The organism is Streptomyces sp. NPDC058579, from assembly GCF_042718575.1.
GTDB lineage: Bacteria > Actinomycetota > Actinomycetes > Streptomycetales > Streptomycetaceae > Streptomyces.
The window spans coordinates 230197-285729 of the sequence record NZ_JBHXPI010000006.1 but is presented as its reverse complement, the minus strand read 5'-3'; the positions used below and the strand labels follow the sequence as shown (position 1 = coordinate 285729).

At 69.7% G+C, this 55533-nt stretch carries 55 protein-coding genes and 5 pseudogenes (1 of these 60 only partly in view); 23 read left to right on the top strand and 37 right to left on the bottom strand.

The annotated features are described in order from the left end of the window. Positions 1-199: 199 nt before the first annotated feature. Positions 200-370: pseudogene (locus ACFWRO_RS11725) on the bottom strand (conjugal transfer protein TraA); the annotation flags it as partial. A gap of 100 nt (positions 371-470) precedes the next feature. On the opposite strand from ACFWRO_RS11725, the gene ACFWRO_RS11720 reads away from it, so the two are divergent. Together ACFWRO_RS11720 and ACFWRO_RS11715 are read left to right on the top strand one after the other, a co-directional pair. After that, positions 471-1736 (top strand): NACHT domain-containing protein, encoded by a 1266-nt coding sequence (locus ACFWRO_RS11720; RefSeq protein WP_384507854.1) that lies wholly within the window; start codon positions 471-473, stop codon positions 1734-1736. 171 nt (positions 1737-1907) lie between these two features. Then, positions 1908-2960, top strand: a complete 1053-nt coding sequence (locus ACFWRO_RS11715) for a hypothetical protein (protein WP_384507851.1) — start codon at positions 1908-1910, stop codon at positions 2958-2960. A 343-nt stretch (positions 2961-3303) separates the two neighbouring features. Here the strand turns inward: ACFWRO_RS11715 and tpg are convergent, their stop codons facing one another. The 6 genes from tpg to ACFWRO_RS11685 all read right to left on the bottom strand — a co-directional run bounded on the left by tpg (position 3304) and on the right by ACFWRO_RS11685 (position 9941). Continuing rightward, complete coding sequence (tpg, locus tag ACFWRO_RS11710) at positions 3304-3861, bottom strand: telomere-protecting terminal protein Tpg (protein WP_384507848.1); 558 nt, start codon at positions 3859-3861, stop codon at positions 3304-3306. A gap of 3 nt (positions 3862-3864) precedes the next feature. Next, the gene (locus tag ACFWRO_RS11705) at positions 3865-4104 is read right to left on the bottom strand and encodes a hypothetical protein (RefSeq protein WP_384507845.1); all 240 of its coding nucleotides are present in this window, start codon (positions 4102-4104) and stop codon (positions 3865-3867) included. A 4-nt stretch (positions 4105-4108) separates the two neighbouring features. Next, positions 4109-6262 carry a telomere-associated protein Tap gene (gene tap, locus ACFWRO_RS11700; RefSeq protein ID WP_384507842.1) on the bottom strand — a complete coding sequence of 718 codons (2154 nt, stop codon included), beginning with the start codon at positions 6260-6262 and terminating at the stop codon, positions 4109-4111. Between the two features lie 143 nt (positions 6263-6405). After that, positions 6406-6987: an SbcC/MukB-like Walker B domain-containing protein gene (locus ACFWRO_RS11695; RefSeq protein WP_384507839.1), complete on the bottom strand. Its 582-nt coding sequence runs from the start codon at positions 6985-6987 to the stop codon at positions 6406-6408. A 100-nt stretch (positions 6988-7087) separates the two neighbouring features. After that, entirely contained in the window at positions 7088-9403 is a 2316-nt protein-coding gene (locus ACFWRO_RS11690; protein WP_384507836.1) for an AAA family ATPase, read from the bottom strand. A 1-nt stretch (position 9404) separates the two neighbouring features. After that, entirely contained in the window at positions 9405-9941 is a 537-nt protein-coding gene (locus ACFWRO_RS11685; RefSeq protein ID WP_384507833.1) for an exonuclease SbcCD subunit D, read from the bottom strand. On the opposite strand from ACFWRO_RS11685, the gene ACFWRO_RS11680 reads away from it, so the two are divergent. The 3 genes from ACFWRO_RS11680 to ACFWRO_RS11670 are packed head-to-tail and all read left to right on the top strand — an operon-like array spanning position 9927 to position 11536. Then, a complete protein-coding gene (locus ACFWRO_RS11680) occupies positions 9927-10655 on the top strand; it encodes a hypothetical protein (protein WP_384507830.1) in 729 nt (242 codons plus the stop codon). The genes ACFWRO_RS11685 and ACFWRO_RS11680 overlap by 15 nt on opposite strands. Continuing rightward, positions 10648-10956 carry a hypothetical protein gene (locus tag ACFWRO_RS11675; protein ID WP_384507827.1) on the top strand — a complete coding sequence of 103 codons (309 nt, stop codon included), beginning with the start codon at positions 10648-10650 and terminating at the stop codon, positions 10954-10956. Before ACFWRO_RS11680 ends, ACFWRO_RS11675 begins: the two co-directional genes overlap by 8 nt. 46 nt (positions 10957-11002) lie before the next feature. After that, positions 11003-11536 carry a GNAT family N-acetyltransferase gene (locus ACFWRO_RS11670; RefSeq protein WP_384507915.1) on the top strand — a complete coding sequence of 178 codons (534 nt, stop codon included), beginning with the start codon at positions 11003-11005 and terminating at the stop codon, positions 11534-11536. 666 nt (positions 11537-12202) lie between these two features. On the opposite strand, the pseudogene ACFWRO_RS11665 reads toward ACFWRO_RS11670, so the two are convergent. The 4 genes and pseudogenes from ACFWRO_RS11665 to ACFWRO_RS11650 form a co-directional block, all read right to left on the bottom strand. Continuing rightward, positions 12203-12385, bottom strand: a pseudogene (locus tag ACFWRO_RS11665) (transposase); the annotation flags it as partial. A gap of 166 nt (positions 12386-12551) precedes the next feature. Next, on the bottom strand, positions 12552-12905 hold the full coding sequence (locus ACFWRO_RS11660; RefSeq protein WP_384507824.1) for a hypothetical protein: 354 nt from the start codon (positions 12903-12905) through the stop codon (positions 12552-12554). Between the two features lie 142 nt (positions 12906-13047). After that, on the bottom strand, positions 13048-14037 hold the full coding sequence (locus ACFWRO_RS11655; protein ID WP_384507821.1) for a nucleotidyl transferase AbiEii/AbiGii toxin family protein: 990 nt from the start codon (positions 14035-14037) through the stop codon (positions 13048-13050). After that, on the bottom strand, positions 14034-14645 hold the full coding sequence (locus ACFWRO_RS11650) for a hypothetical protein (RefSeq protein WP_384507818.1): 612 nt from the start codon (positions 14643-14645) through the stop codon (positions 14034-14036). The genes ACFWRO_RS11655 and ACFWRO_RS11650 overlap by 4 nt, the downstream gene beginning before the upstream one ends. Positions 14646-14739: 94 nt before the next feature. Here ACFWRO_RS11650 and ACFWRO_RS11645 point away from each other — a divergent pair, with 94 nt between their 5' ends. Further along, positions 14740-15648 carry a squalene/phytoene synthase family protein gene (locus ACFWRO_RS11645; RefSeq protein WP_384507815.1) on the top strand — a complete coding sequence of 303 codons (909 nt, stop codon included), beginning with the start codon at positions 14740-14742 and terminating at the stop codon, positions 15646-15648. Positions 15649-15688: 40 nt separating this feature from the next. On the opposite strand, the gene ACFWRO_RS11640 is transcribed toward ACFWRO_RS11645, so the two are convergent. Then, a complete protein-coding gene (locus ACFWRO_RS11640) occupies positions 15689-16144 on the bottom strand; it encodes a hypothetical protein (RefSeq protein ID WP_384507812.1) in 456 nt (151 codons plus the stop codon). 174 nt (positions 16145-16318) lie between these two features. Then, positions 16319-16852, bottom strand: coding sequence for a kinase (locus ACFWRO_RS11635; protein WP_384507809.1), 534 nt, complete (start codon positions 16850-16852; stop codon positions 16319-16321). Between the two features lie 319 nt (positions 16853-17171). Here ACFWRO_RS11635 and ACFWRO_RS11630 point away from each other — a divergent pair, with 319 nt between their 5' ends. Continuing rightward, positions 17172-17957, top strand: a complete 786-nt coding sequence (locus ACFWRO_RS11630) for an alpha/beta fold hydrolase (RefSeq protein WP_384507806.1) — start codon at positions 17172-17174, stop codon at positions 17955-17957. A 330-nt stretch (positions 17958-18287) separates the two neighbouring features. On the opposite strand, the gene ACFWRO_RS11625 is transcribed toward ACFWRO_RS11630, so the two are convergent. Next, entirely contained in the window at positions 18288-19754 is a 1467-nt protein-coding gene (locus ACFWRO_RS11625) for a hypothetical protein (protein ID WP_384507803.1), read from the bottom strand. 591 nt (positions 19755-20345) lie between these two features. On the opposite strand from ACFWRO_RS11625, the gene ACFWRO_RS11620 reads away from it, so the two are divergent. Next, on the top strand, positions 20346-20981 hold the full coding sequence (locus tag ACFWRO_RS11620) for a DsbA family protein (RefSeq protein ID WP_384507800.1): 636 nt from the start codon (positions 20346-20348) through the stop codon (positions 20979-20981). Between the two features lie 452 nt (positions 20982-21433). On the opposite strand, the gene ACFWRO_RS11615 is transcribed toward ACFWRO_RS11620, so the two are convergent. Both ACFWRO_RS11615 and ACFWRO_RS11610 read right to left on the bottom strand, forming a co-directional pair. After that, positions 21434-22120 carry an NAD(P)H-binding protein gene (locus ACFWRO_RS11615; protein WP_384507797.1) on the bottom strand — a complete coding sequence of 229 codons (687 nt, stop codon included), beginning with the start codon at positions 22118-22120 and terminating at the stop codon, positions 21434-21436. A 44-nt stretch (positions 22121-22164) separates the two neighbouring features. Next, positions 22165-23097 carry an SDR family oxidoreductase gene (locus ACFWRO_RS11610; RefSeq protein WP_384507794.1) on the bottom strand — a complete coding sequence of 311 codons (933 nt, stop codon included), beginning with the start codon at positions 23095-23097 and terminating at the stop codon, positions 22165-22167. 106 nt (positions 23098-23203) lie between these two features. On the opposite strand from ACFWRO_RS11610, the gene ACFWRO_RS11605 reads away from it, so the two are divergent. After that, the gene (locus ACFWRO_RS11605) at positions 23204-23881 is read left to right on the top strand and encodes a TetR family transcriptional regulator (RefSeq protein ID WP_384507791.1); all 678 of its coding nucleotides are present in this window, start codon (positions 23204-23206) and stop codon (positions 23879-23881) included. Between the two features lie 120 nt (positions 23882-24001). Here ACFWRO_RS11605 and ACFWRO_RS11600 read toward each other — a convergent pair whose 3' ends face one another. Beyond that, positions 24002-24604 carry a DUF1349 domain-containing protein gene (locus ACFWRO_RS11600; protein WP_384507788.1) on the bottom strand — a complete coding sequence of 201 codons (603 nt, stop codon included), beginning with the start codon at positions 24602-24604 and terminating at the stop codon, positions 24002-24004. 882 nt (positions 24605-25486) lie between these two features. Between ACFWRO_RS11600 and ACFWRO_RS11595 the strand changes: the two genes are divergently transcribed. Next, the gene (locus ACFWRO_RS11595) at positions 25487-25933 is read left to right on the top strand and encodes a hypothetical protein (RefSeq protein WP_384507785.1); all 447 of its coding nucleotides are present in this window, start codon (positions 25487-25489) and stop codon (positions 25931-25933) included. A 25-nt stretch (positions 25934-25958) separates the two neighbouring features. Further along, positions 25959-26522: a hypothetical protein gene (locus ACFWRO_RS11590; protein ID WP_384507783.1), complete on the top strand. Its 564-nt coding sequence runs from the start codon at positions 25959-25961 to the stop codon at positions 26520-26522. 408 nt (positions 26523-26930) lie between these two features. Here ACFWRO_RS11590 and ACFWRO_RS11585 read toward each other — a convergent pair whose 3' ends face one another. After that, positions 26931-27731, bottom strand: a complete 801-nt coding sequence (locus tag ACFWRO_RS11585; RefSeq protein WP_384507780.1) for a hypothetical protein — start codon at positions 27729-27731, stop codon at positions 26931-26933. Between the two features lie 594 nt (positions 27732-28325). Beyond that, entirely contained in the window at positions 28326-29153 is an 828-nt protein-coding gene (locus tag ACFWRO_RS11580; protein WP_384507777.1) for a helix-turn-helix transcriptional regulator, read from the bottom strand. Between the two features lie 6 nt (positions 29154-29159). On the opposite strand from ACFWRO_RS11580, the gene ACFWRO_RS11575 reads away from it, so the two are divergent. The 4 genes from ACFWRO_RS11575 (at position 29160) to ACFWRO_RS11560 (ending at position 32808) form a co-directional block, all read left to right on the top strand. Continuing rightward, a complete protein-coding gene (locus ACFWRO_RS11575; RefSeq protein WP_384507774.1) occupies positions 29160-29447 on the top strand; it encodes an aldo/keto reductase in 288 nt (95 codons plus the stop codon). Further along, positions 29423-30157 carry an aldo/keto reductase gene (locus tag ACFWRO_RS11570; RefSeq protein WP_384507771.1) on the top strand — a complete coding sequence of 245 codons (735 nt, stop codon included), beginning with the start codon at positions 29423-29425 and terminating at the stop codon, positions 30155-30157. Before ACFWRO_RS11575 ends, ACFWRO_RS11570 begins: the two co-directional genes overlap by 25 nt. A gap of 1147 nt (positions 30158-31304) precedes the next feature. After that, positions 31305-32012, top strand: a complete 708-nt coding sequence (locus ACFWRO_RS11565; RefSeq protein WP_384507768.1) for an AAA family ATPase — start codon at positions 31305-31307, stop codon at positions 32010-32012. Between the two features lie 289 nt (positions 32013-32301). Continuing rightward, positions 32302-32808, top strand: a complete 507-nt coding sequence (locus tag ACFWRO_RS11560) for a DinB family protein (protein ID WP_384507765.1) — start codon at positions 32302-32304, stop codon at positions 32806-32808. Positions 32809-32820: 12 nt separating this feature from the next. On the opposite strand, the pseudogene ACFWRO_RS11555 reads toward ACFWRO_RS11560, so the two are convergent. The 4 genes and pseudogenes from ACFWRO_RS11555 to ACFWRO_RS11540 form a co-directional block, all read right to left on the bottom strand. Then, a pseudogene (locus ACFWRO_RS11555) lies at positions 32821-33658 on the bottom strand (IS5 family transposase). Next, a complete protein-coding gene (locus tag ACFWRO_RS11550) occupies positions 33616-33831 on the bottom strand; it encodes a hypothetical protein (protein WP_384507761.1) in 216 nt (71 codons plus the stop codon). The pseudogene ACFWRO_RS11555 and the gene ACFWRO_RS11550 overlap by 43 nt, the downstream one beginning before the upstream one ends. A gap of 191 nt (positions 33832-34022) precedes the next feature. Further along, positions 34023-34481: a PaaI family thioesterase gene (locus ACFWRO_RS11545; RefSeq protein WP_384507758.1), complete on the bottom strand. Its 459-nt coding sequence runs from the start codon at positions 34479-34481 to the stop codon at positions 34023-34025. Positions 34482-34529: 48 nt separating this feature from the next. After that, positions 34530-35147: a LysE family translocator gene (locus ACFWRO_RS11540; protein ID WP_384507755.1), complete on the bottom strand. Its 618-nt coding sequence runs from the start codon at positions 35145-35147 to the stop codon at positions 34530-34532. 111 nt (positions 35148-35258) lie between these two features. On the opposite strand from ACFWRO_RS11540, the gene ACFWRO_RS11535 reads away from it, so the two are divergent. Together ACFWRO_RS11535 and ACFWRO_RS11530 are read left to right on the top strand one after the other, a co-directional pair. Next, positions 35259-35714, top strand: a complete 456-nt coding sequence (locus ACFWRO_RS11535; RefSeq protein ID WP_384507752.1) for an Lrp/AsnC family transcriptional regulator — start codon at positions 35259-35261, stop codon at positions 35712-35714. 377 nt (positions 35715-36091) lie between these two features. Then, positions 36092-36400 (top strand): hypothetical protein, encoded by a 309-nt coding sequence (locus ACFWRO_RS11530; RefSeq protein ID WP_384507749.1) that lies wholly within the window; start codon positions 36092-36094, stop codon positions 36398-36400. 111 nt (positions 36401-36511) lie between these two features. Here the strand turns inward: ACFWRO_RS11530 and ACFWRO_RS11525 are convergent, their stop codons facing one another. Continuing rightward, positions 36512-36964, bottom strand: coding sequence for a lamin tail domain-containing protein (locus tag ACFWRO_RS11525; protein WP_384507746.1), 453 nt, complete (start codon positions 36962-36964; stop codon positions 36512-36514). Between the two features lie 554 nt (positions 36965-37518). On the opposite strand from ACFWRO_RS11525, the gene ACFWRO_RS11520 reads away from it, so the two are divergent. Then, positions 37519-38196 carry a hypothetical protein gene (locus ACFWRO_RS11520; RefSeq protein ID WP_384507743.1) on the top strand — a complete coding sequence of 226 codons (678 nt, stop codon included), beginning with the start codon at positions 37519-37521 and terminating at the stop codon, positions 38194-38196. Between the two features lie 498 nt (positions 38197-38694). Here the strand turns inward: ACFWRO_RS11520 and ACFWRO_RS11515 are convergent, their stop codons facing one another. Then, on the bottom strand, positions 38695-38880 hold the full coding sequence (locus ACFWRO_RS11515; protein WP_384507740.1) for a hypothetical protein: 186 nt from the start codon (positions 38878-38880) through the stop codon (positions 38695-38697). A 1065-nt stretch (positions 38881-39945) separates the two neighbouring features. On the opposite strand from ACFWRO_RS11515, the gene ACFWRO_RS11510 reads away from it, so the two are divergent. The 3 genes from ACFWRO_RS11510 (at position 39946) to ACFWRO_RS11500 (ending at position 43825) form a co-directional block, all read left to right on the top strand. Beyond that, positions 39946-40434 (top strand): DedA family protein, encoded by a 489-nt coding sequence (locus tag ACFWRO_RS11510; RefSeq protein WP_384507737.1) that lies wholly within the window; start codon positions 39946-39948, stop codon positions 40432-40434. A 601-nt stretch (positions 40435-41035) separates the two neighbouring features. Further along, on the top strand, positions 41036-42364 hold the full coding sequence (locus tag ACFWRO_RS11505) for a DUF6056 family protein (protein WP_384507734.1): 1329 nt from the start codon (positions 41036-41038) through the stop codon (positions 42362-42364). 390 nt (positions 42365-42754) lie between these two features. Continuing rightward, the gene (locus ACFWRO_RS11500) at positions 42755-43825 is read left to right on the top strand and encodes a hypothetical protein (RefSeq protein WP_384507731.1); all 1071 of its coding nucleotides are present in this window, start codon (positions 42755-42757) and stop codon (positions 43823-43825) included. Positions 43826-43850: 25 nt separating this feature from the next. Here the strand turns inward: ACFWRO_RS11500 and ACFWRO_RS11495 are convergent, their stop codons facing one another. The 9 genes from ACFWRO_RS11495 to ACFWRO_RS11455 all read right to left on the bottom strand — a co-directional run bounded on the left by ACFWRO_RS11495 (position 43851) and on the right by ACFWRO_RS11455 (position 52077). Beyond that, a complete protein-coding gene (locus ACFWRO_RS11495) occupies positions 43851-44696 on the bottom strand; it encodes an amidohydrolase family protein (protein WP_384507728.1) in 846 nt (281 codons plus the stop codon). A 5-nt stretch (positions 44697-44701) separates the two neighbouring features. Further along, positions 44702-45013, bottom strand: a complete 312-nt coding sequence (locus ACFWRO_RS11490) for an L-rhamnose mutarotase (protein WP_384507725.1) — start codon at positions 45011-45013, stop codon at positions 44702-44704. Then, positions 45010-45663, bottom strand: a complete 654-nt coding sequence (locus ACFWRO_RS11485; RefSeq protein ID WP_384507722.1) for a lactate utilization protein C — start codon at positions 45661-45663, stop codon at positions 45010-45012. Before ACFWRO_RS11485 ends, ACFWRO_RS11490 begins: the two co-directional genes overlap by 4 nt. Next, a complete protein-coding gene (locus ACFWRO_RS11480) occupies positions 45660-47123 on the bottom strand; it encodes a LutB/LldF family L-lactate oxidation iron-sulfur protein (protein ID WP_384507719.1) in 1464 nt (487 codons plus the stop codon). Before ACFWRO_RS11480 ends, ACFWRO_RS11485 begins: the two co-directional genes overlap by 4 nt. Next, a complete protein-coding gene (locus ACFWRO_RS11475) occupies positions 47120-47860 on the bottom strand; it encodes a (Fe-S)-binding protein (RefSeq protein WP_384507716.1) in 741 nt (246 codons plus the stop codon). The genes ACFWRO_RS11480 and ACFWRO_RS11475 overlap by 4 nt, the downstream gene beginning before the upstream one ends. A 2-nt stretch (positions 47861-47862) precedes the next feature. After that, positions 47863-48876, bottom strand: coding sequence for an aldo/keto reductase (locus tag ACFWRO_RS11470; RefSeq protein WP_384507713.1), 1014 nt, complete (start codon positions 48874-48876; stop codon positions 47863-47865). Next, complete coding sequence (locus ACFWRO_RS11465) at positions 48873-49628, bottom strand: SDR family NAD(P)-dependent oxidoreductase (RefSeq protein WP_384507710.1); 756 nt, start codon at positions 49626-49628, stop codon at positions 48873-48875. Before ACFWRO_RS11465 ends, ACFWRO_RS11470 begins: the two co-directional genes overlap by 4 nt. Further along, positions 49625-50980 carry an enolase C-terminal domain-like protein gene (locus ACFWRO_RS11460; RefSeq protein WP_384507705.1) on the bottom strand — a complete coding sequence of 452 codons (1356 nt, stop codon included), beginning with the start codon at positions 50978-50980 and terminating at the stop codon, positions 49625-49627. The genes ACFWRO_RS11465 and ACFWRO_RS11460 overlap by 4 nt, the downstream gene beginning before the upstream one ends. A gap of 245 nt (positions 50981-51225) precedes the next feature. Further along, entirely contained in the window at positions 51226-52077 is an 852-nt protein-coding gene (locus ACFWRO_RS11455; protein WP_384507702.1) for a fumarylacetoacetate hydrolase family protein, read from the bottom strand. A 307-nt stretch (positions 52078-52384) separates the two neighbouring features. On the opposite strand from ACFWRO_RS11455, the gene ACFWRO_RS11450 reads away from it, so the two are divergent. Continuing rightward, positions 52385-53086, top strand: coding sequence for a FadR/GntR family transcriptional regulator (locus ACFWRO_RS11450; RefSeq protein ID WP_384507699.1), 702 nt, complete (start codon positions 52385-52387; stop codon positions 53084-53086). Positions 53087-53129: 43 nt separating this feature from the next. Here ACFWRO_RS11450 and ACFWRO_RS11445 read toward each other — a convergent pair. Both ACFWRO_RS11445 and ACFWRO_RS11440 read right to left on the bottom strand, forming a co-directional pair. Beyond that, positions 53130-53327, bottom strand: a pseudogene (locus tag ACFWRO_RS11445) (transposase); the annotation flags it as partial. Positions 53328-53491: 164 nt separating this feature from the next. Then, complete coding sequence (locus ACFWRO_RS11440; protein ID WP_384507912.1) at positions 53492-54235, bottom strand: 2OG-Fe(II) oxygenase; 744 nt, start codon at positions 54233-54235, stop codon at positions 53492-53494. Positions 54236-54633: 398 nt separating this feature from the next. Here ACFWRO_RS11440 and ACFWRO_RS11435 point away from each other — a divergent pair. Further along, positions 54634-54912 (top strand): annotated as a pseudogene (locus tag ACFWRO_RS11435) (IS5/IS1182 family transposase); the annotation flags it as partial. Positions 54913-54927: 15 nt separating this feature from the next. On the opposite strand, the gene ACFWRO_RS11430 reads toward ACFWRO_RS11435, so the two are convergent. Further along, positions 54928-55533, bottom strand: the 3' portion of a protein-coding gene (locus ACFWRO_RS11430; protein ID WP_384507696.1) for a PhzF family phenazine biosynthesis protein. The gene runs 282 nt beyond the window's last position; the window shows 606 of its 888 coding nt (coding positions 283-888); its start codon lies off the right edge, out of view — the gene reads right to left on this strand; the stop codon is at positions 54928-54930.

Sequence of the window (55533 nt, the reverse complement as noted above, 5' to 3'; positions counted from 1 at the left end):
CGGTGAAGACGATCGCGGCGACGTCGACGGCGGCCAGCGCGGTGTCCACCCGCGGGCCTACCCGGGCCCGGATCGCCGCACCGGCCGCGCGGCATCGCTCCAGGAGCCCGACGACCATCTGCTTGCCGAAACGCAGGATTGCCGAGGCACGCCACCAGGCGCGCAGCCGTGCCAACGGCTTGGGGGTCTTCTTGGTCCGGCGGGTGTCCTGCGCGGCCCACCAGCCGAGTCCGTGGCGGGCGCGTTCGTCGGGCAGCCGCTCGTGCTTGAGGACGTACGTGTCGGTGATGTCCTCCAGGGCCGCGTCGATCTGCTCGCGGCGGGTGGCCGACCAGTCGATGAGGCCTGAATCGACACCGGCTATCTCCATGACCGGGCGCAGGCCCGGGGTCACCTCAAGGGGCAAGGTCGCCAAACCGAGCTCCTCGCACACCTCGGCGTCACGTCCCGGGTGATCGGCTACCGCCGGCATGCTCGATGCGGCCGGTTTCCGGCACTACATGATCCAAAGCCTCACCGACGAACAGATCAAGGCGTTCGCCGAGCAGTGGTACGCGACTGCAGGCCTGGCCGGCAGGGACGGCGCCGAGCGGCTGCAGACCCGGCTACTGGACGCCGTCACGCGCTCGCGGCCGGTGCGCGAACTGGCAGGCAACCCCCTGCTGCTGACCATCCTTGCGATCATCGCCCGGCGCCAGCGGCTTCCGCGGGACAGAGCAGGCGTCTACAGCCATGCCATCAGCGTCCTGATCGCGCACTGGGACGAGGACACCAAGTACCTCGACCTCGCGCCCGGCATCCGGGCGATCGCAGACCTGGATGATCGCGACCGACGCGAGATGCTCGAACGCCTGGCCCGTCACATGCAGTTGGGCGAGGGAGGCATTGCCGGTAATCACGTCCTGGCCGAGGACGTCGAGAAGGTCTTCACCAACTACCTGAGCCAGACCCTACAGTTGCCGCCGGCACCGGCCACGACGGTCGCCCGGGCCATGGTCACCCAATTCCGGGAACGTAACTTCATCCTCAGCCGCTACGGCAGCGAGGTGTACGGCTTCGTGCACCGCGCTTTCCTGGAGTACCTGGCCGCCTCCGACATCGTCCGCCGCTATGAGCAGCGGGAACTGAGCGACGAAGACCTCCTGGAAGGGGTGTTCCGGCAGCGGGCCGCGGACCCTCATTGGCATGAGGTGCTGCTGCTGATTGTGGCGCAAACCGGCGAGCGGTTCGCCGCACGGGCTGTGGAGACCCTCCTCGATCTGCCGGGCTCCAGTCAGGATGCCGCAGCGGCACCACCTCCCGTCCTGGCCCTGCATGCCCTGTCCGAGGTCCGCAGAATCGGCCAGCTCGGCGACCTCAGTGTCCGCACCGCGCAAGCCCTCGTCCGGCATCTGCAAAGCAACCGCCGCCCAGTCGACAGCGGCCGGGACCTCGAACTGCCTATGAGCCTGCTCGGCCTGGGATGGGTCGGTGCCCGTCATCTCCTTCGCTGGCTCCACTGCGACGCCGCCGGCGGCTCCTACGCCTGCTACGCGCTGATCAAGGACAAGGAGGCGTTGAAGGCCGTCACCCTGACCGCGCCCACACGCACGACTGGAGTCCTCGATCAGGACTTCAAATCCTCCCTGCGTGCGGGCAAAGCCGGTGGCGTCGACGGCATCGCCCGCAGTCACAAATTCACCAACCGACTCCGCCAGTCTGTCATCTCCCAAAACCGCTTCCACATCGAACGCTAATCAGCCCTGGTCCTCGGCTAACAGGTGGCTGCCGGCATCCACAGGTCTTCGGTAAATAGATGCCTGCTCTGGCCATCCCTGCACCCTGCCTACCGAGGGAGGCCGTGTCGGCTGGGTGGCGGATCGTTTCTGTGGTTTGCGACAGGACTCTCATGATCCCTCAGACTGCCCTTGGCTGATGGCGATTTGCGCAAGCTGCTCCGTGGCGCAGTCGGCACGGGCTACGTTCAGCGCCGAGTTGATCACGACATGCTGGGGGTTGTTTTCATGGGTCCTTCCGACCTGCGCAAGGTCGTCGATGCGCTGCTCGAGTTAGCCACGCGGCACGGGCTGCAGCTGGTCTCGGCATCAGTGGGTGGTGAGACGGGTCTGCGGGCAGCCCTGGGTGAGGGCGACTATGACGCTGATGGCGTTGCCCAACTGGCTGCGGTCTGCGGGGCCCGCGTTCTGTACTGGGATCTCGACCGTCTTGATGCGGACGAGTTCGTCCTACTGGCCAAAGACGGGGACGAGAGCGAGGGCGATCCGGCTCTTGTGGCTCGCAGCGATGTGCCGGTCGCTCTGCGGCAACGAGCAGACACGCTGCTCACGGCCGCACGACGCCATGACGGCGACGTGGAAGCGGTACGGATCGCGTTTGTTGTAGAGGGTGTAGTGCACGAGTGGGAGGTGTCTGCGTCCTGGGCTGTCGACCTACGCGGGCGATGGGAGGTTCTGAGCGACGACATCGACCAGACGCGGCCAGAACCGGAGCTTCGGCTGGACGAGCCGGATCCACTCGAGGTGGAGCGGATTGCCGGTCTGCTGCAGAAGATGCCCACCGTCATCTCGGCCGGGAGTCATGGTCAACGCAGTGAGGCTGCCGCTGAGGCGTTCCCGGCCCCCGATGGCAACGGCGACTGGCTTCACCACCGTCTGCTCCGGCAGGCGCTTGCACGTGCTCAGCAGGGTATTCAGCAGGATGCCGTCGCGGCATACAAGGCGGTCGAGGACACTTTGGATGAGACTGCGGCCCGGCTGCTGGAGAAGCATGTCCTCGACGATGTGCACGACGCGCCGGCACGGCGCATCGTCACCACGGATTTTCTGACTGAGCTCACCGGTGGGCATCGGCCTAAGCCGCGGACCGTGACGTTGTTGTTGAGTCGGCCGGCCGTCAAGGACTTCCTCACCACGCAGAAGGCCGCTGCCAAGCAGCAGACTCAGGCTGTCCTGCCGCTTTAGCGACACACCTGCGCCCGCCCCGCTCGGGGCGTGCGCAGCGGCGAGTCGCTCGAGTGCCCGCCGGGCGCGCGTGGGTGTCAGGGGATGCGCTCGCCACTTCTCCGCGTGCCTGGCGGCCATGGTGCCTCGAGGGGCGGTTCTGGTCGCCCAGGGGCGGCGGGAGGGTCGGTGGGGCGATCGAGGCGGGTGTGAGGCTTTCGGCGCTGCCTGCGCATTGTCTCTGACCACGGGCCCGGGACAGGGGCTGGTTGGTGTCGTCGCGGGCTCGGGGGCCGGCGGCCTGCTGCGCTCCCCCCTCGTACGCCGACGCATGGGCCCAGCTTTGGGTGGCACGGTCGGGGCATCAGAAGGAGACATCGAAGTAGTCGATGTCGTTGAGGGCCACTTCGAGGTCGGCGGCGCGACGTCCGCCGTCCTTGAAGTACACCTCTTGCAGCCCTTGTGCCACGATGTCGCGCAGGTGCTGATCGTCCGCGCCCTGGTCGCGGGCGTCGAACAGGCGCCGCGCGTAGCCCGCGGGGAGGTGCACAGTCAGGCGCCGGAACCGCCCATCGTCCGTCGCGCCGACCGGCGCGCGGTAGCCGAACTGGGCCCGGGTCTCCACGGTAATTCCGCCGCTGCTCGCGGCCTTGTGCCGGCGGCGTTTGCGGACGAGGGGCTGCCACCGGGAGCGGACGGCGGCGTCGATCCGGTTCTGAATGTGCCGGGGTGGGTGCTTGCGGGCGCCGCGCCGGTAGCGGTTGACGGAGTCGGCGGTGATGCCGAGCTCGGCCGCGACGGCCTTGGCACTGCCCAACTGGCGCATCAGGTAGTTGATCTGGCTCTTCAGGGTCTTGGGCGGGGCTTGGGTGAAGTGCTCGCGCTCCGCCCGCTCGATGGCGTCCTCGATCTCTCCGGCCACCGGTCAGCTCCTTTCGAGAGTGGTGGAGGGGTCCTGGCCGTCGGGGCCGACGAGTCGGAACCAGGCCTCGTGCGTCTCACACAGGTTGTGCCGCCGCAGGGGCCTGCGAGGTGAGGCACGGTGGGCGCGCGGGGCGAACTGGAGGGCTTCCATGCCGGTCTCAAGGCGGTCCAACGTCCGTTGCCGTTCCGCGTCGGCCTCCAGCGACGGCGCGGAACGGTCGGCGGTGTCCGTGGCGTTCACGGTCCTACTCGCCGTCGTCGAGGACGGCGTCGTGGCCGTCGCCCTTGATGTGGCGGGCGGGGTTGTAGCCCTGTTCCATCAGGTCGACCGCCCACGCCATGTCCTGGACGCCTTCCAGCTTCGCCAGGCCGGGGGTTGGCCCGAGGCGGAAGGCGCCGGGGATCGGCTTGCCGGACTCCGCGTAGGGCAGGAAGTCCAGCGGGCTCTGGCTCGGCGAGGGGTAGACGACGCAGTCGGACAGCACCGCAAGCGGGAACATGCCCGTCATCTTCGCCATGTTGAGCAGCTTGCGGTGCATGTTGACCCGTGCTTTGGAGATGACGGCGTTGCGGATCCAGGGCGCCCAGGTCGAGCGCTTCATGGCCGGCCACTCCTCGCCGTCCCGGTAGCCCTTGCCCTGCGGGCCTTCGAACAGCTTGCCGATGCCTCCCTTGACCGTGCCCTTGATCGCCGCGAGGACGGCCGCCATCGCCTGGTCGACCTGCTTGTGGACCTCCATCGCCGCCAGGAACTCGGCATCCGACAGGTCCTTCGTGACACCAAGGTCGGCCAGGGTCTCAACGTAGGCGGTCTTGAGCCGGTCGTGCCACGGATCCAGGTACGCGCCGGTCTCGCGGCGCAGGTATGCCTCCAGGATCTCGACGTTGTAGCCGAGTTCCTGGGCGTAGGCGACGGTGTGCGTCTGGTACCAGGCCGGGCCGGCCGGGCGGGTGCTGTCCGGCGTGAACGGGCTGGGCAGACGCGGGTCCAGTTCGATGTGCGAGAGGTCGACCAGCCAGGAGCCGGGGACCTTCGGGTAGAACTTCGGGCGCACGAAGTGCTCCGGCTCCGACAGGCCGACCATCAGCCTCGCGGCGGCCGCAAGGAACGCGGTGTTCAGGTCCAGGCCCACCGCGAACGGCAGCGCCGCCTCCTGCCCGGTGAGCAGGTCGACATCGCGCACCCACTGGTACGCCTCCTCGTTAACAAAGCCGCCCTCCCAGCCGGAGCTGACGACCACGGGGTGCTCGGGGCGGGCCTCCGGCGGCGCCGGGGCCACCGGCTCGGTACCCAGCGAACCGGCGTTGTGGCCCGAGACCCAGTTGCCGGTCTCCTCGTCGCGTACCGGTCGGGTCGGCGGGCGCAGCGCGGTCATCAGCTCCAGGCCGGAGACGGCGGTGGAGCCGCGCGGGGTGATGACTCGCTGGGCGTAGATGCCGAGGACGCGGGCGATGTCGGCCGGCTTCATCTCCGCCTCACTGACGCCGGGCCAGGAACGGGAGTCAAGGGCGTCCCACGGGAGGATCGCGAGCTGGACGCACTGCCGGTCGCGTCCCTGGGTCTTGCGGTAGATCCGGGCCCAGGGGCCAAACCCGCGCTGGGTGAGCTCCCACTTCGCCTTCAGTACCTGCTTGACGACCGGGTGGTCCTCCGCCAGGCGCAGGCCGCGCCGGTCCTCCAGGCGCTCGGGCAGCCCGAACTTCGCGGCCGCGGCCGCCGTCAGCACGATCAGCGGGTCGGAGTCCTTGCCGTAGCGGTGCAGCTTCGGCGCGCCGAGACCGGACTCCTTGAGCGTCCACTCCACCAGCTCCACGATCGTGGTCGCCGGGCAGTCCAGCGCGATGCCGTTGACGCCGTACGCGGTCCCGTCTGCGTCCAGGACGGCGAGCGGGCCGTGCTGGTAGGGGGGCGGGGCCGGGTGGGGAATGGCGGGCTTGTGGGCGGGCCGCCGAGATGCCGCTGCTGTCGGCCTGACGCCGGAGCTATGGCTGGGCGTGGAAGCGGGTTCGGGAGCGGGTTGTTCGTTGTCCGGCTCTGGGTGAGCGTTTTCTGTGGTGTGCGGTGGGTGGGCAGCCGCGGCGGTGGGCCGGTGTGGGGCCTCGGGCTGGGGTGGAGCGGTCGTGGCTGGGGTGGGAGGGGTGCCGTGGGTGGGGTGTTTGGCTGCCCAGCCGTTCAACAGTCGCTGGTACGCCGACAGGCGCGGCTCTTTGGGTTCGGAGCGGCCGTTCTCCCAGTTTTTGACGCTCTGCGTCGACGTCTTCAGTGCGGCCGCTAGACGCGCCTGGGTGATGCCGGCGGCTTCGCGGAGCCGGGCGCGCTCTGCGGGAAGCGGGAGCTGCGGCCCTTCGTCCAGCAGCGCGTCGACCGACGCGAACAGTTCTTCCTCACTCGTCCCCATACTCCGGACACTAACACCCTCTTTAGCCTTTCGTTTACCCCTTCCTTTAACCCGATCGGGGTGTCTCCCTCGTTGTGTGCAGCACAGCACGAGACACCCCGAAATGATGTGGCCGGAGTGGTCTTCCGGTGGGGGCGCGTGCGCTATTCGGCTGCTTCGGTCAGGTGGGCGAGGGTTGATCCGGTGGGGCCTTCGCGGACGTGGAGGCGATGGGGGATGCGGCGGCGTAGTTCGGGGATGTGGCTGATGACGCCAACCGTGCGGTCATGGGCGCGAAGGGAGTCCAGGACGTCGAGGACCTTGTGGAGGGTGTCTTCGTCGAGGGTGCCGAAGCCTTCGTCGATGAAGAGGGTGTCCAGGGGGTTGCCTCCAGTTTCTTGGCTGACGACGTCGGCCAGTCCGAGGGCGAGGGACAGGGAGGCGAAGAAGGATTCGCCACCGGAGAGGGTGTCGGTCTTTCGGGGGCGGCCGGTCCAGGCGTCGGTGATCTGGAGGCCGAGGCCGGAGCGTGCGCCGCGGGCGGCTTGGTGGTCGGAGTGCACGAGGGTGTAGCGGCCCTCGGACATGACTTGGAGGCGGACGTTGGCGGCGGTGACGACTTCTTCGAGGCGTGCGGCCAGGACGTAGGCCTCGAGTTGCATGCGGACTCGGGCGCTGGGCGAGTTGCCGGTGATGAGTTCGGCAAGGTAGCGGGCGGTCGTGTGGGCCTGTTCGAGCGGCTGCATGCGGTGGATGGTGGTGTCGAGGCCGGCGGTGAGCTGCGTGATGGCCTCGTGTCGGCGGCCGGCGGCGTCGGCGAGGGTGACGGCTTTGGTGTGCTGGTTGTCAGCGGCTTCTCGTGTGTTGGTGGCGGCGTCGAGGTCTGCTGGGGGCTGTTCGGCGGCCAGTTGCAGCGTGAGGTCGTTGAGGACTGCCGTGTGGGCGGCGCAGTCCTCGCGCCATTGGTTGATCTCTGCCTCGATGGCGTGGAGGTCTTCGGCGTTCAGCAGGGCTTGCTGGGCCAGTGTGGGGGTGTCGAAGCCGTTGTCCTTGGCGGCGAGGGCGGCTTGGGCAGTGTGGTGGGTGAGGGTCTGGCCGGTGGTGGTGACCTGGTGGGCGGATTCCCGGGCTTCTTTGAGGTGGTTCGGCGGTGCGATTGAGGTCGTCGGCTCGGGCGGCGACGGTGGAGTGGATGCCACGGGCTTCGAGGGTGACGGTCAGTTCCTCGATGCTCAGAGTGAGGGTGTCGTAGCTGGCGTTGCGGGCGGACAGGCCTGCGGTGGCGGTGCTGTGCTGCTGGGACATGTCCGTGTGCCCGCGGTCGAGCAGGTGGAGTTCTTCTTGGGCGGGACCTTGGTCAGCGGCGCGGTTCAGGGCGTCGGCAAGCTGGGTGGTGATGCTGGTCTGCTGGGTCTGGAGCTCTGCCAGGGGGGTGTCGCCAGCTTCTCCGGTGGCGGTGGCGGCCTGTTCGCGAAGCTGTTGCAGCGTGGTTGAGGCGGTCTGCTGGCGGGCTTTGGCCTGCTCGTGGAGGACTTCGGCGTGCTGTTCGTCCTGGCGTGTGGGCTGCCCGTCCTGGGGGGCGGCAGGGGCTGGGTGGGCGCATGATCCGCAGACGGGGCAGGGGATGCCATCGGTGAGTGTCGCGGCGAGTTCGGCGGCCATGCCTTCGGTGCGTCGGCGGCGGATGGCGAGGTAGGCCTGGCCGGTGGCTTCCTCGGCGTTGGCCAGGTCCTGTTCAGCGTGGACGATCTTGGCGCGGTGCGCATCGCGACGCTCGGCGGCTTCGAGGCGGACGTTGAGCGCGTTCCGTGCATCCTGGTGGCTGCTGCCTTCTGACTCGGCCTGGCGGGCGGCTTCTCGGCGGGCCTCAAGGTGGCGGCGCCGGTCGGGTTCCGCTTCGAGCCACGCGTCGGCTGCCCGCTGCTCAGCGGCGAAGTCCTGCCGTTCGATGTCGATGCGCTCCAGGTCCTCGGCCAGGCGGCGGAGGGTGTCTTCTTGCGGGACAAGGGCTCTGAGAACGGCGGCTTCGTCACGAGCTTGCTGCTCGACGGATTGCAGTTGTCCGGCGTCCAGGTCGACGTGCTCGGGCTTCAGGCATTCGCGGGCGGCGCGTTCAGCTTCCTGGGCCTGGCTGTGATCGTTGGCGGCGGTGTCGGCAGCGTGCAGCAAGGGGGCCACCTGTTGAGCACGACGGGCCTGGTCCCGGCGATGGAGCAGGATCTCCTGGTGAGGAGCCTGTTCCTGGAGCACGGCAAGCTGCTGTGTGGCATGTGAGTGGGTGGCCTGCTGTTGGTGGAGGTCACGGGCCGCACGTTCGAGAGACTGCTGCTTGATCTGGTTCTCCTTGGCAGCAGCGGCTACTCGGAGAGTGTTTTCGTGCTCTGCCTGGCCGACGCGGGCAAGGTCCTTGGCCCAGGCGTGTGCGTGCATGATCAAGGTGTGCGGGTCGTCGGGGCTGGGTGCGGGATGTTCGGCTTTCAGGTCGGGGCCGGCGGCCTGGTGGATCCGCTCGATCAGGCGCAGTACGTCGCCTCGGGCCTCGTCGCGGTTCTTCTCGGTGGTGCGGCTGTGTTCGTTCAGCCAGCGTTCGATGAAGGAGAAGCGGTGGGTGCGGAACAGTTTGCCGAGGAGGTCTCGTCGTCCGTGGGCGTCGGAGTGGAGGAACTTGGTGAATTCGTTCTGGGGCAGCAGGACGACCTGGCAGAACTGCTCGCGGCTCATTCCCAGGAGACCAGTGATCTCGACGGTGGCCTCTTGGTGGGACTTGCTGGAGGGCTCCCAACGGCCCTGCCCGTCGGCGTCGCCAGCCCATTCCTCAAGTCGAGTCTCAGGCTTCTGAGGGGTCTCGCCTTTACCGGATATCTTCAGGCGTGTCTGGGCCGGGATCCGGTGGATGCGCAGGCACCGGCCGGCAAGAGTGACTTCCAAAGTGACTTCGGTCAGGAGCCCGGCCGGAGCGTGGTGGCTGCGCAGCAGCAGGTCGCGATCGCCGGGCGGTTTGCCGTAGAGGGCGAAGCAGATGGCAGCGAAGACGGTGCTTTTGCCGGCTCCGGCGTCGCCGTGCAGGAGGAACAGTCCGTCGGCGGACAGGGCGTTGAAGTCGATGGTGTGGGTGCCGGCGAAGGGGCCGAAGGCCTGCAGGCGCAGGTTGTGCAGGCGCATGTCAGACGGATTCCTTCTGCTGCTCGTTCAGGCGGGAGGCTTCGACGGCTTGCTGAAGTAGTGCGTGTTCGTCCGGGGTGGGGTCGGTGCCGCGCATGCTGTTGATGAAGTCGGTGGTGATGTCGAGGTCGCTGCGGCCGCGGATGCGGTCGCTGTAGGTGGCGGTGTTCGTGGCCTGTGCGGGGATGTGAGCGGGCCGGTGCTTGAGGTCGGCGGTGTGAGGGAAGCGGCGGCGCAGGCGGGCCATCGCCTCGAAGGGCAGGGCCGTGTCGGTGAGGGTGATCTCGAGCCAGGCGTCCTTCAGTGGCTCGTATGCGGGGCTGGTCAGGAGGTCGTCCATGAAGCCGGTGACACGTTCGAGGCGGCGTGGGACGGGGCAGGGCCGGCGGGTGAGGGCAGGTGCGTCCTGTGGGGTGAAGTCGACCAGGGTGATCGATTTAGTGTGGCGGGCTTCGGAGAAGGAGTAGGCCAGGGGTGAGCCGCTGTAGTGGATGCGGTCAGTGACGCGCTGGACGCCGTGGAGGTGGCCGAGAGCCACGTAGTCGATTCCGTCGAAGACGTCGGCGCCTACATGGGCGACGCCGCCGGCCCCGCGGAGCGGTCCGTCTTCCGCCCCTTCCACGCAACTCTCGCCACCCATCTGCGCGGAGAGCCAAGCACCGAGCAGATCATGGCCGACCCGATCGTCGCCGCCACCTGGCAGCAGCGTCGAGAACAAGCCCATGCAGCCATCTTCGAGGCCATGCTGTCCACGGTCTCCAAAGATCCTGCCGGGCAGCGGGACTGGCTCACCGCACATCCCTACCTGCGTACCTATGTCGCCCAACATGCTGCTACAGCAGGCCCGCAGGCTTTCCCGCAGCTTGTCGGCGATCTGGGCTACCTGGCCACCGCCGATCGCCTCACGCTCACCCCGGAGCTGACCTCCAGAGCCCTACTCACCTCCGCCCCCGGTCTGCACGACATCGCACGTGTGTACCGGCGGGCCCGTCCACTGCCGGGTGCGAACCTTCGTGCGAACGCCGCCTATCTACGGGAGGCATCTCATGCGCTGACTGACCCACCGGCCGTTCCCGACGGCTCCTGCGTTCTTCCCCTCTACACAACCCTGATGGCATCGGTCCGTCCCGACCAGAGCAAGTCGACGCTCACCGGTCACGCCAAGAAGGCGAATGCGGTCGCCTTCGGCAGGACACGCAACGGAGACCTGCTGCTCACCGCAGCAAGCGACGACGGGGCGCAGGGTGCGTAGGTGGTGGACGTCCGGCAGCTGCTGGACGTACCGGGTCTGCCTGGCCCTGCTCGTCTTCTGTCTGATCGAGCGCCAGGTCCGGCGGGCCCTCGGCCCCGAGCAGACGATGGCCGGCCTCTACCCGGACAACCGCCGCGTCCGTCCCACCGGCCGGATGGTCCTCTACCACCTCGGTGAACTCACCCTGCACATCGGAAGCATGATCGCCCGACCCACAGTGCAGATCACCCGCGGCGTCCAACTCCGCCTCCTCGACCTCCTCGGCATCGAAGTCACCCGACCCCGCTGGCCACAGACCTGAACCGGTGACCTGTGCGGCACCGCCTACACTCTCCGGTGTGACAGCCATGGAGTCGGTGATCCGCCCGGCGGCCCCGGCCGACCTGGACGCCGTGGCCGAGATCTTCACGCACTATGTCCGCCACACCGTGATCACCTTCGAGGAGACCCCTCCCTCGGTAGCCGCCTGGCACCAGCGGCTCGACGACCTCGCCACCCAGGGCCTGCCCTTTCTGGTCGCCGAGATGTCCGGCGACGTTGTGGGCTATGCGTACGCAGGACCCTGGCGTCCCAAGCCTGCCTATCGGCACACCGTCGAGAACTCGATCTACCTCGCCCCCGACCGGACAGGCCAGGGTCTTGGCGGCACCCTGCTGGAAGCCCTGTTGGCCACCTGTGCCCAGACTCACGTACGGCAGATGATCGCTGTCATCGCCGACGCCGGCACCGACGCGTCGGTCGCGCTCCACCGCCGTTTCGGTTTCACCGACGTGGGCCGGCTGGCTGCTGTCGGCTACAAGCATGACCGCTGGATCGACACCGTGCTAATGCAACGAACCCTTGGCCCCACACCAACGGATGCCACAGACCTGAACCGGTGACCTGCGAGGTACGAGGCTAGAGCGCGGCCGTCAGCGCCAAGCTGTCGCGGTAGAACCGGCGAGAAGACTTTTGAACAGTGCCGGCAGGAGGTCGCCGACATGATCGAAGCCCCGGTGCTGGCCACGCGGGACTAGCCCGGGCTGATCGGGGGTGCGCTGGTGTGGGGCAGCAGGCTAGATGCCGCGCAAGAGGACCGGTGGCAGCCCCTGGCCGGGTGACCAGGGGCCGCCGAAGGGAGCCGGCCCTCTTGGGCCGGCCCCCTCTGGCCTCTCGGCCGCTTGGCGCCCAGGAGGCGTCAGCCGATTTTGCGCCACGTGCAGGTAGTGGCGGCTGTCGTGCAGTGCTCGAACCCGGGAAGGGTCACGATGAAGCCGTCACCGTCCAGCATCCGCCAAGGCAGAGCCGGGAAGCCGGTGAAGGCCCGCTGGTTCTGCACGCTCGGGATCGCGGCCCGTTCGTCGCCGTGCGAGTGTCGGCGAGGATGCCGAAGTTCGCGAGTTACGGCTCTGGTCCACCAGTTGTGGTCGCGCACGCAGCCTGGCTGTGGCTCATCGTCAGATGGCTGCCGAAGTCGCTCGAAAACCGTCCCGACCGGGGCCCAAGGGCTGTCCCGTGAACGATCTTCAGGTCCTCGGGCGGGCTGGGCCGCGGTGTGGCCTTCTCATTCATCCGGCGAGGGCGAGGTTGTGCATCGAGGCGATGCCGCTCATGGCGCGGTGGACGGCGTCGCCCTTGCGGCGGCAGTCGCGGAGAATCTTCCGGGTCTTCATGCGGGCAAAGACGTGCTCGACACCTGCGCGGACCTGCCTGTGGGTCTCGTTGTGCGCGTCCTTCCAGCTGGGCAGTTCTTCACCTCAGTGTCGACGATGCGGCGGGACCGGTCACCAGCTTCCCGAAGGCGCGCGGGCTCAGCCCGGTGAACGGGGCCATCCAGGACGGCTCCGACGCCGTGATCACACAAGCCACGCCGGGATCATCGCTCCGTAGCGTGCCCCGTCAGCAAGCTTCCCCGCCTCAGCCGAACTCGTGGACCACCTGGATCTCTCCGACAATGTGGGCGTTGAACTCGTCCAGCTCCTCAGCCGGAACCCAGAGCTCGAGGATCGTCCGGCCACCCGCCTGTTGGATGGGATACCGGCTCAAGAACTCCGACTCGACCTCAAATCGGGTGACGAATCCGGCGCCATCGTGCTTCACGTTCCAGTCCCGCGCGATCCTGATCGCGTAGTCCTCGTTGAGGACCGGGTAGAAGATCGGCTGCTCGGGCAGCCGAGGCGGCCACGCACGCCAGTTCAGCTCCCGAACCAGATCCAGCTCTTTGGGGCCGGTGGGGCGCCACAGGGTCGTCGTTGCTTGCTGGTTGGTCATGTGCATCGCTCTCTGAACGTACGCCGCCGACAGGGCGGGGCGGGCGGGTCGGGAGACCGGACGATACCGGCACCACGAACTCGGCAGCCACGGAGTTTCCCCACCCGGGCCAGCTCCGTGACCAGCAGTTACGGGACACCCTTCAGGGTGTCCCGAGGACCGGAGCGAGGGCGGTCAGCAGGCGGGTGCCGAGGTCTCGTCTCGCGGCTTCGGTGTCCAGGTGGGCGTCGTCGAAGCCTGTCCAGTCGGTCTCGTGGACGGCGTTCTCGAACATGCCGAGGTTCAGCGGCTCGTTCGGGTGGCCCGGCCACTCGTCCGCCTCGCGCAGCACCGTCTCCAGGAGGGCGAGTGGCAGGGCGCAGCTCTCGGCGAGGAGGACCGCGTCGTACAGGTCTTTGGCCTGCGGGTACATGTCGCAGCTGAGCCACAGGAGCTTCCAGGCCAAGGACAGTTCCCGGTCCGCGGCCGGCAGGCGGATGCCTGCGACCTCGGTCGGGCGGGGCGGGGTCGGGAGGCGTTCCTGGAAGACGAAGTCGAGCTGGACCTGGCCGCCGGGCAGTCCGGGTGCCGTCCACGGCAGGACCAGACGGTGACCGGGCACCCGCTCGTAGGTCCAGATGTACTCGCAGACGCCGCCGGCCGCCGAGATCGACAGGTCCGTACCGCTCTCCTCGGCAAGGCGCTCCGCCGCCTCGGCGATGCCGTCGAGCATGGCGCGGGTACGCGGCTCCTCGATGCGCCAGGTCTCGGGGACGACGACGAAGTCGATGTCCTTGGGGGCGCGGGCGGCCTCGCCGAACCAGGCGGACATCAGCATGCTGCCGCGCAGCACGAGGAACTCGGCCCACGGTGAGCCGGCGACGGCCGCGAGAACGAGCTCCAGGGCCGCACGCCGGACCACCTGCCAACGGGCCCGTAGCTCCGGGTCCTCGACGACGCCGTCAGCGGGGCGGTAGGCCTCGTCGAAGTGCTTGAGGGCCGGGTCGAAGATCCGGTGCCGGACGGCGGCGTCGCCGATGCCGGCGGTCAGGGTGTGCGGGAGCTCGTCCTTGCGGTGTACGTAGTCGGCGGGGGGCTCCGCGCCGGTGCCCGGCCCGTCCGGGATCGACGGCGCCCACTGCTTGTCGTTCATACGGCTTCCTCCAGCCAGCCTTCGTCCCATGACAGGTCGCTGTCGGAGAGGACGAACTCCCGCTCCTGCGCGACCAGTTCGTGTCCGGCGGTGACCAGCGCGGCAACGAGCGCGTCGCAGGCGCCTCCCGCCGCGTCTGCCGGCCCTGGGTGTCGCTGGGTCACGAAACGCTCGTGCCGGCCTCCCTGGCCCGGCAGGACCCGGCGGGCGTTCCAGGAGACGTGGGCGCCGTGCGGAGTAACGAGGGCTTCCAGCGCGGCCCGGTCGTACGTGGCGGGCAGCGCCAGCTTGAGGTGGTGCTCGTAGTAGCCCCCGCCGGGACCCACCGGCTCTGTGCTCCAGGGCACCGTCTCTACCTTGACCCGCACCGGTTCGAAGCCGGCTTCCCGCAGCCCGGCCACGACCGCCGAGTGGCTGGTCCCGTCGGGCAGGGTCAGCATCGGCTGGACCGGCGTCCGGCCCCGGGCCAGGACGATGGTGGTGACCTTCAGACCCCGGCCCGCCGCCCACGCGCCGAGTCGGGCCTGCTCCCCCTCGGTCCGGCACCGGACCGTCACATGCGTCTCGTAGACGTTGTCGACCTTGTGCATCTCTAACCTCTCGTACACCGCGACGAGTCTGGCAGACAGGTGTCGGGGGCTCATCCGGGTTTCCGGGCCGGGCGCCCGTAGGCTCGCAGCCGACGACGACGGGAGAAAAGGCATGTGGAAGTGGGGCCTGGACCGGGCCGGGGTCAGGGAGCCGCTGCTGCGGCGGGACTACACGCAGCAGCGGCGGGCGGTGCGGAGGTTCGCGACGGCCGAGTACGCGGCCGCGCGGCTGCTGCTTCCCGCCGCACTGCTGCCGCACGTCGTGGCCGCCGTCGCGTTCATGCACGACACCGACGACCGCATCGACCGCGGGACGGCCGACGAGCGGGCGGCCGCGCTCGTGGAGTGGGACAGCCTGGTACGGAAGGCCTTCGCCGAGGGTGACTCCCGGTTGTCCGTGCTGCGTTGTCTGGTGCGCACCGCCGAGCGCCACCCGGACGTGCGCGGCCACGTGGAGGAGTTTCTGCGGGGCTGCGAGCGCGAGGTCGCGTGGCGGGCCATCGCGGACGAGGAGGAACTGGAGCAGTACGTACGGGAGTACTCCCTGCCCGCGCTGATGCTCACGGCCTGCCTCCTCGCGCCCGCGGACGTGCCGGCGCGGGCGGTGTTCGCCGACGGCTGCCATCGGCTCATCCGTGCCATGCAGCGCATCGACTTCCTGGAGGACCTGGCCGAGGACGTGCGGGCGGGCAGGCCGGGTGTGCCCGCCGATGCGGTGGCGCGCCACGGCGCGGACCTGAGCCGGCCCGGCGTGGCGCTGGGGCTGCTCGTCGGGGAGCAGGCGGACCGGGCGGCCGCCGATCTGGTGGCGGCCGGCCCTCTCATGGGCGTGGTGGACGCTCCGTACCAGCCCTTCGTCCGGGCCCTCGTCGGCGTTCAGGGCCTCCGGCTCGACGCGGTACGGCGTGCGGGTGCGTCGTTGGCGACGCGGGGCTCCGGTCCGTCGGCCCGGGCGGCCGTCGTACTGCTGTCACGGGAGGCGGTGGCACGGGGCCGGTGGGTCCCGCGGGCCGGGTCCTGAGGGGGTGTCTCGCCGGTTGTCGGTCGTCGGTCAGGGTGGGTCAGAGGGTGGTGTCGTCCGGTGTCGTGGGGCGCGAGGCGGAGGTCGTGATCGCCTCGGGTGGGATGCCCTGTGCTTGCAGTCGGGAGAGGAGTTCTGTCTCCTGTCCCTGTGTGAGGGCCATCCACAGTGAGGTTCCCGAGCCGCCGGCGCTGAAGACCAGCTGTTTTCCTCGTCCGGCTTCGGCGTGGATCGTGTGGGGAGCCAGGTCCAGCAGCAGCTTGAACTGCGCGTCGTCACGGACGTCGATGCCGATGCCCATCCCAGGATCGGTGCGCCGGGAACGAGTGCCGTCCGCCACCGCCTCGCGGGCCAGAGACAGCGCGTGTTCGTACGAACGGAGCACGGCCGGAGGCCAGGGGTCGTCGCTGTAGGCGTCGAGGTGGGCGGTGTCGATGCCGGAACGCAGCACGCGTAGAGCCTCGCGGTGGAGGTGCGCGACGTGCGTGGGGCTCAATCCACCTGTGAGTGTGAGTTCGCGGCTCGGGCGGCCATGGTGGTTGATCACATGCCTGACCGTCCCACAGGGGGTTCTGCGGCGTGTTTGGTGGGTGGCTGCGGCCGCGAGCGAGAACTGCGGGGCGGCGCGCCCCACCACCCTTCGCCGCCGTGCCTCGGCGGCTTGTCCGGGTCAGCGGTCCAGTGTGGGCAGGTGGGCCAGGCCGGTTTCGAGCATGATGCGGCCGACCGTCTCCTCCAGGGAACTGCCGGCGTCGATGACCGTCTCGAGCCCGCCGGCCAAGAGGTCCCGCGGCCGGTACCAGTCACGCAGCCGCGTCTCGTCCACATCGTCGGCGATCGGCTTGGTCGCATGCCGGACCAGGGTCTCGTCGAACGGCACGTCCAAGTAGTACCCGTGGGTCGCACCCCGGTGATCGGCACGGAGCCGGGCCAGCATCTCACCGTAGTGGTCGGCATAGAGAATGCCTTCGACCACGACATGGAACCCGGCACCCAAGGCATAACGGGCCGTCAGGTCGATCAGACCGATGTTCGCCGCACCCGGCCGGTCCCGCTCCTGGAGCACGACACGGCGAAGATTGTCCTGCCCCACCACCGCCAGACCGCGACCGAACCTCCCCCGCAGACCCGCCGCGACCGACGACTTCCCCGACGCGCTGTTTCCACGCAACACCACCAGCCGCGATCCCTCGCTGCCCACCATCACAGCCGCACCCTACCCACGACCCACGACCGACCCACGGCCCCACCCGCAAAGCTCCCCAACACCACCGGCATCGCCCCCGCACAGGACGGACGGCTACTCCCCCATGTCCGCGTGCGCAGAATCGGGCAGGGGCTGCGCAGCACGCCCTCGACGACGACTGACCCCGTCGCGGGCGATCCCGACTTCCGGCTGCCCCCCCCACTCCGGCACCCCCTGACCAGTCGCCAGCAGGAATGACCCCCGACTCGGGTACGTGACGCCGACATGGCCGGGCTCAGGCTGGCACGGGACCCGGCCGCCCGCTCAGACTGACCCCATGGAAACCATGGTGCCCGTAGACGGCGGCGAACTCTGGGCGGACGACACCGGAGGAGGCGGACTGCCGATGGTCCTGGTCCACCCCGGCGTCGGAGACTCGACGATCTGGGACCCCGTTCTGCCCGCCCTCGACCCACGGCGCCGGGTCATCCGCTACGACGCCCGCGGCTACGGCCGCTCACCCGCACCGAACGTCGCGTACTCACCGACCGCGGACCTCAGAGCGGTACTCGACCACTACGGGCTGGCCCGGGCCGTCCTAGTGGCCTCCAGCATGGGCGGGGCCGCCTCGATCGCCCTGACCCTGAACAACCCCGAACGGGTCGCGGGCCTCGCGCTCCTCGTCCCCGCCGTCACCGGATACGACAGTCCCGCCGACACGCAGCTCCACCAGGACATCGGGAAACTCGCGCAGACCGGCGACACCGAGGGCATCGTCCAGCTCGGCCTCAGCCGGTGGGGCCAGGCCGCCGGCGGCGGCCCCGAGACCGACCCCGTCGCGGCCGCCCACCTCAGAGCCGTACTCCCCGCCTGGTTCGCCAACATCACCCACCAACAGACCGATCCCCCGGCCTTCGACCGGCTCGGCGAGATCACCGCGCCCACGGTCCTTGCACTGGGCGAGCTGGACCGACCGGAAGTGGTCCGCTGCAACGAGGAGATGGCCGAGCGGATCCCCCACTGCCGTCTGGTCCGCCTCGCCGACTCCGACCACTACCCGACGCTCCGGGAGCCGGAGAACTGCGCCCGGCTCATCCAGGAGTTGTACGCCAGAACACACTGAGACCCAGGCGGCACGCCACCCGCATTGCGAGACCGCGAAGAAGATGACGGGGACCGTACCGCGACGGGCGCGAATGCCCGTCGCGGTACGGACCAGGGGGCGGTGGTGTAGCGGGCGACGGTGGTCTCGCGCGTCTCGGTGTACACCCGTAGCGCGTCGGCCCAGCCGTAACGTCGACCCCCAGGCTTCGCCGGCGCTGCTGGGCACGGCATCCCGGCGGTGTCGTGGGCGGTCTTCCGATCAGCCGCGCCGGCTACCGCGATGATCAGGTTCCCGCCCACCCGGGCGGGGCGCCGGCCGTTTCGGCGCTCCGGTCGCGTCCTGCTGGGGTCAGTCCGCAGCGGGCCGGAGGAAGTCGGCGCCCACAGACCGGGCGGTCTCCTCGACCGCGTCGCGGTTCTCGTCCGCAGCCGCGAACAGGACCATGCCCATGCTGCCCTTATCGCCCCACACGCACAGCGCCCGCAGCGTGCCGACCACATCGGTGTACCTGTGGCACCGCATCCAGCCCCCGTACGGGCCGACCCCCGCCCGCCAGGTGTCGTGGACGACACCGACCCCCTCCGTCTCCATGGGGAGGATCCCTCCGTCGTCGTACACGTACGACTCCCGCATCTCGTGGAAGTCTCCGGTCATCACGGCCACCAGGTATTCGGCGGCGGCGTCAGGAGCGGCGTCCTGCGCAACGTACATCCGGGCGGTCGACTCTTCCTTCTCGCTTGCGGACACGGCGCCGAACGGGTCGAACTCCTCGCGGAGGTCGAAGCCTTGCAGACCGCGGAAGGTGTCGTGGGCGACGATGTCGTAGCGGGGATAGGCGAGGGATGAGGCGTAGGCCGTGACGCCGATGACGAGCAGGAGGGCGAGTCCGGCTCCGGCGAACGCGTACTCACGAGGAGTGACGCGCGGCACGGGAGGCAGTTCCGGCGGCCCGAACCCGTCGCCCCCGATGCCCGGTTCGTCACCGGGTACGGCCTCGGTAGCGGCTGCTGCCATCCGCTCGGCAGCCCGCTCACGGGCGGTCCGCAGCAGTCTGCGGAGACCGAGGAACGGCAGGCCCAGCAGCAGCCCCAACCCCGTCGCCACGCCGTACGGCATCGACGGCAGGACGGTGATGCGCAAGGCGATCAGCACCGCGACGACCGCACCCGCGGCAAAGCGGAATTCGAGGCCTCGGCGCAGCAGCATGCGCGCCCAGGTGCGGCCGGTTGCGGCGAGGGCGTCCGTTGTCTCGGCAAGAACCGCGAGCCTCAGATCGCGCGGGGCCGCAGCGGCCCACTGCGCGGCCTGAGCGGCGGCAGCCTGAGGGGTGGGCGCTTCGGCGAAGGCACGGGCCGCGTCGAACGACTGCACTCTGCGCGCCGAGACACTGTTCTTGGCATTCGTGGAAACAGAGCTTCCCGCAGCCTCGGCCCGCAGCAACTCCGGCGAATGCGGAGCAAGTTCTCGCAGACGGGTGAGGAGCGCGGGGCCCCGGGCGTGTCGCCCCGGTCGGTCCAGCGCGTCGGTGTGGGCGCAGAGTTCCGCGTACCCGGCGAGCAGGCCTATGTCGTGCGGGAAGGCGTCGAGGCCCTCGCGGAAAACCCGCTCGGCGGCGTCGTCGTGGTCGTCGTCGTCCTCGGCCATGTGGGCGCGGGCCAGCGCGAGGAGGACCCCGGCGTCGGGCTCGTCGGTGTCGAGCGCGGTCCGCGCGGTGGTGCGCGCCTCGGCCGATCGGCCGGCGGCTACAAGCGCGTCGACCCGCCCTCGCACGTCGTCCCGCACTTCGTCCCGCACGTCGTCCTTGTTGTCGTTCAAGAGTCCCCACCCCTGGTGCAGCAGGCCGGAGGATCGCGGCCGCGAGCGTCACTATCACCCGTACCGGAATTCCGGTCAACCCGAATCTCACTCCACTGACCTGCTCTTTTGCCTCACAACAGCATGCAATCGGACGCCCTTCGGGCACCCGTGCCGCTTCGACGTCACCCGCGGCGATCAGGGCGAGACAGGTCTCCGGTCTCCGGGAGGGGGTACGCCGCCACACCCAGTCGGAAAGGCGAGCAAGGGACAGAGTTCGGGACCTGTCCGGACGTCGTGCCGGGCTGCTCAGGCGATGATCTGGCGTCGCCGAATCTGTGGTGCGCCTGTCATACCGGACGCGTAGAGTCCGCCTGTTCACAGGGGAGGGATCAAGGTCCGATGAAAATCAGCAGAACGGTCCGGGCGGCCGTCACGGTAGGTCTCATAGGAGCCTTCGTGGGATGCGTACCGCGCGGGTCCCAGGCGGGGGACGCTACGCCGAACGCGCAGCCACCGGGCGACTCCCGCCCGGCGGCACGAACCGAGGCGAGCCTCTACGCGTCCGCCGAGCGGCTGCCAGAACGAGTGGCTCCGGACGGTACGACGATCGTGGTCGGGAATCCCGGGGCCATCTCGACGGTGCAGGTGTACGAGGATCCGCGCTGTCCCGTCGTCGAGGAGTACGAGCGCACTGGCGCCAAGGCGCTCCGGAAGCTGCTGCTCATGGGGGAGATCAAGGCCGGGTACACGTTCGCTTCCTTCAGGGACGACCGGCTCGGCGGCGACGGCTCGAAGCGAGCCGTGAACGCGCTGCGCGCGGCGCTGGAGAAGGGGAAGTTCGTCGAGTATCACGCGGTGCTCTTCGAAAACCAGGCTGCCGTCGAGAGCAGTGGCGGGTTCACCACCGAGCGCCTCCTGAAGCTGGCCGAGAAGGTTCCAGGGCTTCGCGATGAGGCCTTCGACCTGGCTGTCAGGACGATGAAGTACCGCTCGTTCGTCACCGCATCCCAGCAGGCCTACGAGCAGACCGGCGACGATCCGATCGGCCCCGGCACACCCACGATCGTCGTCAACGGCCACACCATCGACGGCGGTCTGTACGGCGCCAACTTCGACGCGCCCCTGTTCCGCCTCCTGGTCACAGACCTTCGCAAGGACCCCGACACGTGGGACGCGGTCTACAAACCCTTCAAGGAAAAGGCAGAGGCCAAGGCTGAGGCCGAGGCCGAGGCGGCCGAGTCCTGAATCGGGCGGACGCCGGCAATGCCAAACCGGCGAGCATTCGCATGACCGGCCGGGCAGGCTTCCCATGCGGGCTCCCCGGCCGCCTGCGGCTTCCGAGGGAGCGCGGCTGGCGACCGTCCAGGCGCCAGGAGGCGCGAGCGTGAGTGCGGGGCCGGCTGGCCGACCGGCGGCGGCTACCGCTACGGCTACGTCCCGAGCCTCTTCCCACGCTCGGTCGGCCCGGGGGAACGGGGCCCGGTGTCGGATCCCGGCGGCCTGCCCGGGCGCTTGAAGGGTGGGGGAACAGTTCCCGGTGCTGAGGGCGGGGATTCGTGGTCAGAGGAAGGCACGTCCCCCTTGGGCGCCGAGAAGCCGTTGGCGCTCGCGCCGCGGATCTTCCCCCGCAGGGGCGGGGAACGGAGCTGCTAGCGGAGCCGTAGCCACTGCCAAGATTTCTGTGTCGGGAAGGGCGGTCAGCTGCCCTGCAGTGCCGTTTCGTTGATGTCGGGGCTATGCAGGATGTGGGGGCCCGCGCCTGCCTGGGTCGTGACGGTGAGCATGGCGAGGCCGATGTTCTCCGTGGTCGTGACGTGCCGGGGCGCGACGCGCCGCAGGAGCGGGTAGAGGACGGACAGCAGCGGGTAGAGCCGGCGGTAGGCGGGTGTCCGGGACTGTTCGCCGTGGGAGGCCAGGATGAAGCCGGGCCGGAACATGTAGGCGTGGAACGGCATCGCGAGGAGTTCGTTCTCGGTGCGGCCCTTGACGCGGGCCCACATCCGGCGGCCGCGCTCGGTGCTGTCGGTGCCCTCGCCGGAGACGTAGACGAAGGTCAGTCGCGGATCGGCGGGCAGTGCCCGGGCGGCGGCGAGGGTGTAGTCGTACGTGATCGTGCGGTACTCGTCCTCGCGTTTGCCCGCAGAGGTGACGCCCAGGCAGAAGAAGCACGCGTCGACGTCCGCGAACTGGTCGGCCACGTCGGTGAAATCGGTGAAGTCCTTGTGGATGAGTGTGCGCAGCTTGGGGTGTTCGGTGTCGAGCGGTCCTCGTACCACTGCGGTCACGCTGGTGACCCGGTCGTCGAGCAGGCAGGCGCGCAGGACGCCCTGGCCGACCATGCCGGTCGCGCCGAAGAGGAGCACGTTCATCAGGGGTCTCTCCAAGGTGGGGAATCTGGGGTGGGTGGGGGCGATCCAGGGGGTGGGTGTCAGGCGGTGAGGACGGGGAGGCGGGCGCCGGTGAGGTGTTCGGCCTGGGTCCACAGTCGTGTGTTGGTCGCGGTGTCGCGGGCCCGCTTGGTGGTCCTGGCCGGTCCGGTCGGTCCGACGAGGCCGAAGCGTCCGCTGGGGCCGTAGTAGCCGGCGGCTTCGGCTTCGGGGCTGGTCGCGGCGTAGAGGAGCGGCTCGGCTCCCTGTTCGACGCCCTGGGAGGGCAGGAGGTAGGCGGCTTCGAGCGGTGAGCGCTTCGGCTTGTCGCGGCCCAGGCTCGGACCGGAGCTCTGGAGGTTGGTGCGGGTGAACCCGGGGTGCGCGGCGGTGCTGAGCAGATTCCAGCCCTCCTCGGCGGCGATCGCGGCGAGCTGCCGGGTCAGGATGAGGTCGGCGAGCTTGGACTGCGCGTAGGACAGGTTCGGGCGGTAGCGGCGGCGCTCCCACTGGAGGTCGTCGAAGTCGATGCGCCCGTAGTTGGCGGTGCCGCTGCTCATGGTCGCGACCCGGGGCGCGGCGGCGGCGAGCAGGGCGGGCAGCAGGCGGACGGTGAGGGCGAAGGGGCCGAGGAAGTTGCTGCCGAACTGCAGCTCGAAGCCGTCGGCGGTGGTCATGCGGGTGGGCGGCGCCATCACGCCGGCGTTGTTGACCAGTACGTCGAGCGGGGTGCCGTCGGCGATGATCCGGTCGGCGAAGTCCCGGACCGAGGTCAGATCGGCCAGGTCCACCCGGCGGACCTCGATGTTCGCGGCGGGGTGCCGTGCCAGGATCTCGGCGCGCGCCGCCTCGCCCTTGGCGGGGGTGCGGACGGCCATCACGACGCGGGCGCCGGCGGCGGCCAGGCGCCGCGTCGCCTCCTTGCCGGTGCCGCTGTTGGCGCCGGTGACGACGATCAGCTTGCCGGTCTGGTCGGGAACGTCGTAGTCGTACATGAGGGCTCCTCGGATCGAAATTAAGAGACTGTCGGTCTCTTGCAATTCCAAGCTAGCAGACCCCCGGTCTGTTAACAAGAGACCGGGGGTCTGTAGTATGTGTCGCATGACGAACTTCCAGCGCGCGCGCAGCGACGAGCAGCGGGAGATGCGCCGCCGGGCCATCCTGGACACCGCCGCGGCGATGCTGACCGAGATGCCGGTGAACCAGCTCAGCCTCAACGAGCTCAGCCGGCGCGTGGGCCTGGCCAAGTCGAACGTCCTGCGCTACTTCGAGTCACGCGAAGCGATCCTCCTCGAACTCCTCGACGTCGCCCTGCGCGCCTGGCTGGAGAAACTCGACACCGAGCTCGACGTCGGGGTCGACGACGGCGCGCCCGCGGACGCACGCGCCACCCAGGTGGCCGACACGATCGCCGGCTCACTGGCGGAGCAGCCGGTCCTGTGCGACCTCGTCAGCGCCCAGGCCGCCGTCCTGGAACGCAACGTCTCCCCGCAGATCGCCGCCCAGTACAAGCACGCCGCGCTCGCCAGCGTCGCCACCATGGCCGCACTCGTCCGCCGCCACCTCCCCGAACTCGACGAAGCGGCGGCCTTCCGGTTCGTGGCCGCCGCCGTCATGGTCACCGGCGCGGTCTGGACCCACGCCCGGCCCTCCGCCGCGATGCTCGCCGCCTACGCGGCCGACCCCCAACTCGCCGCCATGCGCATGGACTTCACCCCGACCCTGCGCGACGTACTCGACGTACTCCTGGCAGGACTGCTCACCGGCGCCCCGCACTGACACGGCAGGGCGAGGGCGCCATATCACCACGCGCGCCGTCGCCGGGCACGCACCTCGTCAAGCGCGGCTACGGCACCACGCTGCCGCGTAGCCCGCCGGTTCCGGGCCGTCCGGTGGTGGTCAGCGGCCGTCGAAGAGGTCGGCCAGGCGCGACGGCACGAGCGCCATACGGTCGAAGTCGACTACGCAGCCCTCCCCCACGGGCGACTGGACCCCGATCCCGACCCGGAACCGGACGCCGGGATCGCCAGGGAGGGCGGACTGGCGCGCCAGACGCCAGGAATGGCCGTCGAGCGACATGTGGAAGGCGAATGCGCCGTCGACGCGGCTGATGCGCAGCCATACCGGACCGCGGTCCAGGGGCCACCCCACCGCGTCGTCCGAGAACCCGCGCGTGACGACGGAGTACAGCGTGGGCCGGCCGTCGGGGGACTGTTCGACGTTGAGTTTGGCCCACAGGTCCGGCGCCGCCCAGACGATCAGAGCGCCCGCGTCCCACGGCGCCCGGAAGTCCACGCGGACCCGGGCCGAGAACTGCCAGTCGCCCGGAGGCGGATCCAGCAGCGCACGGGCCGCGTCGTCACGGCTCTCACCGGTCAGGGGGTTGGTGAAGATGTCGCTGCTCGCACGTGCCTCAGCGGTCAGGACCGCGCCGTCGAGCGCGAGGGCGGCGGGGTGGATCGCCCAGCTCGATGTGTTCGCCAGGGTGGATTCCAAGGTCATGGCTCTCACCCTGCCGACGTCGGCACACCCGCTCAACACACTTCAACGAAGATCCAAGAGGCGGCCGAGGAAGTCCACGGGCCAGGCCGCTGGACGGGCGGGGCCGGGTCATGTGGCCGGTCGAGCGCAGCATCCGGGGAGATGTGCGTGGGAGAAGGTGTCGGCGTTCCTGTCGGGGCTGTGCGGGTGCCCGACGTCGCGGGCGGATGCTCTGTTCGACCCCGCGTGACGTGCCGCCGCGCGGCGTCGAGTCGGTTCACACCCTTGCGGGACCCGCGCCGGAACACCGGCGCGGGTACGCGGCCTCGCGCTCCGGGGCCGGACCGGGACCGGACCGGCATCGGCCGGCTTCGTCGCACTCCGACGGGGCGCGTCGTTGCCCCGCGCGGCCATGCCGCCCGGCCCCACGAGGCGACCCGCTACCGCGAGCGCCCGGGTGAAGCACCGCGTCCGGCGACACGGCACCCCGGAAGACTGCGGAGGCGGCAAGGGCAGGACACGCGACGCGGGCCGCCGCCAGCAGCCCGTGTGCGGGCGCGGTCCGTACCGGTCGGACGACGACTCCGCCAGCGCTCCGCCGCGAGGAACCCTCACCGCCGGAAACGGCCACGTCTCCGCTTGGAGCGGGAGGAAGCGAATTGGAGCGGCCCCTGCGCGGGGCGCTCCGTGTGCGAAGTGACCGGGCGGGCGCCTCGCGGTGCAGGCTCGGCCCACAACACTCCCGGCCTGCCCCGAGTGAAGGTGCGCGGCGACGGGGTGGAATCGGGTCTGTCCACGGGGTTGCGCGCATGAGGGAATCGTTCAACAATCCTTCACAGTACGCGAGTTACCGAGTGATGGTTCCACGTCTGCGGCGGTCGACCGGAGAAGAGGGGGAATGTCATGGGGGATCTGCGAGAGGGCGCACGCTTCGGTGTGTGGGCCGTCGGCGGGATCGTCGGTCTGGCGGTCGTCTACGTGATCGGCGTGTTCGTCTTCGGAGGCGCGGGCTGGATCACCGCGCCGTTCCGCGGCGAGGTCCAGGAGCGCGAGGACACCGTCGGGTCCGGCACGTTCCGCCTGACCACATACGAGGAGTTCTTCGGGCTGTGCGAGGCCGTGCAGAACGCCGAGGGGACGATCCGGGTGCTCCAGCAGGAACGCGGGACGGCTTCGACGGCGCGTAAGAGCCAGATCGACCAGTCGATCACCGCTCTGCGGGCGAGCCGGATCGAGTCCGTCAACGAGTACAACTCCAAGGCCGCCCAGGAGCACCGTACCCCGTTCCTCGACAAAGGCCTGCCCCACCGGCTCGACGCCGACGCCGAGAAGACGACCTGCACCGACTGACACCGGGAAGGAGACAACCACCCATATGCACAGGATCACGCGCGTCGTCGCGGCCGCCCTCTCGGCGCTCGCCCTCGGCGCCGGGCTCACCGCCTGCACCGCCTCCAGCCAGGACAAAGAGACCAAGGCCAAACAGGACAACTACGACCAGCTCGTGGCGCAACAGCCGGCAGGCAGCATGGAGTACTCACCCACCCGCGAGGCCATCAACCAGTGGGTTCAGACCTGGGGCAAGCGCGGCAAGCTCTCCTACGTCTACATCCAGAACGCCAAGGGCGAGTACGGGTACTTCATCATGAAGGGCCTCCCGGTCCCCCGCTGCAAGATGCTCACACCGACCGAAAGACTCGAAGACACCTCCGACGGCAAGGCGGTCCTGCCGCAGCCCGGAATGGACGGCACGTACTCGACCGGCTCCACCTGCAACGCGTACTACGGATTCGACGCCACCACCGGCGCGTACATGGAGTTCACGGTCGGGACGAACCAGTCGTTCTTCCTCTTCGACCAGCCCATGACGATGCCGGAGTACGCCAGTGCCACGCAGCTGGGTCCGACCTCGGTGAAGGACGTCCCGAAGCAGCCCTGAGCCGCTCGCCAGCGGATGTCCATCATCGCGGGCGACACTCCTCGCCGCAGGCGGGGCGGTGTTGGTCGCGGACATGGTGGTTCGTGTCGACGTGTACGGGTGGCGACGCGTCCGTCATGTCGGGAGCCTGCCGGAGAAGGGGACGGCACCCATCCAGGTGCCGGCAGACTGCGCCCTGCCTCGACAAGGCAGCGCAGCCGGCGGCACTCCGCGGAGCGGACAACCGCCGCCTCCACATTCACCGCACGCAGACGCCCCCAGCCCATGGATCCGAGAGACCGTCCCCTACCTACGGCCACTGCCTGCAGCCGCGCAGTCGGCGCGACGAGCAGACCAGGCGTGGCCCGGCGTCACCGGACGAGTCGGCTGCCCTCCGTCCGGCCGGGCGGGACAGGGGGCTCCGCGGCGCTAGCCCCGCCACCGCACCCCGTGCCGCCGCCGCAGCCGGTGGATCTCCCACCAGGCCAATGCCGTCACGGACACCGGGCCGCCGACGTACACGCAGACCGCGAGCGGCACCGGGCCCGGCGGCAGGCCGGCCGACGACAGGCCGAGGGTGGCGAACACCCAGACCAGGATGGTGGTGACCAGCGCGGGCAGGGCCGCGTGCAGGGCGGACAGGTTGAACGCGTGGCGCAGCGCCGGGCCGGAGGCGAAGCAGAGGAAAAAGATCACCCACCAGAACGGCGCCCAGCACACGAACATCACGGACACCCAGAGCAGCAACCCGAACAACCCGTTGGCGCTGCTGGGCAACAGACTCATCCCCTTGCCCGCCGCCGTGAACAGCAGCGGCACCAACGTCCAGGCCCCGAAATAGCACAGGGCCGACCGGCCGGCCGGCCACAGCTGCGTCCGCATAGCCCGCCGCGCCCCGGGCCTGGCCGCCCAGAAGAGCAGCGCCACTACCAACGCCGCACTCAACAGCGCCAACCAGGGCGCGAACAAAAGCCGTTCCAGGAACTCCTTCCGTGCGTCCGCCACGTCCTGCCAGTCACCGAACGCGGCCAGCAGCCCCACCGAAACGACGAGGGCCGTCCAGGCCCGCACCCGCTGCACCCGGAGCACCTCGGGTTCCTCGACGTGCCCTGCCGGGCGTACGGGGAAGACCCGGCGCGCCATACGGCGGGCCGTACGGGCCAGTTGGTAGCCGACCAGCGGCGGCACGGTCAGCCACCACAGGCACGGGAGGAGCAGCACCAGCAACACCCGGGGGCCACCTGCTCCCGCCGCCCTCTCAACACCTCACCCAACGGCGGCCATTCGTCTTCACGCAGCCGTCGCCATAGCGGCGTGTATGGGGGCGGGGGGTCACTGGCGGGCTGCGGGTCACTAGTGGGTGGAGGGTCACTTGTGGGTGGCGGGCCGCCGTATGGCGACCGTACGGACGGGTGGGGTGGGTCGATGCTCATGGGCGTCCCTTCCACGTCCGGTCCCCGAAAAGGGACGCGAAGCGGCCCGACCACGGTTCCCGACCGTAAACCCCGTGCTGTCGGGGCGGGCCGTGCCGGGCCGGGGCACACATGCTCGCGCTCGCCCCTCTCAACGGGCGCTACGCTGTGTCCTGTCTCAGCCCATCAGTCAGCTGGTGAGCCGTTGACCTGCCAGAATGCCAGGTCGTTGGAGAGGCGGAGGCCGGAGGCCCGGGGTCCCGAAACGACCTGGCAATCGCGGAAGGCGCCTCCGCGATAGCGATCGACGTGTCCCCCGCCGGTCGTCACGGGCACGAGTCACGAACCGTTCATCGGTGGAGCCCGCTCACGCGAGGCTCGGGACCTCTCGGCTTGCCCTGTCGCGACGAATTCACCGCGCACACAGCCGGTCCAACGCCGACTGGCTTTCGTCGTCCGCGGCGCGGTAGATCACAATCCGCTGGTCCGGATCTTGAAGCGGCTTGAGCACTTCGAAATGCACTGCAATCACACCGACCTCAGGATGCCGCATCACCTTGTCTCCGCGGCCGTTGACCCTGATGTGTCGCTCGGCCCACCAGCGCGCGAATTCCTCGTCACCGGTAGTGAATTCGGTGATGAGGTCGATCAACGCCTGGTCCTCCGGATGTGCGGCCCACGCAGCGCGCAGGTAGGCGACCCCCTCCCGCACGACGCGTTCGCGGTCGACGTAGAACTCGCGGATCTCCGGATGCATCAGGCACAGCCACATCGCATTGCGCCGCGACGGCGGCAGGGTGTCGAAATCCAGTAGCAGTCTCGCCATTTCATCGTTCCAGGCCAGGATGTCGTAACGGTGATTCATCAGCATGGCCGGCAGCGGTGCCAGGTCGGCGACCAGGCGGGCCAGCGACGGTGCTGCGGTGGCGGCGGGCTTGCCGGCGTTCCGGGGACGCTGCTGGGCCAGGTCGAAGAGGTAGGCGCGTTCATAGGGGGCCAGTCGCAGCGCCCGAGACAGCGCCTCCACCACGTCCGCCGAGGGCCGCAGCCCACGGCCCTGTTCCAGCCGCACGACGTAGTCGATGCTGACCCCGGCCAGTTCGGCGACCTCTTCGCGGCGCAGTCCCGGGGTCCGCCGCGTCTGCCGACGCGACGGCAGACCGAAATCGTCCGGATCCAGGCGTTCACGCCGGTTCCGCAGGAACGCGGCCAGCTCCCGCGTCGCTTCCACAGTCGTCACGGTCGATTGGCCCTGGGCGCGGCGACCTTCGGCACCGAGTGGGGCTGGGGCGCCGAGCGGAACGAGGCGCGCAAGTTGTTCGACCTCGACGTCGAGCGCGGCGGCAACTTCATCGACACCGCCGATACGTACACCAATGGCAGCTCCGAGCTCCTGCTGGGCGAATTCACCCGCGAGAACCGCGAAAGCCTGGTCCTCGCGACGAAATACACGACGCTGCGCCGGCACCGAATTCAGGGGGCCCGCACCGCAAGAATCTGTTCGCGTCGGTGGAATCAAGTCTGCGACGGCTGAATACGGAGTACATCGATCTGCTCTACCTGCACGTGTGGGATTTCACGACGTCGGTCGAGGAGATCCTGCGCGGCATGGACGATCTGGTCCGGCTGGGCAAGGTCCTGTACGTGGCGATGTCCAACCTCCCGGCCTGGCAGGCGTCGCGCATGCAGGCGATCGCCGATCTGCGCGGCTGGTCGCCGCTGGTCGCGCTGCAGATCGAGTACAGCCTGATCCAGCGCGCGGGGGAACGCGACCTGATCCCCATGGCGCGGGAGATGGGCCTCGGGGTGGTGCCGTACTCACCGATGGGCGGCGGGGTGCTCACCGGCAAGTACAGTCGCAACGATCTGAGCGGCTCGAGCACCGGTTCCGACGAAAGCACTCGCAAGACCCTCAACCGCACGCTGGGCTGGGTTACCGAACGCAACCTCGCCGTTGCCGACGTAGTGAAGGATGTGGCCACGGAGCTGGGCCGCACACCCGCCCAGGTCGCTCTGGCCTGGACCCTGCAGAACCCCGACGTGACGGCACCACTCATCGGCGCCCGCACCCGCACGCAGCTGGAAGACAACCTGGGCGCCTTGGAGGTCGACTTCACCGCCTCCCACCTGGCCCGTCTCGACGATGCCGGCGCGATCGACCTCGGCTACCCGCACACCTTTCTCACCGGCGGCTTCGCCCGCACGCAGAGCCATGGCGACCTCGGAATCGAGGCACGCCGCTGATGCCCGGCGGGGTACCCCACACCTCGTAGCACCTACTGCGTGCCTCCACCGCCTGTCGGGTCCAAGCGGACGTGAACGGCACCACCGGCTCGGATCACCGTCGGCGCGACTCGCAGACCGCATGGCCTCGCGTACTGACCGGCCCCTTCCAATACAGGCTTTGCGCTGCGGCCTGGCTCGTGGGCAGCCCCGCCGAGCGTGTGTCGGCGGAGGCGCCCGTTCATCCGGTCCTGCCCCGACCCGTCAGCCGGTGACCGGTGGGCGGGTGCGGGGCGGCGGGCCCAGGCTGGGACTCGCCGCCGCCGAACGCGGCAATCACCAACGGAGTACGACTCGGATGTAGTAGGCGCCGAGAGGCGGGGCGCCACCTGCGAAATAGCACGTCGTCGCTGTTCTGTAGCCCTGGTTCGTGTAGTAGACGTACGCGCTGATGGCCGCAGCCTGGCGTGACGCGACCTCAGGGAACGGGCCCACGCCGAGCATAGTTCCGGCTGCCGGTGCCAGGGCGGCTGCGGGAGCCGGTGCGGCGACCGCTGCAGGTTCTGGCCACACTCGGGGCGGCTAGGCGTGCCTCTTTGGTGTGCTGGGCGGTTGGTTGATCGGGGCCTGCCCCGTTGGCGGTCGGTGATGCGGCGTGAGAGCGGTTCGAGCCGTTGATACGGGCCTATCCGGTCCGCGGGCGCGGGTGGGCTACTACTCCGGGTGCTGGGCTACTCGCAGCGTCAGCTCGCCCAATTTGGACGGCTCGGCGGTCCATCCGGGCCGAGGACGAACCGCGGCGGCGGGAGGAGGAAGACGAGCGTCAGGCGACCGAGCAGCGGGTGTGGTTCCAGGAGAAGGCGGCGCGCAGCCGGGCCGACACCGACCGGAAGAACGCCGCCTCCCGCCGGAGCGCGGCTGCACGGCACGCTCATGCGGCTGGCCGGTGCGCAGCGGGGCTGGAGCGCCTGGCCCGCGAGCGCCACCTCACCGTGACGGCCGGGGTGAGCACGGCCGAATTTGCGGTGGCTCGGCGGAACACCCCTGATCGGATCGGACGGCACCTCGGCGGCGCCCCTTTGTCCCCTATATGTTCGGGCTCGCGCACGGGGAGGCGTTCGGGTTGCTCGCGGAGATGGTCGAGACGCCCCGTGAAAGACTCGCCGACATGATTGTCGAACGTGCATACGCGCACCTGGGCTCGCGCAACGACGACGAGTGGCCGTGGTCCGTCCCGTGTGTGCGCGATCTCATGGCCAACGGGATGCGCTTCACCGCTCCGGTGACGTTCCTCGTCGGGGAGAACGGTTCGGGTAAGTCGACTCTGGTCGAGGCGCTTGCCGAGGGCTTTGGCCTGGACTCCTGGGGCGGCTCGCACGACTGGCGCTATGCCAGCCACCGTCCCAAGTCGCTGCTGGGTGAGAGGGTCCGCTTCGAGGCAGCGCCGCGCGGCCGGGCGATGCTGGGCAGCTGGGCCGCCCGGAAGGGGTTCTTCCTGCGCGCCGAGACCGCCCTGGACGCGCTGGACCGGGAAGGGTTCTCCCCGGATTCGGTCAGCCACGGAGAAGGCTTCCTCGCCGCCTTCCGGGGCAAGTTCCTCTGGGCCGGGCTGTACGTGATGGACGAGCCCGAGGCAGCCCTGTCGTTCACGTCCTGCCTGGAGCTGCTCGGACACATCGACCAGCTGGTGAAGAACGGAGGCCAAGTGATCTGCGCCACCCACTCGCCCCTGCTGACCGCGCTGCCCGGCGCGGACATCATCGAGGTCGGCGAGCACGGGCTCCGCCGGACCCCCTGGGACGAACTGGCACTGGTCGACCACTGGCGGCGCTACCTCGCCGACCCACAGTCCTACCTCCGGCACGTCCTCGACTGAACATGCCGTCAAGCCCGCGGCGCGCGCGGCCGCGCTGATGCCCATCCCGTCAGTCAGCTCAGTCAGCTGACCTGATCAGCGTCGGCACGAGGGCACTTGGCGCGCAACGGTCAGCGCCCGGGATCGGTGTCGGGCCTGTGGGCTAGAGCCTGTCCGGCGGGTCATGCCGGGCGGCCCACCGGCGCTGGATCGCTGTATCGACCCGCCGGACACGGAGCTGGGTGAAGCAGGTTGGGGCCGTCGATAAATCCCTCGACATGGGTCGCAGTGATCGGGGATGCTTCGCGCGATGACCAGGATCGATGACACACCGCCCGCGTGGGACGAGCGCACCCAGCTCACCACGTTTCTCGACTACGCACGTGGCACCGCTCGCGCCAAGTGCGATGGCGTCTCTGCGGAGAACGCCCGCAAGGCGCTCCTGCCGGGTTCACCACTGATGACCATGAGCGGAGTGATCAACCACCTCCGCTGGGTCGAGTACTACTGGTTCCAGGTGATCTTCCTCGGCGAGGAAGACCGGGCCCCCATGACCGACGAGGACCCCGACCGCGAGATGCGGATCGCCGTCGACTTCCCGCTCACGCAGTTGCTCGACGAATACGACGAACAAAGCGCCCGCTACCGCGAACTGGTCGCCGGGAACGACCTGGACAAGCAGGCCCAGGGAACCATCCGCAACGGCCTCCACGTCGACCTGCGCTGGATCCTGCACCACCTCACCGAGGAGACGGCCCGCCACAACGGCCACCTGGACATCCTGCGCGAGATGCTCGACGGCACAACCGGCTACTAGACCCGGGAGAGATCATGGGCGGAGCCTGAGTCTGATCGAGGCGAGCGTGACGGTGCCGTGGAAGATGTAGGCGCGCTTGTCGGATCTCGTGGCCAGCCCGGGAGTTCTTCAGCACGTTGATCGTTCGCTCAACTTCGTTCCTGCGCTTGTAGATCGTCTTGTCGAAGCCGGCGGGGCGGCCACCCTTGCTGCCGCGGGCTTAGCGGTTGGCCCGCTGATTCTTCGGTTTGGGGATGGTGTGCTTGATCTGGCGTCGTCGCAGGTAGCGGCGGTTGCGGCGAGACGAGTACGCTTTGTCGCCGCCGAGATGGTCAGGCCGAGTCCGGGGCCGCCCACCGTCCAGGCGGGCGACACGGACACGCTCCATGACCGGGATGAACTGCGGGGCGTCGCCCCACTGGCCCGGGGTGATGAGCAGGGCCAGCGGGCGGCGTCCGCCCTCACCGGCGAGGTGGATTTTACAGGTCAGGCCGCCACGGGAGCGTCCGAAGTCCCTCGTCGGGGCGGTGCTGCCGGGGCGTGCGTCTTTCCCGGCAGCCGCGGAGGCTTTGTGCGTGCTCCGGCGGCGTGTTGGTGGGCCCGGCAGGAGGTGGAGTCATGCTCACCATCGACCAGTCGAAGCGGCGCCTTCCGCGTCAGCATCGGCCAGGACGGCCGCGAAGAGCCTGTCCCATGTGCAATCCGCTGACCAGCGCCGATGCCGCTCGTACACGGCCTTCCACTTGCCGAAGCGCCCAGGCAGATCCCGCCACGGCAACCCGGTCCGGTTCCGCTACAGGATCCCGTTGAAGATCCGCCGGACAGACCCTAGGCCTGCAAATCCCTCGCCTGCGCGGGTGCCGTACGGCACCGGCCCGCGAAAACGGGGCCGATGGCGAAGATGAGGGCGCGGGCGGCGAAGCCGAGCGAGGTGATCATTCCCGCTCCCTCACCGATGAGGGCCGCTGCGGTCAGGATGCCGAGCCGGCCGGGAAGCATCGCGCAGCCCTGGCAGACGGCGCTGGTCAGGAGTCCGGCGGCCAAGCCTCCCCGCCGAACTCCGCTGGACCGGCTTCCCGCAGGAGCTCTACATCTGAGGTGTGACATAGCGCGTGAGCTGGCCACTTAGCGTTCCGGTTGGCCGGTCTTCGTGCTCCAAATGGCCTGCAGAGTCGGGAAGGAGGCGCTGCCGCCACGTCGCCCGGGGAGGCTAGAACGGCACGGCCGACTGGGGGCTATTCGGCGGGCCTGTTCACGCGGATCAGCGTCTGCTGGCCGTTGGCGACGAGCTTCTGCTCGCTGTCACCCTGGACGCCGTACACCTCCAACTGGCAGACGGTCAGGGTGCGTCCGGATCTCAGGACGGTGCCGATCGCTTCGAGGCGGTCGCCTGCGGCGGGCGCGAGGAGGTTGATCTTGTACTCGACGGTGAGGACCTCGGAAGCCTCGTCGAAAAGGGTGAGTGCCGCGTAGCCGCCGGCACTGTCCGCGATGGCGCTGGTGGCGCCGGCGTGAACGTACCCGTGCTGCTGGGTCACCTCGGGACGGGCCGGGAGCACGATGTGCACGCGGCCCGGGCCGACGTGGGCTAGGCGGGCGCCGAGGTGGGCCATGAGTCCCTGGCGGTCGAAGCTGTCTCGGACGCGCTTCTGGACTGCGGGGCTCGCCTGTTCCTGCTGCGTCTGGTCTTCCACGTACGTGCTCTCCTTCGGGTCCGTGTCGGGTGGAGCGGGACGGGTTCCTCAGTCGGCCAGGGGTTCCACCAGCAGGAACGCGCCGATGGCGATCATCATGGCGCCGCTGATGCGGGTGACGGCCCGGGCGGCCGAGGGCCGGGTCCTCAGGACCGCGCTGGCCAGGACGCCGACGGCGAGGTAGACGACGGCGCACGCGGTCAGATGCAGCATGCTGAGCAGCCCGGTCTGCGCGGCGACCGGCCAGCCGTCGGCGGCGTCGATGAACTGCGGGAACAGCGCGAAGTAAAGCAGCAGCGCCTTCGGGTTCAGGCCGCTGATCCCGGCCCCCTTGAGCATGACCTGCACGCGGGAGGCGTCCGAACTCTCTCCAGCGGCCGCCAGCACGGCAGGCTGCTTCACGACGCCCCAGCCCAGCCACAGCAAGTAGCCCGCGCCCGCCAGGGTCAGGGCGGTGAGCGCGGCCGGGGATCTCGCAACGATCACCGCCAGTCCCGCGACGGTCACCAGCGCGTAGGCCGCGTGTCCGGCGACCAGCCCCGTGACGGCCGGGAGGACCGAGCGTTCCCGAAGACCGGCGGATATCGCGTACGCCCAGTCCGCACCGGGGGTGAACACCAGGAGCAGGTCCACTGCCAGGAAGGCCGCCAGTGTCGTCGTATCCATCGATCGTTCCCTCTCGCATTGCTTGCCTTGGAGGGAAGGCTAGGTCGGATTTACCCGACGATGTTTGCGTTTTTACCTCATGATCGCGTGATGCGAGGGAGAATCTTCCCCATGGATGCCCTGGACCGGAAGATTCTTACCGAGCTGCAGCTCGACGGCCGCCTGACCATCACCGAGCTGGCCGCCCGCGTGAAGCTCAGCGTGTCGCCCTGCCACCGCCGACTGCGCGACCTTGAACGCGAGGGCGCGATCCGCGGCTACCGTGCCGTCGTCGACCCGGCCGCCGTCGGCCTGAACTTCGAGGCGCTCGTGTTCGCCACCCTGCGCTGGGAGAGCCCCGACACCGTCACCGCCTTCGAGGAGGCCGTGGCCGCCGTCCCTCACGTGCTTCAGGCGCAGCGCCTGTTCGGCGAGCCCGACTACCTCCTGCGGGTGGCCACCACCGACCTGTCGGCGTTTCAGGAGCTGTACGACCAGCGGCTCGCACGCCTGCCCGGAGTCCAGCGCCTGACCTCCACACTCGTCATGAAGAACGTCATCGACGACCGGCCCCTGCCCGAAAGCTAGTCACCACCGAGCTGCTGCGCTTAGCGTCCCGGCGACGGCCCCGGCGCTTTGCTGAGCGTCTGCCTGTCTCCCCGATCCATCGCCTTCGGGGGCTACCACGTGGTGCTCGCCCGCGGGCTCTCCGCGGAGGCGGTCGCCGAGCGCCTTGCTGCGACCCTGCTGTACGGGACGGAGCACATCGTCGTGCCAGTCGGGGAGCACACCGGTCCCTCGCTCCTGGAACTCATGGACGACAGCTACGGCGACTCCGACGACGGCATCGGCCTGCGCCTCGGGCGCGCGGGGGCCTGGACGTACGCGGTCGCGTACGGCGGCTGGCAGGGCGAGTTCGGCCCGCCGGCACCGGCCGCCCGTGGTGGCGCTCATGTCTGCCTCCGGTGTACGAGGAGGAGAACGGCAAGCCCGTCCCGCCCCAGTTCGCGTACTTCCACGACGGCCGGCTGCTGAGCGGCTGCAACCTGTATCTCGACGCCTCGTGGGGCTACCAGGGGGTCGAAGGCGACCCTGCACCAGCCGGCCGAGTGCAGGAGCGGCTGACGGCCGCCGGGCTCCCGGACCCGGAGCGGGACCACAGAGAGGTTCACCGCGCCGCGTTCGGCGTCGTCGAAGAGTTCTTCGGGCTCTCGCTGCCGCAAGATCCGATCGTGAGCGGGACGCTGCCGGCCGTCCTGCTCGAACCGGCCTGATCCACAGCCGGGCCGATACGAAGCGACCAAGGCGTGTTGCCAGCCGTCCCCAAGGTTGAGGTGGTGTGGTGCCCGTCCGGGAGACGGGCGGGCGCCACAGCCGGGCCGGGCTCAGCACATCTTGTAGTCGTACCTGGTGGAGTTGTAGGAGCAGGTGTCGACCTTGGTGCCGTTGGCCTTCTTCAGGGTGGCGGTGTCCTTGTCGTTGTTCCAGACGTACCAGCCACGGTTCTGATAGCGGTGGGCAGAGGTGTTGGTGCCCTTGCCGGTGTGGATGGTGACGGTCTTGCCCTTGCCGAGCGTGTAGGCACCGAAGGTGTACTTGTGGTTCGCCACATCCGTCAGGGTCCAGCCCTTGAGGCTGACCGCGGCGCCGGTGGTGTTGCGTATGACGACGTACTCGGCATTGAGACTCGCCTGCGCGCCGCGGTCGCTGCCGGGGCTGTCGTAGTAGACCTTGTACAGGTGGACCGAGCCGGCCGCCTGCGCCGGGGAGGGCAGCGCAAGGAGGCCGCCGACGGCCACCGCTGTGACAGCGACGGCCGTGGTACGCGTACGGAGCATGAGTTTCCCTTCGACGATGAGAGAGCGCCGGACTTCCCCCAATCGCGTCCGGCAGGTAGTCACCGTAGAGAGCACCGGCTCCCGAACCGTGGCGCGTTACCGAACTGGGATAAAGCGAACTAGGGTGCGAAAACCTAGGCCTTGCTGTGACATTCCGGCGCCGTGACGACTCCGCCCTGAACATCGCGCGCACATCGTCGACATGCCTTCCGACGAGGTGCGCAGACCTCCCGCCGCCGGTGGTGGCTGCAGTGGTGATCCATACGCTGCAGGCCGCCGTCCCTCAACCGCGGTGCCTGGGGCGCAACTATCGTGCTCGGGCTCCCGACTCTTACGGGCGCGGTCGTGATGGTCTTTGCGGTTCGAGTGCCGGAGTCGTCTCGGCCTTGGTGGACTCCCGGCAAGGTGGACTTCTAGTTCGTCGACGAGGACAGTCGCTACGAGCGATGACTAGCTGGCTACTTGCCGGAACTGACACCGCCGGGAATGAGGACGTTCGGCGCGCCCGGCCCCTCAGCGGGAACCATCTGACCGGTCGTAGAGGGAGGGAACTCGTGGTGCGGGAGTGCTGGTTCTGCGGGAATGCCACACCGGCGTCATGGCACGACCGCGTCCTGGGGCTGCACCAGGGCGCCGACACCACGATGACCCCATGGATCGTCGTTCTGCGCACCACGTGGCGCCGGGAAGTCGTGCACGTGCCACGCTGCGCCCGCTGCCACTACGGGCATCAGATCGAGCAGACCGCGGCGGTGCTCTCCATAGCCGCGTTGATCGCCTACTCCGCCAGCGGCCAGCTGGACCAGCTCCTCGGCATTTTGCCAGCTTCGGCCGCAGAGCGGACGGTCGCAGCGATCTGGGCGGTCGTGGCCTGTCTGCCGGGTCTCATCTGGATCACCATCAGGCATGGTTGGCTGCCATGGCGGCGCGTGGCACCCCACCGCCTGGGCTATGCCCGCCATCACCCGGAGTTCATCCAACTCCTGGACGAGGGCTGGAAACCCAGGCCGGGTCCCTTCCCCTACTGGGGAAGCCCGCAGAACCCCCATCCCCCTCCGCCGCCGAGCAGATTCCGGCGACTGACCGGACGCGTCATCGACCTGGCCGGAGCAGCCTGCGTCATCGGCATTCCCATCTCCTACCTGCAGGGCTACGAGGAATTGGCCGGAGGTCTCATCGCGGCGGCGGCAGGGCTGTTCGCCCTGTCCTCGAAGATCAAACCCGACAACTGAACGCCCGGCCCGCTCCGAAGCACTTCTCGGCTGGCGTTCGACAAGCTCCTCAGTGGCAACTGCGTATCGCGATTCGGTGAGATTTCAGGTCGTCACCGACGCCAAGAGCCTCCTGATCGCCATCGGGCACCAAGCACTCCCCCACCGACGACCCAGCCGCAGAGCGCCACCTCCGCCCGCCCGCGGGTAGCGCTTCCGGCTCTACTTCCGTGTGGCTGAGGCTTCGCCGACGCGGCAGGCTACCGCCGTGAGGTGCTTACGCTCCGCGATCCGGCTGCGTAGTTCCAGGCGAGGACCGGCTCGGCGTCCTCGTCGAGGAAGGCGCGTCTCGTAGGTGCCGGTGTCAAGGGGCGGGCGACGAGAACGGCGCCGAGGTGGATGAGCTGACGCTGGGCGCTGGTGACGCGCTCCTCGTCCGGCTACGGCAGGGCAGAGCGGGTGTGGTCAAGGCAGATCCCCCAAGAGGGGGGCAGGTGGTGTCCGGGGTGGTGGTCCAGGTCATGCCGCCGGCCTCGCGCCGGCCAGGCACGGGAGCGGCGGCGCTGCCTGACGGTCGGCCGTGGTGCCCGCGCGAGCGGCGGCCTCGGCGTCCGGGATGCCGTCGCTGATGTGGTACCTGGCCAGCGCCTGCGCTTCGCTCGTTGACAGCACGCCATCGCGCACCGCGTCGAGGAGGAGGTCCAAGGGCTCCAGCCGGGGCGCGTGAAGGCCAGCCTCCGCGGCAGAGGCTCGGATCGTGCGGGCGCGGGCGGTCTCGTACGGCTCGGCGCCGTGCCCGCCGAGCTCTCCGCGGCCGCGCTCTGCTCGGCGGCGAACTCGGCCAGGACCCGGCGCAGGGTGTCCAGAGCCAGGTTCGCGGCGGCCGGGGCGGCAGTGGATGGGGGACGGCCAGAGCAGCCCACCTCGTAAAGGCGGCCACGGCCACGTGACCGACGGCGTCGCAGGCTCGGCCGCCCCCGGACCTGCCCGGGGATGATGCGGATGACAGCCAAGAGCATCGCCTGGACGATGAGCTCGCCGCGACACACTCGGATCGGTCACCGCAGCAGGGCGCGCCGAGGCAGCGCTCGTAGTACGGCGTCGGTCCGCGCATCGCTCACGCCTTCGGTCCTCGGCGGAGCGCGGAACGAAGCTGGGCGCGCCCCCAGGGAACCGGCCCAGCGATCGATCACGGCCGCGAGGCCGTCAGTGAAATGGCCATCGCTCACCCAGTCGGGGACCACGTGCCGGAGGCCAGAGCCCGCGCACTCCGCGGCCCAACCGGCATCCTGCCGGTCGACGAACCCGCAGCAGGCGGCGCGGTGCAGATTCTCCAACCCGCTTGCCCTCTGCCTGGGCAAGCCTGATGAACTGGTCGGCAAGTCCCCCTCGTGAGCGGTCCGTGCCACATCGGCAAGCTTCCAGACACATGGATGGAGAATTGGCCGCCAGAGGCGGGGCGAGGGTGCTCGACGAGGCGGTCAGACAGAGCGAGGAGCTGCCGCACCGGCAAGGACCCACCCGACCGGATCCGCCGCCCCGCCCGCCGTGCCCTCGGCAGCCCGGCCCCCTGCATCCTCGTACGTCCATACGGTTAGGCTGGCCTTGCCCAGCGTGCGGGCGTTCACGACCTATATGACGGAACGGGCAGAGAAAGGCGCAGGTGAGAGACGGTGACCGGGCTCGAATGCACCGTGCCCCCGGTAGGGCGGGACCCCCTGCGGGTCACCAAGGACGCGGCCTTTGGCCCCGTGCCCAGGGCGAGGCAGCGTGCATAAGATCGCGCTCACAGCCGGAGCCCTGTACGTCATCGTCCTGCTTCGCGCCGGAGGGACGTTCGCCGTCGGATGGCTCGCAGGCGCAGGCGCCCGGCGCAGCAGACTCGCCGAGCGGATCACCTCAGCGAAGTTCCAGCGCGCCGAGCGGGCCATCCAGCGGTGGGGCGCGCCAGTCGTGGCCGTCTCCTTCCTGACTATCGGCTTCCAGACCGCCGCCAACTTCCTCGCCGGCAGCATGCGCATGCCATTGCCGCGCTACCTCCCCGCCCTCTTCGTAGGCGGAGCCGCCTGGGCCCTGATCTACGCAACCGCAGGGCTTGGCGCGCTCGAAGTACTGAGAAAACTCTTCGCCGAGCGGACCGGCCTCGGAGCAGCAGCCGCCATCGTCCTCCTCCTCGCCGCGTGCGGAGCAGTGCTCTACCGCAGAAGACGGGCCGCCCTCTCCTCCAGCGACGCCACGGCCACCGCCGAGGAACCGTAGACCCACCCCGCACGAACTAGCACCACCGGCACAGCCCTCCTCCACGCCAGCCACTTGCCCGCACACACCCCTGACCACGCTCAGCCCCCTGTTGCCGGGCGCCCCGTGCAGGGTGTCGGCGATGGCACGCCGGTTCCAGCCGACGGACTGCCCCACCCGCGCCAACTCGCCCCTGGTCGGGGCCGCGGCCGAACCGGCCGGATGCGTTCAAGTCGTTGATCGACGCGCGGCTGCGGGCGGAACTCGACGCGTCGCGCGCGTGCCGTTCCCCTGGTCGACCGCGGCTCGTTTCCAATCCGTGACAAACTCTGACGAGCAGGACCGGACCGAACGGAGCGCCACACCGGGTCTGCCTGACCGGGCGGAACTACCGGTACAGGCAGGGAAGTCGGTTGTGGGGGCAGGCCGTCAAACCCGCTCCGCTGGTGTCGGACTCGGCCCTGCCGGGGCGCCGGGCGAGAGTGCCGGCGGCGGGGTGTCGCGCGGGATCGGTGGGGTTCTGGTGGCGGCGGCCGGCGGGCTTCTGGGTGTCGTCGGCTTTCTGGGGTCCTTCTTGCGGCCCACCTCCGATGACTGGTGCATCGCGTGGAAGGCCCGGGACATGGGTGTGCTGGGGGTGACGTACGACTTCTACCTGACGCAGAACGGGCGGATCACCAACGCCTTGCTCAGCGGGGTCGTCTACTCGCACGGCATGCTCGGGCCTCAGGTGCTCTCCACGGTCCTGATCGTCGCCCTCGGGCTCGGCTTGGGATTTCTGGCCCGTGAGGCGCTCTGCGCGCTGGGCATGCGGGCGCCTCTGGCAGTCCTTGCGCCCGCGGTCATGGTGGTGGAGGCGCTGTTGTTCCTCGGCGGTACCCGCAACTACCAGATGCTGTGGGCGCCGGCCGCCATCTCGCACATCCTGCCCAGTGTTCTGGGCATTTGGGTCCTGCTCGGCGCCATCCGCGCGGGTCGGAGCCCGAGGCGACGGCCACGGTGGGCGGCGCTCGTCGGCGCCCTGGTGACGGGCTTCGCGATCGGCACGCTGAGCGAGCCGTTCCTCGCCGTCAGCGGCCTCACCGCAGCCACCGCCGCGCTCCTGACGCTGCCCCAACCACCCTTGGCGCTACGGCTCGCGCGGACCTGGTACCCGTTCAGCTGGTCCACCTTGTACTGCGTGGGTCTCGTCGCCGGTCTGGCCGTGCTCTACACCTCGCCCGGCGCCGCCTGGCGCCGCGCACAGCGCCCACCGCGGGAATTCAGCGCACGGCGCCTGGCACGCGACTGGGTCCACATCTGGGACACCATCCTCAGTCAGTGGGCCTACCTCGGCGCCGCCGCCGTCGGCGTACTCCTCGGACTCGGACTCGGACTCGGACTCGGAGTCACCCTCATCCGCCGGGGTACTCTCCCGCCGCCGGCGACTCGCCTGCTGCTGATCCTCCCGGTCCCCGTCCTCATCCTGTCGTCCCTCGCCGTCGCCCACGGCCTGCGCATGGGATACGGCGGCAACGGCTGGACCTACGCCCGTACCTGGACCAGCTTCCTCATCCCCTACCTGGCCACCCTCACCCTGTACGGAGCCCTCCTCGGCCACTGGGCCGGGCGACGCGCGCAGACTCCTGGCAAGCCACGCCTGCCGCAGGCGGCGGCAGCCCTGCTGGCGGGCACGTTCACTCTCGCCGCCCTCGCCGCCCTGATCCCCGCCGCCCAGCAACTCACCACTCAGACAGTCACCCGGGCAGCGCGCTGGGACGCCCAAGACAGCCGTATCCGCGAGCAGGTCGGCGGAGGAGCCAGCAGCGTGACCTACGAGGCGATGCCCATCGGATCCCTCGCCGAGCCCTACTTCTCCCGTCACGAAGGAAAGGACTGGGTCGCGCCGTGCGCCGCCAAGTACTACCGAGTCCAGCAGATCCACAAGCCCAAGCCCAAGCCCAAGCCCTGACGCGCAGTCCCGCGACACTTTGATTCGATCGTCGCGATCGAAAGTTCCTTCCTGAACCATTGACTTCGATCGCATTGATCGTATCGTTTCAGCCATCGCATGAGGCGGTTGACTTGAGCGATCGGATTGACCGTCAGGTGCGGAAGGCAGCCTGCGCCCGTCCGGCTGTCGCCGAGGGAGGAACCTTCATGGCCCTGTTGATGACGGATCCACCACCGGCGTCGTAAGTGCGGGCGGTCAATTCCCCCTCAGGAGGACACATTGCAACATCGCAAGGTCCTGACCTCACTCCGCGCCCATAGCGCGCGAGCCCTGGCCGCCGCTGCGGCCGCACTCGCCCTCACTGCCCTTCCCGTCGCGACCCCACTCGCGGTGGCGCAGAGTTCGGACGTGCCGAGCGCGGCAGCGGGGTTCACGGTGTACACCAATGAGCGAGGTGCCCACCCGCCGGGGCAGACCCAGTACGGCGCCACCAAGGCCACCGTCGTCTACGACGTCTTCTCCTACCGGTGCGACGCGGCCGGATGCACCTCCAACGGCGGTGCGCTGCCCTCGCAGGCCACGTACGAGGCCAAGGTCAAGGAGTACATGGGCGCCGGGCAGTTCGCCGGTGAAGCTACCGCGCCGGTCGTGCTCGACTTCGAGGACATCGAGCTCACGCAGGTCCCCACGGGGCAGGCGGCCACCAACGCCTACAACCTGTGGCGGCAACTGCTCACTTGGACCCGCAACGCCGCCCCGCAGGCGCCGATCTGCCACTACGGCTACGACTGGCAGACCCGCAACCAGAACCTCATCAAGCAGCTGCACGACGACAACCTCCTCAACTGCTTCGCCCCGCGGGCCTACTTCGACGACGGTCAGTCACTGTCGTCCTGGACCAGTAGGTTCGACGCGTCTATCGCCCGCGACCGCGCCATGGCTCCGAGCCACCCCGTCTACCCCTACGTCAACCCGGTCTCGTTCCCCTCGGAGACGTACCAGCCCGGCAACAGCTGGGCCCACGTCATACAAGCGGTGAAGGCCAAGGCGGACGGTGTCGTGCTCTGGGAGACCAGCGCCAAGAACGCCAACGCCTGCCCCTGGGTGTCCCAGCACTCGTACGAGATGGGGGTCATCACCGGAACCAGCAGCAGCGGCCCGCTACGGGCGACCGCCACGCCGCCTAGCGGCAACTGCACCGTGTCCCGCGGCGCCCAAGTCCCGATTCCGGTCACGATCACCAACACCTCAAGCACCACTACGGCCGCCACCCAGATGCTGTCCATCGGAGGGCAGGCGCCAGGGGTCGGCACGTACGGCACCGGCTGGCAGTACTGGAACATTCCCGCCCTCGCCCCGGGTGCCACGGCCCAGACGACGCTGTACCTCAACATCGACGCGTCCCAGGTCACCAGCACGGTGCTGCTTCACCTCAAGACCGGCATCAGCGACACGCGAATGGCGGTGATCGTACTGTGAGGCGCCCGCAGGGGCGCCGAACGGCTCACCTCAGGGCGTAGATCCTCTTCGCCGTGTCGGCGAAGAGCGCGGACCGTTCCGGCTCGCTCAGGTCCGACATCAACTGGCGTGCTGTGTCCACCACTTCGCCGTACGTTGCAGCCAGTAGGCAGACCGGCCAGTCCGAGCCGAACAGCAGGCGGTCCGCGCCGAACGCTTCCAGGGCCGTTTCGGTGTACGGGCGCAGGTCGTCCAAGGTCCAGTCGTCCCAGCGGGCCTCGGTGGGCAGGCCCGAGAGTTTGGCCGCCGTGTTGGGCAGGGTGGCCAGGGTGTGGAGGTGCCCTGCCCAGGTGTTCAGCTCGCCCGTCGCTATGGGGGGCTTGCCCAGGTGGTCCAGGACGAAGGTGAGTTGGGGGAGGAGGAAGGCCGCCGAGGTCGCGGCGGGGAGCTGGTGCGGGAGGACCACCAGGTCGTAGACCAGTCCCGCCGCGGCCACCGCTTCGAGGCCGCGGAGTACGTCCCGTCGCAGGATCCACAGCGGGTCCGGTTCGCCTTGGATCTGGTGGCGGATGCCCACCAGCTTCTCCCCGCCCGGTAGTTCACGGAGCCGGGCCAGTTCGTCGGCCACGTCGGGGGCCGTGAGGTCCGTCCAGCCGACCACTCCCCCGACCAGGTCGTGGTCCGCGGCCAGCTCCAGGAGTTCAGGTGTCTCGTCGGCTGTCGTTACGGTCTGTACGACAACCGTGGACGTCACACCCGCCTCTCTTGCCTCCGGTGCCAGGTCCGGGAGCGTGAAGTTCCGTCGTATCGACGTCATTTCGTCGCCCTTGATCCACGGCTGGTCCCGAACCGAGAGGTCCCAGACGTGGTGGTGCGCGTCCACTATGCCCATGCCGCTCACAGCTCCCAGACGACGGGCAGGCCGGCGTCCGTGCCCTCGGTGCTGTAGTCGTGGGCGACGTCGAGGAGGTCGGCCATGCGGGCCTGCCAGGCGACGTTGACCGGGAGGTGCTCCAGTTCGGCGAGGAGTTCGGCGTAGTCCTCGCACTCCAGGACGTGGAAGAGGTCGGTGCCGCTGCGCCAGATCGTCCAGGACGTGGCTCCGGCCGCGCGGATGGCCCGGGTCAGTTCCTCGGGGACCGCGCGATGGGCGTCCTCGTACGCGGCGATGTGGTCGGCGCGGACCCTGGTGTGCAGCGCGATTCTCATGACGGCTCCTCGGCGGGGCGGGCTGCTACGACGATGACGTCCAGGGTGCGTGGGCCGTGGACGCCCTCGACCCGGTCCAGTTCGATGTCGCTGGTGGCGGACGGTCCGGAAATGAACGTGAGCGGGGCGGTGGGATCGAGGCGTGACAGGGCTTCGGGTACGTCACCTACGATCTGGTTCTCGCGGATCACACAGAGGTGGTAGTCCGGGAGGAGCGACAGGGCTCGGCGGCCCTGGCCCTGTCCCGCGTCCAGGACCACCGTGCCGGTCAGCGCGATTCCGAGCGCCGCGGTGGTCAGCACCGCAGCCGCAGCGTCCAAGGCATCCACGGAGAGGGGCGGTACGTCACCCAGCCGCTTGAAGCTTCCCTCCGGCAGCAGCACATCAGGAAAACCCGGCGGCACCACTACGGCTTCCGCGCCCCGTTCCGCCAAGGTCGCCGCGATCGTGCGTGCCGCCTTCTCCTCCGTCGTATGGATCACGGAAGCCCCGTGGTCCGCTACGCGCTCGACGAACAGGGACACCGGGTTGGAACCCGCGTGGTCGGCTCGGTATTCGCGGGGAACCGGCACGCTGTCCGGTCTCTCGCTCGCCGGGACGTCCGCCAGGGCCGCCGATATGCGGGCCAGGATCGTCGATCTCGTACTCATTCCGCCCCTCCCTCTCTCGTACGGCGCCACCAGGACCGGAACGACTCGGCCGGCGGCGCGGGTGTGTCGCGGGTGGCGGACCAGCGCGAGAGCGGGCCCGGTAGACGACGTATCCGGCCGCCGCTGCCGTAGAACCGGGCCGCCCAGCCGGCGGCCCGCTGGAGCAGGCCGAGGCCGGCGGGTGAGCGCAGTACCGCCGCTGCCGCTCCCATGGCCAGGGACTCGGCCGTCGGTACGAGCCCACTGGCCGCCTTGGCCTCGACGGCCTTGGCGCGCAGGTGGACCAGGATCTCGGGGATGTCGATCCGTACCGGGCAGGCGTCGTAGCAGGCGCCGCAGAGCGTCGAGGCGAACGGCAGGGTGTCCGCGTGCTCGACCCCGACCAGCTGCGGGGTGAGTACCGCGCCGATCGGGCCCGCGTACACCGAGCCGTACGCATGGCCGCCGGTGCGTTCGTACACCGGGCAGACGTTGAGGCAGGCCGAGCAGCGGATGCAGGCCAGGGCCTGGCGTCCGACGGTGTCCTTCAGGGTGGCCGTGCGGCCGTTGTCGAGCAGGACGAGGTGGAAGGTCTGCGGGCCGTCCCCCGGTGTCACGCCAGTCCACATCGAGGTGTACGGGTTCATCCGCTCACCCGTCGAGGAGCGGGGCAGCAGTTGGAGGAAGACTTCGAGGTCGGCGAAGGAGGGCAGCACCTTCTCGATGCCCATGACGGTGATCAGGGTGTCGGGCAGGGTCAGACACATCCGGCCGTTGCCCTCCGACTCCACGACGCACACCGTGCCCGTGTCGGCGGTGGCGAAGTTGGCGCCGGAGACGGCGACCCTGGCGCGCAGGAACTTCTCCCGCAGGTGCAGCCGGGCCGCCTCGGCGAGATCGCGCGGGTCGTCGGCGAGGTCGGCGGGGGCGGCTCTGCCCCACTTCCCCATCTCCCGGCGGAAGATCTCACGGATCTCGGCCCGGCCGCGGTGGATGGCCGGGACCAGGATGTGCGAGGGCCGGTCGTCGCCGAGTTGCACGATGAGTTCGGCGAGGTCGGTCTCGTACGCGCGGATTCCGGCGGCGTCCAGTGCCTCGTTGAGGCCGATCTCCTGCGTGGCCATCGACTTGATCTTGAGGACCTCGGTCTCGCCAGTGGCGCGCACCAGGTCGGTGACGATGCGGTTGGCCTCGGCGGCGTCGGCCGCCCAGTGCACGTGGCCGCCCGCCCGGGTGACGGCTTCCTCGAGGCGTGTGAGGTGGTGGTCCAGGTGGCGGAGTGTGGTGCGTTTGATGGCCTCGCCCGCCTCGCGCAAGCGCTCCCAGTCGTCAAGTTCGGCCGTGACGGCGAGGCGCCGGTCGCGGATCGTGGTCGTCGCGCGCCGCAGGTTCGTTCGCAGGCGGGTGTCGGCGAGGGCCGAGCGGGCGGCTACGGGGAAGGTCGGAGCGCCGAGCCATACGACGTTGTCGCCGGTGCTCATCTCGTGGCTCCGTCCGTCGAGGCGAGGATCTCCGCGAGGTGGCGGGTGCCGATGCCGGTCCGCAGTCGGGAGAGCCCGCCGCCGATGTGCAGCAGGCACGAGTTGTCCCCCGCCGTGACCACCTCGGCTCCGGTCGCCTGCACGTGCCGCATCTTGTCGGCGAGCATGGCGTGGGAGGTGTCCGCGTTCTTGAGGGCGAAGGTGCCGCCGAACCCGCAGCAGGACTCCGCCGAGGGGAGTTCGACGAGGTCGATGCCCTTGACGGCCCGTAGCAGGCTCAAGGGACGGTCTCCGACCCTCAGCATCCGCAGCGAGTGACAGGTGGGGTGGTAGGTGACGCGGTGCGGGAAGTACGCGCCGACGTCGGTGACGCCCAGGACGTCGACGAGGAGCTCGGACAGCTCGTACACGCGCGGGGTGATCTGGTCGACCGCGGTCGCCAGAGCCGTGTCGCCGTGCTCCCGCGCGACGGTCCGGTGGTGGTGGCGGATCGTGCCGGCGCAGGACGCGGAGGGCGTGACGATCGCGTCGTATCCGGCGAACACCTCGGTGAAGCGGCGCACCATGGGCAGGGTCTGGGGCCGGTATCCGGTGTTGAGGTGCAGCTGGCCGCAGCACGCCTGGGCCTGCGGGAAGTCGACGGTGTGGCCGAGCCGTTCCAGGAGGGCGACCACGGCCTTCCCCGTTCGCGGGAACATCGTGTCGTTGAAGCAGGTGATGAAGAGGGCGATGCGCACGACTACCTCTCCCCCGGCACGGGGACGTCGTCCGGCAGCAGGCCCTCGGCGCGCAGCTCCGCCCACACGTCGGCGGGAAGCGGGCGCGCGAGTTGCTCGGCCGCGTCGCGGACCTCGTGGCCGGAGCGGGTGCCGACGAGCACGCTCGCGACGGCCGGATGGCCGAAGGGGAAGCGCAGGGCGAGGGCGCGCAGCGGGACGCCGTGGCGTTCGGCGACGGCCTGGAGGCGGAGGGCGCGGGCGAGGACGTCCGGTGGCGCGGTGGTGTAGTCGAAGGTCGCGCCGGGCCGGGGGTCCGCGAGCAGGCCGGAGTTGAACACGCCGCCGATCACGACGCTCTTGCCCCGGGCGGCGGCCTCCGGCAGCAGGTCCGTGAGGGCGCTCTGGTCCAGCAGGGTGTAGCGGCCGGCGCACAGCACCACGTCGACGTCGGTGTCGCGGACGAACCGGGTCAGCATCGCGGTCTGGTTCATGCCTGCGCCGATCGCCCCGATCACGCCCTCCGCGCGCAGCCGTTCCAGCTCCGGATACGCATGGTGGAAGGCTTCCGGGGCGTGGTCGTCGGGGTCGTGGAGGTAGACGACGTCGATGCGGTCGTGGCCGAGCCGCTGCAGGCTCTCGTGGATGCTGCGGCGCACGCCGTCGGCGGAGAAGTCCCAGACGCGGCGGTGGATAGCCGGGACGGCGAAGCCGTTGGCGAGGTCGTCGCCCTCCCCCGTGGCAGGCCGGAGCAGGCGGCCGACCTTGGTGGACAGGACGTACGCGTCCCGTGGGCGGGTGCGCAGGGCGGCGCCGAGGCGTTCTTCGGAGAGGCCGAGGCCGTAGTGAGGGGCGGTGTCGAAGTAGCGGATGCCCGCGTCCCAGGCGGCGTCGACGGCGCCGGCGGCCTGGGCCACGTTGACGGGCGCGTACAGGTTGCCGATGCCGGCCGCGCCGAAGGAGAGCGCGGTGACGGCGACCTTGGAGGCGCCGAGGGTGTGGGGTGTGTGGTGTCGCACGGGGGCGGGGACTCTCATTTCTCGGCCGGGCGGAGGCGGAGGCCCTGCATGCCGCCGTCGACGGCGAGGGCCGTGCCGGTGACGGACGCGGCGGCCGGGCTCGCCAGGTACGCGATGGCGGCGGCGACTTCGGCGGCGGTGACGAGCCGTCCGGTGGGCTGGCGCGCCCGCAGCGCCAGCCGCTCGCCGGCCGGGTCGTCCGCCGCGTCGAGGAGCCTGCCGACCCAGGGGGTGTCGACGGTTCCCGGGTTCACGCAGTTGACGCGGATGCCCTCGCGGACGTGGTCGGCGGCCATGGCGCGGGTCAGCGAGAGGACGGCGCCCTTGCTGGCGCTGTACAGCGCCCGTTGCGGCAGTCCGGCGGTGGCGGCGATCGAGCAGGTGTTGACGACGGCGGCCGCTTCGGACGCGCGCAGGTGCGGCAGGGCGGCGCGGGTCGTACGGACGATGCCGAGCACGTTCACGTCGAGGACCCGGTGCCAGTGCGTGTCGTCGTTGTCCTCCACGGTCCCTATGGCGCCGATGCCGGCGTTGTTCACCAGGATGTCGATGCCGCCGAGGGCTTCGGCGGCGGCGGCGACCGCGGATCGTACGGCGGTGTCGTCGGTGACGTCGGCGCGGTGGCCGAGGAGGGGTGCGGGCAGGCCGTCGGGCGCGAGATCGAGTACGGCGACGGCGGCGCCGCGCGCGGCCAGGAGTTCGGCGGTGGCGAGGCCGATGCCGGAGGCGCCGCCGGTGACGACGGCGCGCAGGCCCGTGAGCTCGCTCATGCGGGGTTCCCTTCGTGGGTGGTGCGTACAGCAGCCGCCAGGTCGGCGGTCCAGAAGGTGCCGTCGGGGTAGGCGTACTCCTCGATGGACCGCGGGTGCATCTCCGCCGAGAAGCCGGGGGCTAGTGGGGCCCGGTAGTGGCCGTCGCGGATCTCTACAGGGGTGCGGAAGTGTTCGTGGAGGTGGTCGACGTACTCGACGACCCGGTTCTCGGTGGTACCGGACAGGGCGACGTAGTCGAACATCGACAGGTGCTGCACCAGTTCGCACAGGCCGACGCCGCCTGCGTGCGGGCAGACCGGGACGTCGTGGCGGGCGGCGAGTAGCAGGATCGCCAGGTTCTCGTTGACCCCGCCGACGCGAGCGGCGTCGATCTGGAGGATGTCGATCGCGCCGGCCTGGAGCAGCTGCTTGAAGACGATCCGGTTCTGTACGTGTTCCCCGGTGGCGACCTTGACCGGTGCCACCGCCCCTCGTACGGCGGCGTGGCCGAGGATGTCGTCGGGGCTGGTGGGCTCCTCGATCCAGTACGGGTCGAACTCGGCCAGCGCCTTGGTCCACTCGATCGCTTCGGGCACGTTCCAGCGTTGGTTGGCGTCGATGGCGATGCGGATGTCCGGGCCGACGGCGGCGCGCGCGGCGCGCATGCGGCGGATGTCGTCCGCGAGGTCGGCGCCGACCTTCAGCTTGATCTGGGTGAAGCCCTCGGCGACGGCGGCCCGGGCGAGGCGGCTCAGTTTCTCGTCCGGGTAGCCGAGCCAGCCGGGTGAGGTGGTGTAGGCGGGGTATCCGTGCTCGCGGAGCGCGGCCGCGCGTGCGGCGGCGCCGGCCCTGCCGCGGCGGAGCAGTCCGAGCGCGTCCTCGGGGGTGAGGGCGTCGGCGATGTAGCGGAAGTCGATCTGGGAGACGAGCCATTCGGGCTCGGCGTCCGCGAGGAACTGCCACAGCGGCTTCTCGGCCCGCTTGGCCGCGAGGTCCCAGACGGCGTTGAGGACGGCGCCGATGGCCATGTGCATCACGCCCTTCTCCGGGCCGAGCCAGCGCAGTTGGCTGTCCCCGATCAGGTCGCGGCTCAGCGAGCCGGGGTCGGCGCACAGCTCGGCGACCGGGCGCCCGACGACGTGCGGGCGCAGCGCGTCGAGGGCGGCGACCTGGACTTCGTTGCCGCGGCCGATGGTGAAGGTGAAGCCGTGACCTTCGTGGCCGTCGCCCGCGTCGGTCCGCAGGACGACGTAGGCGGCGGAGTAGTCGGGGTCGGGGTTCATGGCGTCGGAGCCGTCGAGCTGGCGGGAGGTGGGGAAGCGGATGTCGTACGTGTCGACCGCGGTGACGCGGGCGGCGGATGCGGTCATGTGGGGCCTCTCAGGGGCCGTCTCGGGCTCGCGGGCGCTGCGGCTGTCGGGCTTTGGGGCCGGCGGGCTGGGGCCGGCGGGCTGGGGCCGGCGGGCGCTCCGACTTGCGGAAGCTCGGGCTTGCGGAAGCTCGCGTTGTCGGGCTCGGGCTTGCGGAAGCTCGCGTCGTAGGGCTCGGGCTTGCGGGAGCTCGCGCCGTAGGGGGCTCGCGCTGCGGTGCTGGGGCTGTGGGTGGGGCTGGCCCGTCAGGCTTGGGCGAAGGTCTGGCGCTGGCTGCCGAGGCCGTCGATGGACAGCTCGACGGTGTCGCCGGGGCGCAGGTACGGGGTGCCGGGGAGGCCGAGGGCCACGCCGGCCGGCGTACCGGTGTTGATGACGTCGCCGGGCTCCAGGACCATGTAGTTGCTCAGGTACGCGACGAGGTGGCCCACCTGGAAGATCATGTCGCGGGTGGTGCCGTGCTGGCGCCGGACTCCGTTGACGGCCAGGTGCAGGGCGAGGTCCTGCGGGTCGTCCACCTCGTCGGGCGTCACCAGCCAGGGGCCGAGCGGGTTGAAGGTCTCGCAGGACTTCCCGAGATCCCACTGCGGCGAGTAGTCGAGCTGGAACTCCCGCTCGGAGACGTCGTTGCTGATGGCGTATCCGGCGATGTGCCGCAGGCCCTCCTCGGCGCTCTCCAGGTAGCGGGCCCGGCTGCCGATGACGACCGCGAGTTCCACCTCCCAGTCCGTCCTGGCCGAGCCGCGCGGGATCAGTACATTGTCGTACGGGCCGACGACCGTGCCGGGGTCCTTCATGAAGACGACCGGGCGGGGCGGGACGGGCGCTCCCGTCTCCTCGGCGTGGTCGCGGTAGTTGAGGCCGATGCAGACGACCTTCCCCGGCCGGGCGACGGGAGCACCCACGCGCAGGCCGCTCGGGTCCCGCTCGGCGAGCTTGCCGTCCTCGACGGCCGCTCGGGCGCGGTCGAGTCCGCCCGAGGCGAGGAACGCTCCGTCGATCTCGTCGGCTACAGGGGTCAGGTCCCACACCCGGCCGTCTTCGGTCCGTACGGCCGGCCGTTCGGCGCCGGGGGCGCCCAGGCGCATCAGCTTCACTGGTCGGTCTCCTTGCAGACGGGGGAAGGAGTGGGGCCGCTCCCGCCCTCGGGACGGGTCGGGCGCTGAGGAACGGCCCCACGCACGCGCGGGACCCGTGGTCGCGGCCGCGGCGGCGCGGAGCGACGGCTGCCGGACGGGCCGGATCCCGGACCGGGGCTCTTGCACTGTGCCCTCGGACTCCTAGATTTATCAGACCACTTGGCGTCGGCGACACCCCTGGAGTCGAGAAAATACTCCATCGGAAGGGAAGTGGTCTGACCACTTGGCTGGTTAGACTGCCCGAATCGGACAAGGGAGAAAATCGGTGGAGGAGCGCACCCCGGTCAGGGGAACCGTGACCCAGCGCGCGATCGACCAGATCAAGGCGATGATCACCGAGGGAGAGCTGCACCCCGGGGACCGGCTGCCCACGGAGCGGGACCTCGCCACGCAGTTGGGCCTCTCACGGAGCTCTATGCGGGAGGCGGTCCGCGCGCTGACGGTCATCGGCGTCCTGGAGGCACGGCACGGCTCCGGGATCTACGTGAGCCGGCTGGGGGCCGACGACCTGTTGGAGACCTTCGGCGTCGTCGCCGACCTCTCGCGCGGCGAGCAGCTCGTCGAACTCCTCGAGGTCCGGCGCGTCCTGGAGTCCACGGCCACCGCCCTGGCGGCCGCCCGGATCGACAAGGACCAACTGGCCGTGGTGACCGGGCACCTGCGGGCGATGGAGGAGGCCGACGACCCGGAGGAGATCCTCGCCCACGACCTGGCCTTCCACCGGGCCGTCAACGCGGCCTCCGGCAACGAGACCATGGCCGCCATCCTCGAAGGCCTTTCGACCCGGACGTTCCGGGCCCGTGTCTGGCGGGGCTACGCGGAGGAAGGCGCGTTCGAGCGCACCCGCCGGGAGCACGCCGCGATCCATCGGGCCCTGCTCGCCCGCGACCCGGAGGCGGCACGCGCGGCCGCCGCGGCGCACGTCGGCGAGGTCGAGGAGTGGATGCGGGCCCACGTGGAGCGGTGAGACGCGACTGGGATGTTGGAGCAGACGTCCCAGCTCACCGCATGCGGTGGCGTTCATACACGGTCTTCCGTGGGCCGAGCCGTTCGGGCAGGTCACGCCACCGCACTCCGGTCCGCACCCGGTGCGGAACCCCGTCGAAAACCTGCCAGTGATCTCGCCACCGGCAACAGCGACCGTTGCTGACCGGCGAGAACGGCCGCAGCCGTTTTCGGCACCCCCTGCTATCGAAAAGATGTTCCACCCCAGGTGGGATGCGGGTTACTGGCCCTGCACGCAAGATCCCTTCAGGGGAGCACCACATGCACGTCGTCGAATCCGAAGCCCGCCCTTGGGCGCCCACCCGGTGTCACCAGCCCGGGCGGGTACCACGTGAGCCCTCCTGTGCGACGGTTGCCTTGCTGTTGCTCAAGGCACATCTATGGGCTCGTAGAGCACGTCGGTTCTGAGAATTGTTTTCGTACCCTCAAGAAGCGGGGCCGAGTCGTGAAGCGTCCGATGCCAGAAGAGGAGCGCATCGCCCGGTTCGGGGCGGTGGGCGCTCAATATTTCCTCAGGCTTCGCGAGCCGGGGCCAGTCCGAGAAGTCGCGTTGCACAAAGGGAAGAGCGTTCTGCTTGTCGGCGATGAACCGCGTTTCTCCGCCCACTGCCTCATACGACAGGTAGACGACGACCGTCAGGAAAGTTCGCCTTCCGTCGGGGGCGAAATAGGGCGAATCGTAGTGCGGGACAAGAAATCCGCCGTGTTCGTACGTGATGAAGCGCATACGCGGATTGACAGCCGCCGGCTTCCAGGGTCTTCCGTCTGAATCCGTCGGATCGTCCGATCCCACTTCAAACGATAGAAACGTCCGCAACCTGCGGTAGAACTCTCCCGCCAAGGCTTTGGAGTCAGCCGTGGCACGGAGATGAGCGACCGGATCTCCCTCTGCATAGTTGGCGGCAATGCCGTCTCGGCCCACCGGCGCAAAGCGCTGGGCAGCCAGTTCGGCCGCGAATACCTCCACTTCAGCCGGAGTGAGGAAATGGCGAATCACCCTGGCATCGACGTTTGGGACCTCCGACTTGATCGGGGCCCATGAGTCATCGGCAGATATTCGGCTCAGCGCTTCTTCGGAGAGCTCAAAGGGATTTACAGGCATTCCGAACATGGTCACTTCTCCGTCCTGAGGTCATCGTCGATACCAACGTGACCGTGGACCCAACCGCCCGGAACAGCCGCGGGCAGCCCATTGAGGTGAATGGCGGGACTGCGGGCCACGTACTTGTGCGCGTTGAATCCGTGGAGGGACTCGAGGCCCCTGGAGTCAATGCCTGCAGGGAGCGGGGACCACTGAGCGGTTATCGTCATGATGACGAGATTAGGTCGGGGTGAACCCACAAAGCAAGCAGGACGTACCCAACGCGGCGGAAGAGGCCGGGAGGCGGGGTGGGGACCGGCTCATGGGACTATCGATGCGCGGTAGTCCCAGGCAGCGCTGGGCCGTTCCGTACCGGGTGACCGCACGTGCGGTGGGGGAACACCGCTCTGACGCGGGGCCAGGCCGCCCGGCGTCGGGGTATCGCCGTCACGATCCCCGAGCGCCGCGACCAAGCGGCCACCCGCCGGCGCCGAGGGCGCCTTGGCAGCCGGCCGCCCGCCTTCGACAAGGAGATCTATCGCGACCGCAACGTGGTCGAACGATGCTTCGCACGCCTCAAGCAGTTCCGCGCGATCGCGACCGGGTTCGACAAGCTCGCCGACCGCTACCGCGCCGGAGTCATCCTGGCCTCGCTGACCCTCTGGCTCCGCGAACCAATCCGTGATCATTTGTCAGACACTGCCTAGGGCCTGGCGTTTGGATCAGGCCGGGATGCGGGTCCCTGCGCCGCCGACCCTGATCCGCCGGTCGCCCGCCCGCAGTTCCACCGTCAGGACGCCGGGGCGTCCCATGTCCTCGCCCTGGTGGAGGGTGAGGACCGTCGCCTCGGGCACGAGTCCGAGCTCACGGGCGTACGCGCCGAAGGCGGCGGCCGCCGCCCCGGTCGCCGGGTCCTCGACCACACCGCCCACCGGGAACGGGGCGCGGACGTGGAAGACCTCCGCGGACGCGCGCCAGACCAACTCCAGCGTCGTCAGGTCGAGCCGGTGCATAAGGGCCTCCAGGCGAGCGAAGTCGTACGCCAGGTCGGCCAGGCGCTCTCGGCTCGCGGCGGCAAGGACCAGATGGCGGGCGCCCGCGAAGGCGATGCGGGGAGGCAGGGCGGGATCGAGGTCGCCGGCCGGCCAGTCGAGCGCGGCGAGTGCCTCTGCCAGGTCATCGGCCGCGATGTCCTCGATGTGCGGCTCGACGCTCGTGAGCGTGGCCCGCAGCGCCCCGCCCTCGCGCGTCACGGTGACCGGCACGGTCCCGGCCTGCGTGGTGAATACCAGGTCGCCGGGGCCGATGCGCTCGCCGAGGGCCACGGC

Coding starts and splice junctions, on each gene's coding strand:
- ACFWRO_RS11720 (WP_384507854.1), top strand. CDS start 471: ATGCTCGATGCGGCCGGTTTCCGGCACTACATGATCCAAAGCCTCACC.
- tap (WP_384507842.1), bottom strand. CDS start 6,262: ATGGGGACGAGTGAGGAAGAACTGTTCGCGTCGGTCGACGCGCTGCTG.
- ACFWRO_RS11695 (WP_384507839.1), bottom strand. CDS start 6,987: ATGCAGCCGCTCGAACAGGCCCACACGACCGCCCGCTACCTTGCCGAA.
- ACFWRO_RS11690 (WP_384507836.1), bottom strand. CDS start 9,403: ATGCGCCTGCACAACCTGCGCCTGCAGGCCTTCGGCCCCTTCGCCGGC.
- ACFWRO_RS11670 (WP_384507915.1), top strand. CDS start 11,003: ATGGAGTCGGTGATCCGCCCGGCGGCCCCGGCCGACCTGGACGCCGTG.
- ACFWRO_RS11660 (WP_384507824.1), bottom strand. CDS start 12,905: ATGACCAACCAGCAAGCAACGACGACCCTGTGGCGCCCCACCGGCCCC.
- ACFWRO_RS11655 (WP_384507821.1), bottom strand. CDS start 14,037: ATGAACGACAAGCAGTGGGCGCCGTCGATCCCGGACGGGCCGGGCACC.
- ACFWRO_RS11645 (WP_384507815.1), top strand. CDS start 14,740: ATGTGGAAGTGGGGCCTGGACCGGGCCGGGGTCAGGGAGCCGCTGCTG.
- ACFWRO_RS11635 (WP_384507809.1), bottom strand. CDS start 16,852: ATGGTGGGCAGCGAGGGATCGCGGCTGGTGGTGTTGCGTGGAAACAGC.
- ACFWRO_RS11630 (WP_384507806.1), top strand. CDS start 17,172: ATGGAAACCATGGTGCCCGTAGACGGCGGCGAACTCTGGGCGGACGAC.
- ACFWRO_RS11610 (WP_384507794.1), bottom strand. CDS start 23,097: ATGTACGACTACGACGTTCCCGACCAGACCGGCAAGCTGATCGTCGTC.
- ACFWRO_RS11605 (WP_384507791.1), top strand. CDS start 23,204: ATGACGAACTTCCAGCGCGCGCGCAGCGACGAGCAGCGGGAGATGCGC.
- ACFWRO_RS11600 (WP_384507788.1), bottom strand. CDS start 24,604: ATGACCTTGGAATCCACCCTGGCGAACACATCGAGCTGGGCGATCCAC.
- ACFWRO_RS11595 (WP_384507785.1), top strand. CDS start 25,487: ATGGGGGATCTGCGAGAGGGCGCACGCTTCGGTGTGTGGGCCGTCGGC.
- ACFWRO_RS11590 (WP_384507783.1), top strand. CDS start 25,959: ATGCACAGGATCACGCGCGTCGTCGCGGCCGCCCTCTCGGCGCTCGCC.
- ACFWRO_RS11565 (WP_384507768.1), top strand. CDS start 31,305: ATGATTGTCGAACGTGCATACGCGCACCTGGGCTCGCGCAACGACGAC.
- ACFWRO_RS11560 (WP_384507765.1), top strand. CDS start 32,302: ATGACCAGGATCGATGACACACCGCCCGCGTGGGACGAGCGCACCCAG.
- ACFWRO_RS11540 (WP_384507755.1), bottom strand. CDS start 35,147: ATGGATACGACGACACTGGCGGCCTTCCTGGCAGTGGACCTGCTCCTG.
- ACFWRO_RS11535 (WP_384507752.1), top strand. CDS start 35,259: ATGGATGCCCTGGACCGGAAGATTCTTACCGAGCTGCAGCTCGACGGC.
- ACFWRO_RS11525 (WP_384507746.1), bottom strand. CDS start 36,964: ATGCTCCGTACGCGTACCACGGCCGTCGCTGTCACAGCGGTGGCCGTC.
- ACFWRO_RS11505 (WP_384507734.1), top strand. CDS start 41,036: ATGGGTGTGCTGGGGGTGACGTACGACTTCTACCTGACGCAGAACGGG.
- ACFWRO_RS11495 (WP_384507728.1), bottom strand. CDS start 44,696: ATGGGCATAGTGGACGCGCACCACCACGTCTGGGACCTCTCGGTTCGG.
- ACFWRO_RS11490 (WP_384507725.1), bottom strand. CDS start 45,013: ATGAGAATCGCGCTGCACACCAGGGTCCGCGCCGACCACATCGCCGCG.
- ACFWRO_RS11485 (WP_384507722.1), bottom strand. CDS start 45,663: ATGAGTACGAGATCGACGATCCTGGCCCGCATATCGGCGGCCCTGGCG.
- ACFWRO_RS11480 (WP_384507719.1), bottom strand. CDS start 47,123: ATGAGCACCGGCGACAACGTCGTATGGCTCGGCGCTCCGACCTTCCCC.
- ACFWRO_RS11470 (WP_384507713.1), bottom strand. CDS start 48,876: ATGAGAGTCCCCGCCCCCGTGCGACACCACACACCCCACACCCTCGGC.
- ACFWRO_RS11465 (WP_384507710.1), bottom strand. CDS start 49,628: ATGAGCGAGCTCACGGGCCTGCGCGCCGTCGTCACCGGCGGCGCCTCC.
- ACFWRO_RS11460 (WP_384507705.1), bottom strand. CDS start 50,980: ATGACCGCATCCGCCGCCCGCGTCACCGCGGTCGACACGTACGACATC.
- ACFWRO_RS11440 (WP_384507912.1), bottom strand. CDS start 54,235: ATGTTCGGAATGCCTGTAAATCCCTTTGAGCTCTCCGAAGAAGCGCTG.